Origin of the sequence: Micromonospora sp. DH14, from assembly GCF_029809455.1 — a bacterium.
GTDB classification, from domain to species: domain Bacteria; phylum Actinomycetota; class Actinomycetes; order Mycobacteriales; family Micromonosporaceae; genus Micromonospora; species Micromonospora parva.
Window position 1 is genome coordinate 55777 of the sequence record NZ_JARVKT010000001.1, and the last position, 54732, is coordinate 110508.

57 protein-coding genes, 1 tRNA gene and 1 pseudogene (2 of these 59 cut by a window edge) are annotated in these 54732 nt (G+C 70.6%); 27 read left to right on the forward strand and 32 right to left on the reverse strand.

Features of this window, described 5'->3' with window-relative positions; translation table 11 throughout:
- The 4 genes in view from QCZ28_RS00285 to QCZ28_RS00300 are tightly spaced (at most 2 nt apart) and all read right to left on the reverse strand, a layout consistent with a single transcriptional unit that may run on beyond the window.
- Nucleotides 1-101 carry the 5' end (the start) of a ParA family protein gene (locus QCZ28_RS00285; protein ID WP_279514625.1) on the reverse strand. Its footprint begins 700 nt before the window's first position, so 101 of the gene's 801 nt are visible here — the first part of the coding sequence; it begins with the start codon at nucleotides 99-101; its stop codon lies beyond the left edge, outside the window.
- A 2-nt stretch (nucleotides 102-103) separates the two neighbouring features.
- A complete protein-coding gene (locus QCZ28_RS00290) occupies nucleotides 104-766 on the reverse strand; it encodes an SAF domain-containing protein (RefSeq protein WP_030332281.1) in 663 nt (220 codons plus the stop codon).
- Complete coding sequence (locus tag QCZ28_RS00295) at nucleotides 763-1686, reverse strand: hypothetical protein (RefSeq protein WP_279514626.1); 924 nt, start codon at nucleotides 1684-1686, stop codon at nucleotides 763-765. Before QCZ28_RS00295 ends, QCZ28_RS00290 begins: the two co-directional genes overlap by 4 nt.
- The gene (locus QCZ28_RS00300; RefSeq protein ID WP_279514627.1) at nucleotides 1680-2246 is read right to left on the reverse strand and encodes a hypothetical protein; all 567 of its coding nucleotides are present in this window, start codon (nucleotides 2244-2246) and stop codon (nucleotides 1680-1682) included. The genes QCZ28_RS00295 and QCZ28_RS00300 overlap by 7 nt, the downstream gene beginning before the upstream one ends.
- Nucleotides 2247-2810: 564 nt before the next feature.
- Between QCZ28_RS00300 and QCZ28_RS00305 the strand changes: the two genes are divergently transcribed.
- Nucleotides 2811-3518, forward strand: coding sequence for an A24 family peptidase (locus QCZ28_RS00305; protein WP_279514628.1), 708 nt, complete (start codon nucleotides 2811-2813; stop codon nucleotides 3516-3518).
- Nucleotides 3519-3549: 31 nt separating this feature from the next.
- Here the strand turns inward: QCZ28_RS00305 and QCZ28_RS00310 are convergent, their stop codons facing one another.
- Nucleotides 3550-4179, reverse strand: coding sequence for a phosphatase PAP2 family protein (locus QCZ28_RS00310; protein WP_279514629.1), 630 nt, complete (start codon nucleotides 4177-4179; stop codon nucleotides 3550-3552).
- Nucleotides 4180-4349: 170 nt separating this feature from the next.
- Between QCZ28_RS00310 and QCZ28_RS00315 the strand changes: the two genes are divergently transcribed.
- Complete coding sequence (locus QCZ28_RS00315; RefSeq protein ID WP_279514630.1) at nucleotides 4350-6749, forward strand: glycosyl hydrolase family 65 protein; 2400 nt, start codon at nucleotides 4350-4352, stop codon at nucleotides 6747-6749.
- A gap of 13 nt (nucleotides 6750-6762) precedes the next feature.
- On the opposite strand, the gene QCZ28_RS00320 is transcribed toward QCZ28_RS00315, so the two are convergent.
- Nucleotides 6763-7227 carry a hypothetical protein gene (locus QCZ28_RS00320; RefSeq protein ID WP_279514632.1) on the reverse strand — a complete coding sequence of 155 codons (465 nt, stop codon included), beginning with the start codon at nucleotides 7225-7227 and terminating at the stop codon, nucleotides 6763-6765.
- A 146-nt stretch (nucleotides 7228-7373) separates the two neighbouring features.
- Between QCZ28_RS00320 and QCZ28_RS00325 the strand changes: the two genes are divergently transcribed.
- The 4 genes from QCZ28_RS00325 to QCZ28_RS00340 all read left to right on the forward strand — a co-directional run bounded on the left by QCZ28_RS00325 (nucleotide 7374) and on the right by QCZ28_RS00340 (nucleotide 11355).
- Nucleotides 7374-8162 carry an SAM-dependent methyltransferase gene (locus QCZ28_RS00325; RefSeq protein ID WP_279514633.1) on the forward strand — a complete coding sequence of 263 codons (789 nt, stop codon included), beginning with the start codon at nucleotides 7374-7376 and terminating at the stop codon, nucleotides 8160-8162.
- 76 nt (nucleotides 8163-8238) lie between these two features.
- Nucleotides 8239-9402: a low temperature requirement protein A gene (locus QCZ28_RS00330; RefSeq protein ID WP_279514634.1), complete on the forward strand. Its 1164-nt coding sequence runs from the start codon at nucleotides 8239-8241 to the stop codon at nucleotides 9400-9402.
- Nucleotides 9403-9412: 10 nt separating this feature from the next.
- Nucleotides 9413-10303: a bifunctional helix-turn-helix transcriptional regulator/GNAT family N-acetyltransferase gene (locus QCZ28_RS00335; RefSeq protein ID WP_279514635.1), complete on the forward strand. Its 891-nt coding sequence runs from the start codon at nucleotides 9413-9415 to the stop codon at nucleotides 10301-10303.
- 158 nt (nucleotides 10304-10461) lie between these two features.
- Entirely contained in the window at nucleotides 10462-11355 is an 894-nt protein-coding gene (locus QCZ28_RS00340) for a CDP-diacylglycerol diphosphatase (protein ID WP_279514636.1), read from the forward strand.
- An 81-nt stretch (nucleotides 11356-11436) separates the two neighbouring features.
- Here QCZ28_RS00340 and QCZ28_RS00345 read toward each other — a convergent pair whose 3' ends face one another.
- The 5 genes from QCZ28_RS00345 to QCZ28_RS00365 all read right to left on the reverse strand — a co-directional run bounded on the left by QCZ28_RS00345 (nucleotide 11437) and on the right by QCZ28_RS00365 (nucleotide 17331).
- On the reverse strand, nucleotides 11437-13344 hold the full coding sequence (locus QCZ28_RS00345) for an ABC transporter permease subunit (RefSeq protein WP_279514637.1): 1908 nt from the start codon (nucleotides 13342-13344) through the stop codon (nucleotides 11437-11439).
- A gap of 128 nt (nucleotides 13345-13472) precedes the next feature.
- Nucleotides 13473-14903, reverse strand: coding sequence for an extracellular solute-binding protein (locus QCZ28_RS00350; protein ID WP_279514638.1), 1431 nt, complete (start codon nucleotides 14901-14903; stop codon nucleotides 13473-13475).
- Between the two features lie 454 nt (nucleotides 14904-15357).
- Nucleotides 15358-16128 carry an IclR family transcriptional regulator gene (locus QCZ28_RS00355; RefSeq protein WP_279514639.1) on the reverse strand — a complete coding sequence of 257 codons (771 nt, stop codon included), beginning with the start codon at nucleotides 16126-16128 and terminating at the stop codon, nucleotides 15358-15360.
- A gap of 138 nt (nucleotides 16129-16266) precedes the next feature.
- Nucleotides 16267-16569: a hypothetical protein gene (locus tag QCZ28_RS00360; RefSeq protein WP_279514640.1), complete on the reverse strand. Its 303-nt coding sequence runs from the start codon at nucleotides 16567-16569 to the stop codon at nucleotides 16267-16269.
- Nucleotides 16570-16593: 24 nt separating this feature from the next.
- Nucleotides 16594-17331: an SDR family oxidoreductase gene (locus QCZ28_RS00365; RefSeq protein WP_279514641.1), complete on the reverse strand. Its 738-nt coding sequence runs from the start codon at nucleotides 17329-17331 to the stop codon at nucleotides 16594-16596.
- Between the two features lie 236 nt (nucleotides 17332-17567).
- Between QCZ28_RS00365 and QCZ28_RS00370 the strand changes: the two genes are divergently transcribed.
- Together QCZ28_RS00370 and QCZ28_RS00375 are read left to right on the forward strand one after the other, a co-directional pair.
- A complete protein-coding gene (locus QCZ28_RS00370) occupies nucleotides 17568-18455 on the forward strand; it encodes a helix-turn-helix transcriptional regulator (protein WP_279514642.1) in 888 nt (295 codons plus the stop codon).
- A gap of 77 nt (nucleotides 18456-18532) precedes the next feature.
- Nucleotides 18533-19000, forward strand: a complete 468-nt coding sequence (locus tag QCZ28_RS00375; protein ID WP_279514643.1) for a tetratricopeptide repeat protein — start codon at nucleotides 18533-18535, stop codon at nucleotides 18998-19000.
- On the opposite strand, the gene QCZ28_RS00380 is transcribed toward QCZ28_RS00375, so the two are convergent.
- A complete protein-coding gene (locus QCZ28_RS00380) occupies nucleotides 18997-20451 on the reverse strand; it encodes an MFS transporter (protein ID WP_279514644.1) in 1455 nt (484 codons plus the stop codon). The two genes, QCZ28_RS00375 and QCZ28_RS00380, sit on opposite strands and share 4 nt — an antisense overlap.
- Nucleotides 20452-20463: 12 nt before the next feature.
- Between QCZ28_RS00380 and QCZ28_RS00385 the strand changes: the two genes are divergently transcribed.
- On the forward strand, nucleotides 20464-21288 hold the full coding sequence (locus QCZ28_RS00385) for a winged helix-turn-helix domain-containing protein (protein WP_279514645.1): 825 nt from the start codon (nucleotides 20464-20466) through the stop codon (nucleotides 21286-21288).
- Between the two features lie 94 nt (nucleotides 21289-21382).
- On the opposite strand, the gene QCZ28_RS00390 is transcribed toward QCZ28_RS00385, so the two are convergent.
- Together QCZ28_RS00390 and QCZ28_RS00395 are read right to left on the reverse strand one after the other, a co-directional pair.
- Entirely contained in the window at nucleotides 21383-21640 is a 258-nt protein-coding gene (locus tag QCZ28_RS00390; RefSeq protein WP_279514646.1) for a Txe/YoeB family addiction module toxin, read from the reverse strand.
- Entirely contained in the window at nucleotides 21637-21912 is a 276-nt protein-coding gene (locus QCZ28_RS00395; RefSeq protein WP_279515270.1) for a type II toxin-antitoxin system prevent-host-death family antitoxin, read from the reverse strand. The genes QCZ28_RS00390 and QCZ28_RS00395 overlap by 4 nt, the downstream gene beginning before the upstream one ends.
- Before the next feature lie 229 nt (nucleotides 21913-22141).
- On the opposite strand from QCZ28_RS00395, the gene QCZ28_RS00400 reads away from it, so the two are divergent.
- Both QCZ28_RS00400 and QCZ28_RS00405 read left to right on the forward strand, forming a co-directional pair.
- Nucleotides 22142-23008, forward strand: coding sequence for a tetratricopeptide repeat protein (locus QCZ28_RS00400; RefSeq protein WP_279514647.1), 867 nt, complete (start codon nucleotides 22142-22144; stop codon nucleotides 23006-23008).
- 103 nt (nucleotides 23009-23111) lie between these two features.
- Nucleotides 23112-23516: pseudogene (locus tag QCZ28_RS00405) on the forward strand (efflux RND transporter permease subunit); the annotation flags it as partial.
- 249 nt (nucleotides 23517-23765) lie between these two features.
- On the opposite strand, the gene QCZ28_RS00410 reads toward QCZ28_RS00405, so the two are convergent.
- Nucleotides 23766-25754, reverse strand: a complete 1989-nt coding sequence (locus QCZ28_RS00410) for an alpha-L-fucosidase (RefSeq protein ID WP_279514648.1) — start codon at nucleotides 25752-25754, stop codon at nucleotides 23766-23768.
- 653 nt (nucleotides 25755-26407) lie between these two features.
- Complete coding sequence (locus QCZ28_RS00415; protein ID WP_279514649.1) at nucleotides 26408-27808, reverse strand: RICIN domain-containing protein; 1401 nt, start codon at nucleotides 27806-27808, stop codon at nucleotides 26408-26410.
- A gap of 557 nt (nucleotides 27809-28365) precedes the next feature.
- On the opposite strand from QCZ28_RS00415, the gene QCZ28_RS00420 reads away from it, so the two are divergent.
- A complete protein-coding gene (locus tag QCZ28_RS00420; protein WP_279514650.1) occupies nucleotides 28366-29757 on the forward strand; it encodes a glycoside hydrolase family 43 protein in 1392 nt (463 codons plus the stop codon).
- Between the two features lie 507 nt (nucleotides 29758-30264).
- Here the strand turns inward: QCZ28_RS00420 and QCZ28_RS00425 are convergent.
- The 3 genes from QCZ28_RS00425 to QCZ28_RS00435 form a co-directional block, all read right to left on the reverse strand.
- Nucleotides 30265-30579: a helix-turn-helix transcriptional regulator gene (locus QCZ28_RS00425; protein WP_088642010.1), complete on the reverse strand. Its 315-nt coding sequence runs from the start codon at nucleotides 30577-30579 to the stop codon at nucleotides 30265-30267.
- The gene (locus QCZ28_RS00430) at nucleotides 30579-30971 is read right to left on the reverse strand and encodes a type II toxin-antitoxin system RelE/ParE family toxin (protein ID WP_279514651.1); all 393 of its coding nucleotides are present in this window, start codon (nucleotides 30969-30971) and stop codon (nucleotides 30579-30581) included. Before QCZ28_RS00430 ends, QCZ28_RS00425 begins: the two co-directional genes overlap by 1 nt.
- A 135-nt stretch (nucleotides 30972-31106) precedes the next feature.
- Nucleotides 31107-31178, reverse strand: a tRNA-Lys gene (locus QCZ28_RS00435).
- A 157-nt stretch (nucleotides 31179-31335) separates the two neighbouring features.
- On the opposite strand from QCZ28_RS00435, the gene QCZ28_RS00440 reads away from it, so the two are divergent.
- The 3 genes from QCZ28_RS00440 (at nucleotide 31336) to QCZ28_RS00450 (ending at nucleotide 34084) form a co-directional block, all read left to right on the forward strand.
- Nucleotides 31336-31758, forward strand: a complete 423-nt coding sequence (locus QCZ28_RS00440) for a PadR family transcriptional regulator (protein WP_279514652.1) — start codon at nucleotides 31336-31338, stop codon at nucleotides 31756-31758.
- Nucleotides 31755-32804: a GlsB/YeaQ/YmgE family stress response membrane protein gene (locus QCZ28_RS00445; RefSeq protein ID WP_279514653.1), complete on the forward strand. Its 1050-nt coding sequence runs from the start codon at nucleotides 31755-31757 to the stop codon at nucleotides 32802-32804. Before QCZ28_RS00440 ends, QCZ28_RS00445 begins: the two co-directional genes overlap by 4 nt.
- 197 nt (nucleotides 32805-33001) lie before the next feature.
- On the forward strand, nucleotides 33002-34084 hold the full coding sequence (locus QCZ28_RS00450; RefSeq protein WP_279514654.1) for an NAD-dependent epimerase/dehydratase family protein: 1083 nt from the start codon (nucleotides 33002-33004) through the stop codon (nucleotides 34082-34084).
- A gap of 108 nt (nucleotides 34085-34192) precedes the next feature.
- Here QCZ28_RS00450 and QCZ28_RS00455 read toward each other — a convergent pair whose 3' ends face one another.
- The 7 genes from QCZ28_RS00455 to QCZ28_RS00485 all read right to left on the reverse strand — a co-directional run bounded on the left by QCZ28_RS00455 (nucleotide 34193) and on the right by QCZ28_RS00485 (nucleotide 40097).
- Nucleotides 34193-35377 carry a hypothetical protein gene (locus QCZ28_RS00455; protein WP_279515271.1) on the reverse strand — a complete coding sequence of 395 codons (1185 nt, stop codon included), beginning with the start codon at nucleotides 35375-35377 and terminating at the stop codon, nucleotides 34193-34195.
- Nucleotides 35378-35469: 92 nt separating this feature from the next.
- Nucleotides 35470-36660, reverse strand: coding sequence for a GNAT family N-acetyltransferase (locus QCZ28_RS00460; protein ID WP_279514655.1), 1191 nt, complete (start codon nucleotides 36658-36660; stop codon nucleotides 35470-35472).
- A 68-nt stretch (nucleotides 36661-36728) separates the two neighbouring features.
- On the reverse strand, nucleotides 36729-37421 hold the full coding sequence (locus tag QCZ28_RS00465; protein WP_279514656.1) for a hypothetical protein: 693 nt from the start codon (nucleotides 37419-37421) through the stop codon (nucleotides 36729-36731).
- A complete protein-coding gene (locus QCZ28_RS00470) occupies nucleotides 37418-38263 on the reverse strand; it encodes an ATP-binding cassette domain-containing protein (RefSeq protein ID WP_279514657.1) in 846 nt (281 codons plus the stop codon). The genes QCZ28_RS00465 and QCZ28_RS00470 overlap by 4 nt, the downstream gene beginning before the upstream one ends.
- Nucleotides 38260-38598: a PadR family transcriptional regulator gene (locus QCZ28_RS00475; RefSeq protein WP_279514658.1), complete on the reverse strand. Its 339-nt coding sequence runs from the start codon at nucleotides 38596-38598 to the stop codon at nucleotides 38260-38262. The genes QCZ28_RS00470 and QCZ28_RS00475 overlap by 4 nt, the downstream gene beginning before the upstream one ends.
- A 103-nt stretch (nucleotides 38599-38701) precedes the next feature.
- On the reverse strand, nucleotides 38702-39421 hold the full coding sequence (locus QCZ28_RS00480; RefSeq protein ID WP_030332349.1) for a protein phosphatase 2C domain-containing protein: 720 nt from the start codon (nucleotides 39419-39421) through the stop codon (nucleotides 38702-38704).
- A 115-nt stretch (nucleotides 39422-39536) separates the two neighbouring features.
- Nucleotides 39537-40097, reverse strand: coding sequence for an XRE family transcriptional regulator (locus QCZ28_RS00485; protein ID WP_279514659.1), 561 nt, complete (start codon nucleotides 40095-40097; stop codon nucleotides 39537-39539).
- A gap of 56 nt (nucleotides 40098-40153) precedes the next feature.
- On the opposite strand from QCZ28_RS00485, the gene QCZ28_RS00490 reads away from it, so the two are divergent.
- Nucleotides 40154-41440 (forward strand): benzoate/H(+) symporter BenE family transporter, encoded by a 1287-nt coding sequence (locus QCZ28_RS00490; RefSeq protein WP_279514660.1) that lies wholly within the window; start codon nucleotides 40154-40156, stop codon nucleotides 41438-41440.
- Here QCZ28_RS00490 and QCZ28_RS00495 read toward each other — a convergent pair.
- The 4 genes from QCZ28_RS00495 to QCZ28_RS00510 form a co-directional block, all read right to left on the reverse strand.
- Nucleotides 41353-41724, reverse strand: a complete 372-nt coding sequence (locus tag QCZ28_RS00495; protein ID WP_279514661.1) for a hypothetical protein — start codon at nucleotides 41722-41724, stop codon at nucleotides 41353-41355. The two genes, QCZ28_RS00490 and QCZ28_RS00495, sit on opposite strands and share 88 nt — an antisense overlap.
- Before the next feature lie 121 nt (nucleotides 41725-41845).
- The gene (locus tag QCZ28_RS00500) at nucleotides 41846-42097 is read right to left on the reverse strand and encodes a hypothetical protein (protein ID WP_030332357.1); all 252 of its coding nucleotides are present in this window, start codon (nucleotides 42095-42097) and stop codon (nucleotides 41846-41848) included.
- An 82-nt stretch (nucleotides 42098-42179) separates the two neighbouring features.
- On the reverse strand, nucleotides 42180-42653 hold the full coding sequence (gene mscL, locus QCZ28_RS00505) for a large conductance mechanosensitive channel protein MscL (protein ID WP_279514663.1): 474 nt from the start codon (nucleotides 42651-42653) through the stop codon (nucleotides 42180-42182).
- A 39-nt stretch (nucleotides 42654-42692) separates the two neighbouring features.
- Nucleotides 42693-43397, reverse strand: a complete 705-nt coding sequence (locus tag QCZ28_RS00510; protein WP_279514664.1) for a FadR/GntR family transcriptional regulator — start codon at nucleotides 43395-43397, stop codon at nucleotides 42693-42695.
- Nucleotides 43398-43459: 62 nt separating this feature from the next.
- Here QCZ28_RS00510 and QCZ28_RS00515 point away from each other — a divergent pair, with 62 nt between their 5' ends.
- A complete protein-coding gene (locus QCZ28_RS00515) occupies nucleotides 43460-44740 on the forward strand; it encodes an MFS transporter (protein ID WP_279514665.1) in 1281 nt (426 codons plus the stop codon).
- 13 nt (nucleotides 44741-44753) lie between these two features.
- Here QCZ28_RS00515 and QCZ28_RS00520 read toward each other — a convergent pair whose 3' ends face one another.
- Nucleotides 44754-45110, reverse strand: coding sequence for an STAS domain-containing protein (locus QCZ28_RS00520; RefSeq protein ID WP_279514666.1), 357 nt, complete (start codon nucleotides 45108-45110; stop codon nucleotides 44754-44756).
- Between the two features lie 163 nt (nucleotides 45111-45273).
- On the opposite strand from QCZ28_RS00520, the gene QCZ28_RS00525 reads away from it, so the two are divergent.
- Genes QCZ28_RS00525 through QCZ28_RS00550 form a run of 6 tightly spaced genes read left to right on the forward strand, consistent with a single transcriptional unit; the run spans nucleotide 45274 to nucleotide 50871 of the window.
- Nucleotides 45274-46134: an STAS domain-containing protein gene (locus QCZ28_RS00525; RefSeq protein ID WP_279514667.1), complete on the forward strand. Its 861-nt coding sequence runs from the start codon at nucleotides 45274-45276 to the stop codon at nucleotides 46132-46134.
- Nucleotides 46134-46544 carry an STAS domain-containing protein gene (locus QCZ28_RS00530; protein ID WP_279514668.1) on the forward strand — a complete coding sequence of 137 codons (411 nt, stop codon included), beginning with the start codon at nucleotides 46134-46136 and terminating at the stop codon, nucleotides 46542-46544. The genes QCZ28_RS00525 and QCZ28_RS00530 overlap by 1 nt, the downstream gene beginning before the upstream one ends.
- Complete coding sequence (locus QCZ28_RS00535; protein ID WP_279514669.1) at nucleotides 46541-46960, forward strand: anti-sigma regulatory factor; 420 nt, start codon at nucleotides 46541-46543, stop codon at nucleotides 46958-46960. Before QCZ28_RS00530 ends, QCZ28_RS00535 begins: the two co-directional genes overlap by 4 nt.
- Nucleotides 46957-47970, forward strand: a complete 1014-nt coding sequence (locus QCZ28_RS00540; RefSeq protein WP_279515272.1) for a SpoIIE family protein phosphatase — start codon at nucleotides 46957-46959, stop codon at nucleotides 47968-47970. The genes QCZ28_RS00535 and QCZ28_RS00540 overlap by 4 nt, the downstream gene beginning before the upstream one ends.
- Nucleotides 47967-49328, forward strand: coding sequence for an ATP-binding protein (locus QCZ28_RS00545; protein ID WP_279514670.1), 1362 nt, complete (start codon nucleotides 47967-47969; stop codon nucleotides 49326-49328). The genes QCZ28_RS00540 and QCZ28_RS00545 overlap by 4 nt, the downstream gene beginning before the upstream one ends.
- Before the next feature lie 4 nt (nucleotides 49329-49332).
- Nucleotides 49333-50871: a SpoIIE family protein phosphatase gene (locus tag QCZ28_RS00550; protein ID WP_279514671.1), complete on the forward strand. Its 1539-nt coding sequence runs from the start codon at nucleotides 49333-49335 to the stop codon at nucleotides 50869-50871.
- A gap of 12 nt (nucleotides 50872-50883) precedes the next feature.
- Here QCZ28_RS00550 and QCZ28_RS00555 read toward each other — a convergent pair whose 3' ends face one another.
- On the reverse strand, nucleotides 50884-51705 hold the full coding sequence (locus tag QCZ28_RS00555) for an AraC family transcriptional regulator (RefSeq protein ID WP_279514672.1): 822 nt from the start codon (nucleotides 51703-51705) through the stop codon (nucleotides 50884-50886).
- A 31-nt stretch (nucleotides 51706-51736) separates the two neighbouring features.
- Here QCZ28_RS00555 and QCZ28_RS00560 point away from each other — a divergent pair, with 31 nt between their 5' ends.
- From QCZ28_RS00560 to QCZ28_RS00575, 4 genes are all read left to right on the forward strand, one after another.
- Entirely contained in the window at nucleotides 51737-52321 is a 585-nt protein-coding gene (locus QCZ28_RS00560) for a TIGR03086 family metal-binding protein (protein WP_279514673.1), read from the forward strand.
- Between the two features lie 156 nt (nucleotides 52322-52477).
- Nucleotides 52478-53014: a PadR family transcriptional regulator gene (locus tag QCZ28_RS00565; protein ID WP_279514674.1), complete on the forward strand. Its 537-nt coding sequence runs from the start codon at nucleotides 52478-52480 to the stop codon at nucleotides 53012-53014.
- The gene (locus QCZ28_RS00570) at nucleotides 53011-53712 is read left to right on the forward strand and encodes an ABC transporter ATP-binding protein (RefSeq protein ID WP_279514675.1); all 702 of its coding nucleotides are present in this window, start codon (nucleotides 53011-53013) and stop codon (nucleotides 53710-53712) included. The genes QCZ28_RS00565 and QCZ28_RS00570 overlap by 4 nt, the downstream gene beginning before the upstream one ends.
- A protein-coding gene (locus QCZ28_RS00575) for an FtsX-like permease family protein (protein ID WP_279514677.1) crosses the window boundary here: on the forward strand, nucleotides 53709-54732 show its 5' portion. Its footprint extends 509 nt past the window's final position; 1024 of the gene's 1533 nt are visible here — the first part of the coding sequence; its start codon is at nucleotides 53709-53711; its stop codon lies off the right edge, out of view. The genes QCZ28_RS00570 and QCZ28_RS00575 overlap by 4 nt, the downstream gene beginning before the upstream one ends.

A 54732-nucleotide genomic window follows, 5' to 3' on the forward strand; every position in this document is an offset into this window, starting at 1 on the left:
TCGGCGACCACCAGCCGTCGGTGCCAGGCCAGCGCGCAGGCCAGCGCCGAGGTGGTGACGCCGGGTGAACCCTTCGCGGACACCAGCGCGATGATCGCCATGCTCAGGCCGCCTCGGTCAGCACGACGGCGAGCCGTTCCTGTGCGGCGAGCGCCACCACGGCGGGCACGTCACGGGTGAGCAGCGCCAGGTACAGGACCTTGTCGTCGTTGCCGGGGCTGACCATGTCGATGACGGTGGCCGGGAACCGGGTGCCGGCGGCGGCGGGCGGGTCGCCGTTGGTGCTGGTGTCCGGAGTGCTGACCAGCAGGACCTTGTCGCCGGGGTGCAGTTCGCGGGCCGGCACCTGGGCGGTCTTCAGACCGAGCGCGATCTGCTGCTGGCCGGGGCCGAGCAGCGGATCGTCGGTGACCTGTCCCAGGGTGAGCAGTGTGCCCGGAAGCAGCGCGACAGCTGCCCGTTTGCCGACCACCTCGTCGAGCCGTCCGGCGGGCACCGGGCGCAGCCCCTGACCACCGGCGACCTGCACGGTGACCAGGTCCGCGGCGCTGATCTCGCGGCCCACCTCCACCGGGCGGGCCACCGCCAGATAGCTGCCGGTGGCCCGGACCGAGGTGACCGCGAACGCCGCGCCCAGCCCGCCCAGGGCGATCAGGAGGACGGCGAGACCGAGCAGTCCGGGGCGGACCCGCCGCTGGCGGACCACAGTGGGCGGGTTGACGGGCGCGTCCACGGATCCGGTCCCGTTGCGGGTCGCGAGGCTCATCGGGTCACCACCTGGAGTTCGTTGATCTGGATCGGCACCGTGCCGCTGTTTCGGGTCACCGGGATCACTCCGCTCTCGCCGCCGCCGCTCCAGGTCACCGTCCAGTACGTGGTGGCGGTGACCCGGTAGGTGCCGGCCTTCTGGTAGCCCTTGTCGTAGCCGCAGTCCGGGGAGGTGCCGCCGGCCCGGTCACCCTTCGGGTCGTACGGGGTGCCGGGGCCGTCGCAGGAGACCTGTTCCTGGTTGCCCATGTCCCAGACGATCTCGCGGACCTTCGCCTCGATGGAGACGGTCACGTCCCGGTCGGACGCGGAGGCGGTCAGCGGGCCGAAGTAGCTGGTACTCGGTGCCGCCCACATCCACACGGGCAGACCGACGAGGCCGGGGCCGATGCTCTTGCGGGGCGCGACCCTGAGCGGTGCCGGAAGCAGCTTGATCGACGCCAGGGCGCGGCGGGCCAGCTCCTCCGGGTCCGGCGGTGCGCCGAAGCCGGCCGGCGGGTCGGCCAGCGTCACCACGTCCTGGGCACCCAGGTCGCCGCCGTTGCAGGTCTGCAGGTACCACTGCTCGCCCTCGGGTGGCTCGGTCGGCCCCTCGGTCAGCTTGTAGTAGCACCCGTCGCCGTTGTTGAACCAGCCCAGGTCCTCGTCGTAGCAGGGGATGGTCCGCCCGTTCCACTGGCAGACACCGCCCCCGCCGCCACCGCCGTCTCCACCCCCACCGTCGTCTCCGCCGCCGGGACCGCCCGGGTTGCCGGGTTCGTCGTCCCAGACGCTGCAGTCGGGTTGGTCGGGCGGGCAACCGGCCCCCGGGTCGGCCCGTCGGGCGGCGGTGGCCGGCAGCGTGGCACCGAGCACCAGCAGGAGTGCGAGGCCGATCCCGGCGAGCGCCCGCCGGGTTGTCGCAGGCCGGGTCAGCACGGTTGGTCCCGGTGCGTCGCGCCATAGTTGATCAACCAACGGCCGTCCGGGTACCGGGTCGCGGTGGCGGTGGAGAGGTGCCTGCCGCCGCCGCTGCCCGGCACGGGACGTTTGTCCTTGGCGTAGACCAGCCGGTAGCCGGTCGTGTCGAGGCAGTCCTGGATCTCCACGGTGGCCGGCTTCGCGTCCAGGCTGACGGCGGTCACTGTCGGGTCGGACTTCACCGTTCCGGTACGCATGGCGCCGTGCTCCTTAGCCTCGCGAATGGACACCCGGACCCGAGTCAGAAGTGGATCAGCGAGAAACCGGGACAGTTCCGGCGCGCGCGGATCACTGCGTTGGCCCGCCTTACGGGAGGCCGTGAGATAACCGGAGTACGCGTCAAGCGCCGCCTTTTCGGCAGCGTGCCGATCGACGTCGGGATTGGTCCGGTGCCCGTCGTCGCGTACCGCGGTCGGCCGTTCGACCGTTTCCCGTCCGCTGGCGCAGGCGGTGACCGGTATCGCCGCCACGATCGCCAGCAGGCAGATTGCCGCTCGCCTGAGCTGCCGTCCGCGCACCGTCGAGCCTCCTCGTGGTCGCCCGGGGCGGTGACTGTTCACCGCCGCCGGGCATGCGGAAGCGCGCCCGGATCAGCACATCCGGAGCCGTTCATTGCGCTTCGGCATTCACCGTTACGGATCTTTTGCGAATTCAGGTCCCTGTGTCGTCCGATGGCGAAGGTGAGGCTTGCGTCACACCCAAGGGGCGAGCATAGGCTGACGCTCGCCGATGCAACAGAGGCAATTCAAGTGAACACTCTGCGTGATGGCAGGTGGTGGTGGCGGGTGTCCGCACCGCGCCCGGAGCGAAGGCCGAGCGAAAGGTCGTTATTGATGGGTCGTCGCTGGGTCGAACGGGCTCATCGGAGTCTCGGCACGGGTCGCAGGAGTGGGACATCGTGGCGTCATCCCGGCATTCGAACGGGGTCGTCGGCCGATCGGCAGGCCGCCCCGCCCGACGCCGAAGCGGTCGAAAGCGCCCCGGCCGGCTCGGGTCGGCAGGTCGCTTTCCGCGCCATCCGTCACACCACAGCGAGCCCTCAATCACCATCCGTGTTCGCCGTGGCGAGGTTGCGGCGGGCCATGTTCGCGATCCTCGCGATCAGCCCGCTGATGCGGTTGGCCGCGCTGCGCTACGCCGTACCCCCGGGTCTGCCCAGCCGGACCGGCTGCGACGCCTGCGGCGCGCCGGTCGGGCTGACCCGCCCCTGGCCGGCGCTGGGCCCGGCGGCCCGGTGCGGGCACTGCCTCGCCCGGGTCGGCCCACCGCCGGGCGCCGTCGAGGTGGCCGTGCTCGCGGCGGTGCTGCTGCTGGCGGTCGGCGGCCCGTCGGACGGGGCGCTGCCGGCGTTGATCTGGTGGCTCGGCTGGACGATCCCGGCGATCCTCGTCGACCTGGCCGTGCACCGGCTGCCGGATCGGCTCACCCTTCCCGCGGCGGCCGGGACCTGGCTGTTGCTCGGCGTGGCCGCGCTCGACGCCGACCCGGGGCACTGGCTGCGGGCCGTCACCGGCGGCACCGGGCTGGCGCTCTTCTTCGCCAGCACGGCCGTGCTGCTCGGCCGCCGGGGCTTCGGCCTGGGCGACGCCAAGCTGGCGCTCAGCGTCGGGGCGCTGCTCGGCTGGTACGGCTGGCCGTTGCTGTTGTTCGGGATGCTGCTCACCTTCGGGCTCTCCGCAGTGGTGAGCCTGGGCCTGCTGGCGACCCGCCGAGCCAACTGGAGCAGCCACCTGCCGTTCGGCCCGTTCCTGCTGCTCGGCACGGTGGGTGCCGTCCTGTTGGCGGCCTGACCCGGCGGGCGGCGACCGGCCGGGTCGCCGGTCAGTGTCGCGAGCGGCCGGCCAGTTTGGGGACCGGGCTGTCCTGACGGTCGGCCCGCCGGCGCAGCATCTCGCCGATCGGGCGGGCCAGCAACGGGGTGATCACCACGGCGACCAGGGCGCCGAACAGCACCCCAGCGATCACGTCGTGCGGGTAGTGCACGCCCACGAAGACCCGGGAGAAGGCGGCGAGCGCGGCCAGGGGCAGCGCTACCAGGCCGAGGCGGCGGGAGAGCAGCAACGTGGTGACCGCCAATGCGCCGGCGATGGTGGCGTGGTTGCTGGGGAACGACCAGTCGCCCGGCGGTGGGCAGGCGCTCGCGATGATCTCCCGGCCGATGGTCCGGCAGGGGCGCTCCTCGTCCACCACGGTCTTCAGGAATTCGCTGCCCACGTACGCCAGGACGGCCGGCAGCGGCGCGATCAGGGCGAGCGCCCGGTCGTGCGGGCCGCCGACCCGGCGGCTCAGCGCGGCCATCAGCAGCAGCGCGCCGAGCAGCAGGATCACCCCCTCGGTGGCGTGTCCGACGAACCACTGCACCGGCTCTGGGCTGCCGGCGGCGGCGTCGACGACGTCGCGGTACCACTCGGCGCTGATCTCCGGAACGTCAACGCTGCCGTTGTCGACCATGCATCACCTCACTTCACGTTCATACCTCGTTCACCTCGGGGACACCCTAGGAACGCGGCAGAGGGCACCGCGGCTGTCGAAGGTCGAGTGACTTTGACGACTTTCGTCCAGGATTCGTCCAGCCGGCTCTGGTTGGCTGGTGCAGGACATCGGCATCGACAGGAGGCCTCGTGCAGACCGGTTCGACCACCGATCAACCGCAGTCCACCGCCGGCACGGCGGATGACGAGACCTGGCGGATCCGGCGCACAGCGGCCGACCAGGACCGGCTCGGCGAGACCGAGTCGATCTTCGCGTTGAGCAACGGGTGGATCGGCTGGCGCGGGGTGCTCGACGAGGGCGCCCCGTGCGGGATGCCGGGCAGTTACGTCAACGGCTTGCACGAGCGGCGCGAACTGAGCTACCCCGAGGAGGGGTACGCGTTCCCGTCGGCCAGCGACACCGTCATCAGCGCACCGAACGCCGCACTGATCCGGCTCTGGGTCGACGACGAGCCACTCGATCTCCGGACCGGGACGCTGCGCCGCCACGAACGGGTGCTCGACCTGCGTACCGGCGTGCTGACTCGGGAGACCGAGTGGATCTCACCAGCCGGTCGGGGCGTGCGCCTGCGCAGCACCCGGCTGGTGTCCCTGCCGCGTCGTCCGGTGGCCGCCGTCCGGTACGAGGTCGAGCCGTTGGACACCGCCGTCGAGCTGCGCGTCTGCTCGGACCTGCTGGCCAACGAGAAGGTGCCGGAACGCTCGGACGACCCTCGGGCCGCCTCGGTGCCCACCGACCCGCTGACCGCCGAGACGTACCGGGCGACCGGCCTCGACGGCGTGCTGGTGCACCGCACCGAGCGCAGCGGCCAACGCGTCGCGGTCGCCGTCAGTCACCTGCTGGACGGGCCGGACACGGTGACCACCAGCGGTGACTGCACCTCGGACCGCGTACGGCTGACCGTCACGGGTCGCCTGCGCCCGGGGGAGCGGTTGCGGCTGACGAAGTTCGCCGCCTACGAGTGGGCGATGGTCGACGAGACGCCCGCCGACGAGTTGGCCGCCCTGGTCACCGCCGAGGCGGACGTCGCCCGCGCGGACGGCTTCGACGCCCTGCTCACCGACCAGCGCGCCGCCCTGGACGCGGCCTGGCAGGTCGCCGACGTGCGGCTCGACGGCGATCCGGAGCTTCAGCAGGCCGTCCGGTTCGCGATGTTCCACCTGATCCAGGCCGGTCGCCCGGACTGCGACCGGACCATCTCGGCCAAGGGGTTGACCGGCAACGGCTACGACGGTCACGTCCTCTGGGACACCGAAAGTTACGTCCTGCCGGTGCTCACCTACCTGGCCCCGGCGGTGGCCCGGTCGGCGCTGACCTGGCGGCACGCCCACCTCCCCGAGGCGCGGGAGCGGGCCGCCGAGCTGCGGTTGACCGGTGCGACCTTCCCGTGGCGCACCATCGGCGGCCGGGAGTGTTCCGGCTACTGGCCGGCGGGCACCGCCGGGCTGCACGTCAACGCCGACGTCGCCGACGCGGTGCTGCGCTACGTGGCGGCCACCGACGACCAGCGGTTCCTGGCCGAGGCGGGGCTGGAACTGCTGGTGGAGACCGCCCGGCTCTGGCACGGCTTCGGCCACTGGTCGGGCGACGGCGGCTTCCACCTGCACGGTGTGACCGGCCCGGACGAGTACGCCGCACTTGTCGACGACAACGTCTTCACCAACCTGATGGCCAGGCGCAACCTGCGCGGCGCGGCGGACGCCGCCGAGCGGCATCCGGAGGTGGCCGGCCGGCTCGGCGTGGAGCGCGACGAGGTGGCCGGCTGGCGGGCCGCCGCCGACGCGATGGCCATCCCGTACGACAGCGAGCGCGAGGTGCACCAGCAGGCCGCCGGCTTCACCGAGCAACCCGAGTGGGACTTCGCGAACACCGGCGACGACGACTACCCGTTGCTGCTGCACTTCCCGTACCTGGAGCTGTACCGCAAGCAGGTGGTCAAGCAGGCCGACCTGGTGCTGGCCATGCAACTTCACCCTGGTGAGTTCAGCGCCGACGAGAAGTCTCGCAACCTGGCGTACTACCAGGCCCGCACGGTCCGCGACTCGTCGCTGTCGGCCGCCCCGCAGGCGGTGCTGGCCGCCGAGGTCGGGCACCTGGACCTGGCGTACGACCTGTTCGCCGAGTCGGTGCTGCAGGACCTGGCCGACCTGGGGGACAAGACCGCCGACGGGCTGCACCTGGCCTCGCTGGCCGGCGCGTGGCTGGCACTGGTGCAGGGCTTCGGTGGGCTGCGCGACGACCGCGAGGTGCTCTCCTTCGACCCCCGCCTGCCCCGGCGGATCGACCGGCTGGCGTTCAGCCTGCGCTGGCGCGGCCACCGGCTGCGGGTCACGTTGACTCCGACGGAGGCCCGCTACGAGCTGCCCGACGCCGCCGGCGACGCCGAGGTCGAGCTGTGGCACCACGGCGAGTCGTTGCGGGTCACCGGCACCGAGCCGGTCACCCGGCCGATGCCGCCGGTGCCCGACCCCGGCCCGGAACCGCCCTCCCCGCCCGGCCGCCGCCCCACCCGCCGCTCGGCCGACTGAATCGGTGTTCGGCTCAGATCGGCGCGGGACCACCTGCCATCCGTTCGCGCACGGCCGCCAGGTCCTCGAAGGCGTACGCCCAGTTGTGGCACTTGAAGCTGCGCAGACCGTCGATCGCGGTGTGACAGTCGGAGCAGCGCACCCCGGCGATGGCATCCGGGATCTCGGTGTTGACGTACTTGCGTTCGCCCAGGATGACCGTGGCGATCATGGTCTTGTCGTGCAGGCCGGAGAGGGCCGACGAGACGATGTCGTACCAGGTGATCCGCCGGCGGCACTTCGGGCAGTCGGGTTCGTCGCCGCTGACCCAGAGCGGGGCGCCGATGCTGCGTGCCGGCATGCCGAGCAGTTTCTCCAGCCGCCGGACGTCCGACTCCGGGGTGGTCCAGCGGTGTCGGCCGGGCAGTGACGCGGGTGAGTCGTACACGGCGCGGAACAGGTCGTGGTCGACCTGCACGGTTTCGCGCTGAGCGGTCATCGGCTTCCCTCCTCGTTGAGTCGGTGCCCCCACCGTGGTCAGCGGTGACCATGGGCGCAGCCGGATCAACGACACGAGGGGTCAGCGGGTCGTCGCCGCTGGTGCTAGACATCGAGTTCCGCTCCCCGCCGCCGAAGGGATCCCGCATGTCCGATCAGCCGGCAGTTGACGTCACCACCACACCCAACGTCGCCCGGATGTACGACTACTTCCTCGGGGGTAGCCACAACTTCCCGGCCGACCGGGCCGCCGCCGACCGGGTGCTGGAGATCTTCCCGGAGACCGGTGTCGCCGCCCAGACCAACCGGCACTTCCTGCGCCGAGCCGTCCGGTACGCCGCCGAGCAGGGCGTACGCCAGTTCCTGGACATCGGCGCCGGACTGCCCACGCAGGACGCCGTGCACGAGGTGGTGCGGGCCGTGGCGCCCGATGCGCGGGTGGTCTACGTCGACTACGACGAGGTGGCCGTCGGGTATGCCCGGCAGTTGCTGACGGGAGTGCCCGGCACCGCGGTCGTTCAGGGTGACGTGCGACGGCCGGACGAACTGCTGGCCCACCCGGACGTCCGGGCCACCCTGGACCTGGATGAACCGGTGGCGGTGCTGCTCCTCGCGGTGCTGCACTTCGTGCCGGACCACGACGACCCGTGGGCGGCGATCGCCCGACTGCGCGATGCCACCGTGCCCGGCAGTCACCTGGTGCTGTCCCACCTGACGTTGGACGGCGTTCCGCCGGAGCTGGCCGAGCGTGGCCAGGCCGTCTACCGCAACAGCAGCGCCCCACTGGTGCCCCGCACGCGCGCCGAGACGGCACGCTTCTTCGCCGGGTACGACCTGGTGGAACCCGGACTGGTCGGCACCACCCGGTGGCGCCCGGACGGCGAGCCGGATCTCGTCGAGTCCCACGGTTACGCCGGAGTGGGCGTTCGCCGCTGACCCGCTTTTTCCTCCCGCAGCCCTTCCAGGGTGGTACGACGGAGACCGGGCGTACGTGCCACCGGGGGAGGCGCGGATGGCGAGCAGATCTGAACGGTTGTTGCGCACGAGCGAGGCGCCGCTCAGCGCCTCGTTCCTGGAGTTGTTCTTCGATTTGGCGTTCGTCCTGGCCCTCAGTCAGTTGGCCGAGCACCTGCTGCACGACCTCACCCTGGCTGGTGCCCTGCGGACCGCCCTGCTGTTGGCCGGGGTCTGGTGGATCTGGGTGACCACCACCTGGTTCGCCGACTGGTACGACCCGGGAAGCACTGCGGTACGGGGGCTGCTGATCGCCGCCGCGCTGGCCAGCCTGTTGACCGGGGTGGCGATTCCACAGGCGCTGGACGGCCGGGGGCTGCTCTTCGCCGGTGCGTACGTCGGACTGCACGTTGGTCGGAGCGTGGTCACCGCCGTGACGTTGCGGGGGCACCCACGGCAACGTCGGGCGGTACGGATCGTCAGCTGGTACCTCGTCGCCGCGGTGCCGTGGCTGGTGGGTGCCTTCTGGGTGCAGTGGCGGGTGCCGCTCTGGGCGCTCGCTCTCGCGATCGACTACACCGGCCCACGAATCGGCTGGCCCATCCCGCTGCTGGGCCGTACCCGGCGAGAGGAACTGCACCTCGCCGGTGGGCACTTCGCGCAGCGGTACCAACAGATCATGATCATCGCGTTGGGTGAGCTCGTTCTGGTCGCCGGTCTCTCGTTCGCCGACACCGCACTCCACCTGCCGGAGGCCGCCGCCTTCCTGCTGGTGTTCATGACGGCGGTGCTGATCGGTCTGCTCTACGTGACGCCCGCCGGCCAGCGCCTGGGCCCGGCCATCGAGCACGCCGACCCGGCCCGGCTGGGCGTCATCACCGGATACCTGCACCTGGTGATGATCGCCGGGTTGGTGGTCACCGCTGTCGGGGCGGAGTTGAGCATCGCGCACCCCAACGAGGCCAGCGACATGACCAGTGCCCTGGTGATCATCGGCGGTCCCACGCTGTTCCTGGTCGGGCGGATCCTGTTCTCGCTGGCGATCCACCGGCGGATCTCCTGGCCCCGGGTGGCCGCCCTGTTCGTGCTGGGCGGTGTGGCGGCTGCCCTGCGCCCACCGCTGCTGGCCCTCAGCGCGGTCGGCACGGTGGTGGTGCTCGTGGTGGTCGTTCTGGACCACGCCGGCATCATGTCCTACCGCCAAGCCCGACAACCTGACTAAAGTCAGGTTTATGGACTCGGCTCTCATCGCCGCCGTACGGCGGTTCAACCGGACGGTCACCCAACGGGTGGGCGCGCTCGACGACGAGTACATGGCCCAGGGCCGTCCCCTGGGGCAGGCTCGACTGCTCTGGGAGATCGGCCCCGCCGGCGCCGAGGTCGCCGCGCTACGCACCCGGCTCGGCCTGGACTCCGGACACCTCAGTCGGCTCCTGCGCACCCTGGAGAACGACGGCCTCATCACCGTCGGACCGGTCGACCGGACCGGCGGCGACGGCCGGGTACGCGTCGCCACGCTCACCGACGCCGGCCGGGCCCAGTGGGCCGACCTCGATCAGCGCTCGGACGACCTTGCCGCCTCGATCCTCGAACCGCTCACCGAGCACCGCCGGGAACGACTCGTCACCGCCATGGCCGAGGTGGAACGGCTGCTCATCGGGTCGATGGTCGTCATCGAGCCGTGCCCGCCGGGCGACCCGCGGGCCCGTGCCTGCCTGCGGGCCTACGTCCGGGACATCGCCCGGCGACTCGACGAGGGGTTCGACCCCGCACTGAGCAAGCCGCTCCACGACGATGCGCTCGCCCCGCCCAACGGTGTGCTCCTGCTCGCCACCCTCAACGGCGAACCGATCGGCTGCGGCGGGGTGAAGCTCTACCGGGGCGAGGCCGCCGAGATCAAACGTGTGTGGGTGGCGGACACCGTACGCGGCCTCGGCGTCGGGCGGCGGCTGCTGGGCGAGCTGGAACGGTACGCCGCCGAGCATGGCGCGACCGCCGTCCGACTGGACACCAACCGCAACCTCACCGAGGCGATCGCCCTGTACCGGGCGACCGGTTACCGGGAGATCGAGGCGTACAACACCGAGCACTACGCCCACCACTGGTTCGAGAAGCAACTCTGACCGGGTGGCGTGCTGCCGCACCGGGAACACGATCAGGGGACCAGCCTCCGGCGGCCAGGTGGCACGACGGTCATTCGTCCTAACGTGAGTCCGTTCCGTCCCTCACGTCCGAATTCGGATGAGGTGGGGACGTCGGAGTCGTCGTGCGGAGGGTGACAGTGAGCGATAACAAGCGGATGGGTCTGATCCACCGACGTCAGTTCGTCAAGCTGTCCGGAGTCGCCAGTGCGGGCGGACTCCTCACGCTGGCCGGCGCGGACAGCGGTATGGCCGACGGCGGCCAGCCACCCGGACCCCCACCGCCCGCCCCCGGTGGCGCGAACTGCCCCACCGAGTCGACCCTGTGCGGCTTCCGCGCCGACACCGGCGGCAGGTACGACCTCTGGGACCGGGTGCAGGTCTGCCTGGGTACGAGGACCACGCCGCCGACCACCTGCCTGACCACGACGTCCGACTACGTGGTGCTCAACGGCAGGCCGCCGAACAACCACAACTTCCTGCTCGTGCCGACCTGCCGGGTGAGTGGCATCGAGTGCCCGTTCATCGCGACCCCCGCCGCGCCGAACTACTGGCTGGACGCCTGGATCAACGCCCAACCCGGGCAACCGTCGCACGTCGTGTACCCGAACATCGGGCTCGGGATCAACTCGGCCGACGCCCGGCAGCAGGACCAGTTGCACATCCACCTGGCCGGCATCCACAGTGGCATCCAGACGCAGCTCAACAACTACGACAACGCGATCAGCAACAACCCGGCGAACTGGCGCAACCAGATCATCCCGATCTGGGGCCTCACCAGTGCGGGGGCGCCCGCCCCCCGCTCCTACCGGGTACTGCACGTCTCGAACCTGAACACCAACCTGTTCACCCTGCTGCGCGACACCGTCGTACGACCGACCGGGGCGGACATGCGAAACCAGGCGCTGGCGGTCACCCCACGCCTGATCGGCAACGGCGGGTTCTACGTTCTCAACAGCGAACCCGGCCTCTCGACCCCGCCGGGCCAACCGGGCGGCACCGGCACCGTGGACCTGCTGCTCGCGTACACCTGACGCTGCGCGGGCCGGACCCGGCGATGGCGGATCGCCGGGTCCGGCGGCGCCTTCCCTGGGCGCGGGGCAGCGGCACTCTGCTCAGCCCTTCACCGCCCCTGCGGTGAGTCCCTCGGTCAGGAAGCGCTGCCCGAGGGCGTACATGATCACCACGGGGATGCTGACCAGCAGCGACGCCGCGGCGAGTTGTCCCTGTGGCACGACGTCTCCGGCGATCATCGACTGCATCCCCACCGGGAGCGTCTTGTACTCGTCCTTGGTGATGAACACGAAGGCGAAGAGGAACTCGTTCCAGGCGTTGGTCAGGGTGAAGAGCGCGACCGCCAGCAGCCCCGGCTTGGCCAGCGGCAGCACCACCCGGCCGAACGCCTGAACGCGGCTGCAACCGTCGACAAGTGCGGCCTCCTCCAGCTCGATGGGGATCGACGAGAAGTACCCCACCAGCAGCCAGGTGGCGAACGGCAGGGTGAAGGTCGGGTACGTCACCACCAGCGACCACAACGAGTCGGTGAGCCGAGCGCCGATGAGCATCTGGTACAGCGGGATGAACAGCAGCGCGCCCGGCATCACGTAGGTGAGCAGCACCGTGACGGTGAAGCTCTGCGCCCCGCGGAACCGCAGCCGGGCCAGCGCGTAACCGGCCAGGGCGGCGCAGACCAGCGCCACCGCGGTGGACGCCGCCGACACCAGCAGGGTGTTGAGGTACCAACGGCCGAACGGCTGGTTGGCGAAGAGGGCGCTGAACTGTTCCAGCGTCCACGGCGTCGGCCACAGGTCGTCGGTACGCATGACGACCTGGCCCTCGGACTTGAAGGCCGTGACGGCGATCCAGTACAGCGGGCCGAGCACGAAGAAGAGCAGACCGGCCAGCGCGACCCAGGACCCCACGCCCGACACCGCCGACGACGACCAACGACCGCCTCGCGACTGGAGGGTCGAGACGACCCGGCCGACCGCCGCCGCGACCAGCAGAATCACCCCGAGGACCACCGCCGCCTTCCAGAAGATCTCCGGCGATGCCCAGAGCAGCAGACCGGTGACCAGCGCGGTGATGCCCCACGGCAGGGCCCTGCGGGCTGGACCGGTCCACCGCTGGGTTCCGATCCATCGTGCGGCCCGGCGACGCCGGGGCAGTTTGATGTTGCTGTCCTGACGCAACAACCGGACCAGGACGAACACCAGCCCGCCGATGATCGGCAGCATGACGAGCGTGACCGCCGCCCCAGCGCCGTACTGGAGCTGGAGGATCGCCTTGGAGTAGGCGATCAGCACGTACGGTGCTGTCACGTCACCCGGGCCACCCTGGGTCAGCAACCAGATGAGGTCGAAGTTGTTGAAAGTCCAGATCGACGACAGGGTCACCGTCACGGTGATCACGTGGCGCAGTCCGGGCAGCGTCACGTTGGCGAACCGCTGCCACGCCGAGGCACCGTCGATGGTCGCCGCCTCGTAGAGGTCCGCCGGGATGGCCTTCAACCCGGCGAGGAAGCACACGGTGAAGAACGGCACTCCCTTCCAGACGTTGACCAGGATCACCGACGGCATGGCCAGCGACGGGTCGGACAACCAACCCGCCGGCCAGCTGTCGACCAGGTGCGCGCTGGCCAGCAGCGGCCCGATCCCGGTGGCGGTGAGCAGCGTGTTGACGCTGCCGAAGATCGGGTCGAGCAGCGCGCGCCAGCTGAACGCCGTCACCACCGTCGGCACCACCCACGGCACCAGGAGCAGGCCGGCCAGCAGGGCCCGGCCACGGCGGCGATGGTGCAGCAGCAGGGCCGCGGCCAATCCCAGCACGACCTTGAAAACCTCGGCGTACGCGGTGAAGACGAACGAGTTCACCACGCCGGTGTGGAACTGGTCGTCGCCGACGAGCGCGAGGTAGTTGTCCAGGCCGACGAAGACGCTGTCCTGCCCGTGCCGTTCGGTGGTGCTGGTGATGATCGACCGGCCGATCGGCACGAGAACGAGCCCGCCGACCAGCACGGCCATCGGCGCCAGGAACAGGGCGGCGAGTCGCCAGTCGCGCCCCAGCCGCCGCTGGACGGCCGTGAGGGAGCCAGGCCCCGACGGCGGTGATTTCCTCGCCGCCGTCGGGACCCGTGCAGGACGGACCGAGCTCACTGCGGCAGCCCCTGCTGGTTGAAGATCTGCACCATCTTCGCGTGGGCGGCCGTCACTGCCTGCGCCGGCGACGTGCCCTGCACGACCTGCTGCATCATGTCGGTCAGGACGTAGGCCGATCCGACCGCCTGCTGGCCCGCGCTGGCCTTCTGCGGGAAGGCCAGGCCGTTCTTCGTGTTCAGCGGCAGCTTCAACTCAGTGATCTTGCGCAGCATGGGGAAGGCCGGGTCGCCGCTGGTGAAGAATGGGTCGGCGTCCCAGACCTTCTCCCAGGCGGGCATCACCAGGCCGGGTGCTTCCTTCGCCACCCCGAGCAGAGCGGGCGCGCTGACCAGGTACTGCGCCAGGAGCTTGGCGAGCGCCGGGTTCTTGGCCCCCTTGAAGACGACGAAGCCCTGCGACTGGCCGAGCAGCAGCGGATTGTCGGTCGCCGGCCCGATGCAGTCGGAGAACACGTGGGTGTTCGCGTGCACCGGATTCTTCTTGGTCCTGGAGTCCGCGTAGACGCTGAACTGGTTGCGGGTGTAACCGAGGATCCCGGCGAGCCAGTTCTCGTTGTTGCTGGTGTCGGTCCAGCTGGCGATCCCCGGCGGCAGCATCGGCTTGTACTTGGGGTTGGTGTAGATGTCGCCGAGGAAGGTCACCGCCTGCACCGTCTCGGGCGAGTTGAAGGTGACCTTCCGGCCGTCGTTGGTGGCGATCGACCCGCCGTAGGCGTTGATCAGCGCCTCGATCATGCCGTTGCCGTCACCGGAGCGGTTGACCGTCATGCCCCAGCCGAACCGGCGTTTGGTCGGATCGGAGATCTCCAGGCACAGATCCCGCAGCTCCTCCCAGCTGTAGATGTCCTTCGGGGTGATGCCCTTGTCCTGCATCCAGTCCTTGCGCAGGAACGACCCGATCCCGATGAAGTGGTACGGGATCGCGAACCACTTGCCGTCGAAGACGCAGAAGTTCTTGGCCTCGGCGCAGGGTTCGCCGTACTTGGCGGTCAACGCCGTGACGACGTCCGTCACGTCCTCCAGGTCGCCCAGCGCCTGGAACTGAGCGACGAACCGCGAGTCGGTCATGAACGCCAGGTCACGGGCCACCCCGCCCTTGACCTCGGCGTCGATCTTGGCGACCACGTCGCCGGCGTCGGCCTGGACGAGACTGTTCTCGATCTTCGTCCCGGTGGTGTCGGCGAACTTCTTGATCGAGCTGTCGAGTGCTTCGTTCGCCGCCGTCGAGTACAGCTTCTGCGACAGCATCCCCATCGAGGAACCCTTCATCGACGCCGCAGCGTCGATCAGTTCCTGCGGAACGTCCGGCTGCACCCTGCTGGGGGACTCGGAGGTGCCCCCGCACGCGGCCAGACCGGCCGCGCCGAGCACCCCCACCCCCATCCCCAGAAAGCCACGCCGGGACCACGCCAGGTTGTCGTTCATGGAATTCGCCTCCTCTGTCTCCCCGCACCACCGCACGCCGAAGGCGTGCCTGTGCTCCAGGTGTGCCTATGACGGCGACCACGGACGCGTCGCCCGCATCGATCAGTGCGCTCGCGTACCCGTTGATGGAGTTGGTGGGGTTGCGGCGACGGGTGTTGCCCTGCCGCCGCTCACCGTCGGGAGTCCGCTCACGCACGCGTCGTCGTGGCATCCGAGCGAGCCACGCGAGAGACTCCGCGCGCCGCTCGTCGGGTAGCGCGACGAGGTTGAGGCGATCGGCGACCGGGCCGAGAAAGCTGCGCTGACGTTGCAGTTCGGTCGGGCCACGAGACCACCACCGTTCGAGATTTCGAACTGAGTTCGAGATACCGGATTGAGTGGTCGCGACGCTAGAGCAGCGCCAAGACAGCTGTCAATGTTTCGATGTGATTTCGAACCGAAAACGGGAGGCCGACTACCGCGACTGCGCCCGGTAGCCCATGCGCGCCGACAGCGCGGCCGCGCCCTCACGAACCAGCCCCGTCCACTCCACGTGCGCCTGCTGCGTCCAGCGGATGATCGGCGCGGACAGGCTCATCGCGGCGATGGTGGCACCGGAATGGTCCCGGATCGCCGCGGCGACACAGCGCATGGCGCTGTCAGACTCGCCGATGTCGACAGCGACACTCTCCGCCCGGACCCGATCGAGGTGCTCGCGGAGGCGGCCCGGGTCGGTGATGCTGTCCGGCGTCATGCCCGGCAGCTCGCCCTTCGTCAGAACAGCGTCCAGGCTCTCCTCATCGAGGCTCGACAGCAGAACCTTGCCGACCGCCGTGCAGTGCGCCGGCAACCGACGCCCCACCCCGGAGACCATCCGGACAGGGTGCGTGCTGTCGAACTTGACGAGATAAACGACATCGGGGCCGTCGAGCACCGCCACGTGGACCGCCTCGTGGCACGCGGCAGCCACGTCCCGCACCACGCACTGCGCCTCCCGAACCAGATCAAGCCGACCCGCGAACGCCGCGCCGAGCTGAAACAGCGGCATGCCGAGCCGATACTGCACCGGCTGACCCGGTACGGAGATCAGGTACGAACGAGCCTCAAGCGTCACGAGCAGCTCGTGGACGGTGGTGCGGGGCAGGTCGAGCCGCTCCATCACCTGGCGCGCCGACAGTTGCGGGCAGTCCAGGAACAGCTCGAGGACGTTGAGTGCGCGGTTGACCGCCGGTACCACACGGGGCATGTCGATAGTCCCTTCGCAGTGCCGAGCCCGTGTCAACGATCTCCACACGGGCCGGCACCTGAAGAGGATATCTACGTCAGCCCTCGACGCCAGGTCTCGGACGCGTCGTCCAGGAGGGGTGGTCCCGGCAGATCGGGATCAACTGAGGTGCTGCAGCACCGGGACGATCCGGAAGTCGACAGTGGCGTGGTCGATGGTGGCGTGCACCGGGGAATCGGCCATTTCGGTCATGATCCCCGAGGCGCTGCGCCGGCCGTCCGCGGCGGAGTCCCACGCGACGATGTCAGTGATGGTGCCGTCGTCGTCCTGCGCGATCCGACGCCACCGGAAGCCGGGCTGGCGCCGCAGGTAGTCGTTGATGTCCTCGTTGGCGTTGACGAAGTCGGCGCCGGTGAGGCCGGGGACGAGCCGGAACGTCGTCATCTCAAGCGCTTCGCTCATTGGTGCACTCCTCGTGATGCGCGGTCAGCCCTGCGCGGTCGACCGCATGATGATCTCGTTGACGTCGACGCTGCCCGGCTGAGCGATCGCGTGGGCAATCGCGTCAGCTACCGCCGAGGCCGGCATTCCCAGCTCTTCGGCCGCCGCGTGGGCGGCAGCCCGCACCGCAGGGTCGCCACCCCGCTCGGTGAGTTCCGAGTGGGTGTAGCCGGGGCTCACCAGGGTCACCCGGATGTCCCGGCTCTCCTGGCGCAATCCCTCGGTGAGCGCCCGGACCGCGTACTTGGTGGCGCAGTAGACCGCAGCCGTCGGGTCGACCCGGTAGGCGGCGGTGGAACCGATGTTGACGATGTGCCCCGTGCCCTGGGCGCGCATCAACGGCAACGCGGCGGTGATGCCGTACAGGGTGCCGCGCAGGTTCACCTCAATCATCTGGTCCCACTCGTCGACCCGCAGCGCGTCGAGGGTGGACAGCGCCATCACGCCGGCGTTGTTCACCAGTACGTCGACGCGGCCGTGCCGTTCGTGGGCGCCCCCGACGAAGGAGAGCACGCTGTCTCGGCTCGTGACGTCCAGCTCATGGTGCTCGGCGGTGCCACCGGCGGCGCGCAGTTCGTCGACGAGCGCGGCGAGCCGGTCGACGCGTCGGGCACCGAGCACGACGTGATGGCCGTCGGCGGCCAGCCGGCGGGCGGTCGCCGCACCGATACCACTGCTCGAACCGGTGATGAGAACGATCTTCGAGCCGGCACTGTCTTCCACTGATCCTCCTATTGCCCGTCGGGCCCGCTGCCCGAGCGCCGTAGCTCAACAATCCGGCCGGTACGCGGGCCCTGGAAGGGCGAGGCTTCCGGGGTGCGCCACACCCCGGCACCGCGTACCTTTCATCCGGTTTAAGGATTCTCTGTCCCGAACCGTCTCGACCCGTGGATCGCGTAACCCGCACCGAAGTCACCAGTCGGCCGGCGACTCCGGCCCGAAGTCCTAGGCTGATCGACATGCCCGATGCAAACCGGCTCGGGGAATTCCTCCGGGCCAGCCGCGCGCGAGTCGACCCGAAAGAGGTCGGACTGCCCAGGGGCGGCGACCGCCGGGTACCCGGGCTGCGCCGCGAGGAACTCGCAGTCCTGGCCGGGGTGAGCGCCGACTACTACGCCCGCCTCGAACAGGGCCGGGAGCGCAACCCCTCCGCACAGCTGCTCGACGCGATCGGACGGGCCCTGCACCTCGACCCCGACGCGCGCCGCCATCTCTTCCGGCTCGCCGGGCTCCACCCCCGCCTCGGCCCGGACAACTCCCGGGACTCCGTGCACCCGGCGCTGCTGCGGCTGCTGGACGCCTTCCCCACCGCCGCCGCCTACGTGCTCAGTCCCGCATTCGAGGTGCTGGCCACCAACAGCGTGGCGGCTGCCCTGCTGTCCCCGTTCACCGGCCCGACCAACATGGTCCGGGTGCTGTTCCAGCATCCGCAGGCCCGCGCCGTCTTCCCCGACTGGCCGTCCCTGACCGAGAACGTCGTACACGCCCTGCAACTCAACGCCGGCCGCTTCCCGGAAGATCCCCACATTCGGGCGCTCGTGGCCGACCTGCGACGGGACTCGCCGACGTTCCGCACCCTCTGGGCGGACCAGACCGTGCGGGGTCTGACCCGGATGTTCAAGGTCATAAACCACCCCGAGGCGGGACGGGTCGAGCTGACCTACCAGACCTTCGACGTCCGCGACGCTCCCGGTCAACAACTGCTGGTCGGTACGCCTGAACCGGGCAGCGCCGAGGCCCTGGCCGCCCTGGCGGCAGCGGATCGGGTGATCGCGGCCCAGCCGCCGGCTGGAGGTCAGCCATCCCAGGCAGCCCCCGACCGCCCGGCCGACAGGCACGAGCCATGATGACCATGTAGGGGTCGGGCCGATCGGAGGCGCGTACCGCCTGCCAGGCTGATCAGGCGGGGATAGGGAGCAGCAGCATGGAACCGCAGTCCGGAAACGGCGACGATGCGGTCGCGCGTGCGCGCGAGCTGGTTCGGGCCGAGCAGTTCGGGCCCGCCATCGAACTGCTGCGCGAGCACCTGAACGCGCACCCGGATGACGGCATCGCCTGGCGCCGCCTCGCCGGCGCCCTGATCGGACTCGGCGAACATGCCGCTGCGGTCGATGCGGCTGGTCGAGCAATCGACATCGACCCCGAGGACGTGGCCGCCTACCGCTACCGGGCGCTCGCCCTTCTCATGCTCAAGCGGGACGGGGAGTCGGCAGCGGCGAGCACCGCCGGAATTGTCGCGGCAGGCGCGAGTTACGGCGCTACCCGAGGAGTCCCCACCGCAGCCGTCCTTGGCCTGACCGCCGTCGCGATATCGGGCGCCTTCGGGCTTCTTCTCCTGCTCCAGCAACGGCGTCGAATCGCAGGTGGTGCATACCGGAGCGGCAGTCTCTAGGCAGACAACAGAGACCCGTCCACCTGTCGTCGGACCAGCGCCATCGTCAATGATCCCGCGAGGAGGAACAGCGCGCCGAGAAGAATCCAACCAGGCCAACCGTGCGCAAGCGCGGTCGCCGTCACGACCAGCGGCGCGAGCATCGAGCCCAGCGCCGCTCCGGTCTGGCTGACACCCTGGTACGCGCCGACGTTGGCCGGGTCGGCAAGCTCGAAGGCGAGCGTCCAACTGCCTGCCTCGGACAGGATCTCGGCGAGGCTGTGTGCCACGGTCGCGAGCGTCAGCATGACCACGACGACAGCGATCGTGCCGTAAGCGGACAGGGCGTACAGGCCACAGGCCAGCGTGAGCAAGGTACCGGCCCCGGCGACCGCGCGGCCGGCCGAGCGGATGGTTTTCGCGCCGCGCGCCGCCCAGACCTGAAGCAGGGACACGATGACGGTGTTCAACGCCAGCAGCGCCGCGATGGTCGCCGGGGGTGCCTTCGTCGAACCGGCGACCCAGAGTGGTACCCCCACCGTGAGCATGCCAACTTGCATGCTCATGACGGCGTAGAGGCCGGTGATGGCCAGATAGGTCCGGTCGCGCAGTGGTGACTGGCGTACGACGGCCGTCCGAGACCTGTCGGTCGCGGTGCGCTCGGCGCTGCGGCCCAACCGGCGCAGCAAGAGTGCGGAGACGAACAGCAGCGCTCCGGTGGCGAGCATCGCCAGCAGATATGCCAGTTTCGTGTCAAGCACGAGGGCGACGGCTGCCAGCGCGGTTCCCACGCCGATGAAGGCGTTGGTGACCACCCGCAGGCGGGCGCGCATCTCCACGCGGTCCGGACCGGTGAATGACTCGGCGATCATCGTCGTCAGGGCGGTGCGCTGCATGGCCTGTTGTCCGACGGCGGCACAGGCGACGACAACGAACGCGGCCGGGGTGTGCACCAGGAGGTAGGCCACCAGTGCCACGCCCTGGCCGGCGGTCGTGGCGAGCAGCACCCGGCGCGCGCCGACGACACGGGCCAGGTAGCCCGCAGCCAACGCGGCCGCGACGGCGACCGCCCCGGCGATCGTCAACCCGAGCCCGACCGTGGTCGCGGCGAAGCCGGCGACGTGGGTGAAGAACAGCACGCTGACGCTGTAGAAGACTCCCTTGGAAAGCGAGCTGGTCATGGTGGCCCAGGTCAGCGCGCGGGCGACGGGATCGTCCGGACGCAGGTACCGGCGAACCCAGCCGGCCGCCGCTGACTGGCGGTCTGTCACAAGAAGCATGCCGTCAGTTGTCGCAGCGTACCCGCCGACCACGCTAACGATGTAGCCTTTTGCTTCATGGTCCGGTACGAGCTGCTCGGCATGGATGTGGCCGATCTCCGCTTCGCGGTGTCCCCGCTCAACGAGGCGGTGCTGTCCCTGCGGGCGTGGCGCGATCCAGGACGATTTCCGCTTCAGTTGCGCTGGCTGCACGCGCTCGAAGCCGTGCGCGGCAGCCTTGACGAGGCCATGCTGCTCGCATTGACGGACGTCCGGCTGTGGACACCCGATTTTCTCAACCCGCGTCCGCGCTCACCGCTGACCCGCTTCGACGACGAACTCGCGAAACTGGCCAGTACCGACCCGGCGGTCATCGAACGAGACCTGCGAGCGGTGCACGGCGCGACGCCACTTCCTGAACCACTACAGGGTTCCGCCGCAGAGGTGCTCAATCGGATCATCGATGCGCTCGCCACGTACTGGCGGTTCTGCTTCGAGCCGCACTGGCCACGGATGCGGGCGATCCTCGAAGGCGACGTCACGTTCCGAGGACGACAAATCGCCCAGCGGGGTCTCGCCACGATGCTCAGCGGATTGTCGGACACGGTGCGGCTCGTCGGAAACGTGGTCGAGGTACGGCTGCGCTCGAAGCTCGACTACGCGCGACCGGCCAATGCCGGGCTGACCCTGGTGCCGAGCCTGTGGACCACCAACGCCTCGACACCCATCTCGGCCGACGAGCCACCGATGATCCTCTATGCCGCACGTGGCGCGGCGACCCTGTGGGAGCCGCAGGCCCTGCCCGCGCCAGACGGTCTCGCGGGACTTCTGGGCACCACCCGGGCCGGTCTGCTCAGCCATCTCGACACGCCCGCATCCTCCACCGAGTTGGCCGCCCGCCTCGGCGTCACCCCGACAGCGGTCAATCAGCACCTTCGAGCATTGCGTGCGGGTGGACTGCTGGTCGGCACCCGACACGGCCGATCGGTGCTCTACCGCCGCTCCGACCTCGGCGACATGCTGGTTGCCTCGGCCGCTCCGCATTCGTGAGGCCCGCGCAGGCCGGATGGCCGAGATTGCGCTCCAGCGACTTGGCCAGACGCTCGACCGGTGACCGCCGCGCTGCTTGTCCCGGTCCGGTCCGCTAACGGTCGCCGTAGTGGTACCGGCAGGCGATGATCTCGACGTCGTCCTTGCTGATCCGATGCACCAGTCGGTGCTCGCGGTCGATCCGGCGGGACCAGAAGCCGGACAGCTCTCCCCGAAGGGGCTCTGGCTTTCCGATGCCCTCGTATCCGTTGCGCATCACGTCCGCGATGAGATCGTTGATGCGCTTGACCAGCTTCCGGTCCGTGTGGCTGAGGTACTGACTCCAGGCCGTCGCGGTGAAGACCAGCCTCACGCGACGTCCCGGACGGAGGCCGGGTCGATCAGATCCCGCTCGGCCGCATCGCCTTCTTCAAGCTCTGCCATCGACCGGCGCAGCGCGGCGGCGTTGGCCGGGTTGCGTAGGAGGTACTCGGTCTCCTTCATCGACTCGTATTCCGCAAGTGGCACGATCACCACGGGCTCGTGGCCGGATCGGGTCACCACCACTTCTTCGGCGTCGTTGATGACGCTGTCGAGTTCGGCGGCCAGGTTCTGCCGTAGCTGGGTGAAGTTCACGGTCCGCATAGCCACCTCCAGGAAAGTACAGAAAATTGTACCTCGGTGCGTCTGGCTCCTGGCCGCGCTGGCGGTGCACCCGTGGGTACGGCTGCGTCCGGCAGCCGGCTGTCCGGGCTCGGGACCCGCGTGACAGAGCGGTATCAGGACCTATGTGACACTTCCACACTGACGGGCGTTCACCGATCTGGGTGATACTTCTTCACTGGCTGATCAGGCGGGGATGGGGAGCAGCGGCATGGAACCGCAGTCCGGTAACGGTGATGATGCGGTCGCGCGTGCGCGCGAGCTGGTTCGGGCCGAGCAGTTCGGGCCCGCCATCGAACTGCTGCGCGAGCACCTGAACGCGCACCCGGATGACGGCATCGCCTGGCGCCGCCTCGCCGGCGCCCTGATCGGACTCGGCGAACATGCCGCTGCGGTCGATGCGGCTGGTCGAGCAATCGACATCGACCCCGAGGACGTGGCTGCCTACCGCTACCGGGCGCTCGCTCTTCTTATGCTCAAGCGGGACGGGGAGTCGTATGCCGACGCGAAGCGCGCGGTGGAGCTTGCACCCGATGACCACGAGGCGCTGAGCCTGCTCGCCCGGAACGTCATCGAGGTCGATCGCGACATAGCGCGGTTCAAGGAGCTCATCGGGCGGGCGCTCACCGTGAATCCGGACAGTGCCCCTGCACGGCACCTGGCCAGGCAATATCGAAGGCTCCATCGCCGGAACCTAGCCGTCGCGATGCACCTGGTGATCCTCCCGGCCGCGATCGTGCTGCTGTTTGGTTGGTTCGCGGTAGACACCGGCAGGTCAACGGACGCTCGTTGGATGATGTGGCCTTGCCTTGTCGCGCTGGGCGCCATCCTTGTCAGAGGCCTGTTCACGTGGTCGGCACCCGGCGTGCTCCCGATGCTCACACTGCCCCAGGTGTCGGCAGCGGCGAGCGCCGCCGGAATTGTCGCGGCAGGCGCGGGTTACGGCGCTACCCGAGGAGTCCCAGCCGCAGCCGTCCTTGGCCTGACCGCCGTCGCGATATCGGGCGCCTTCGGGCTTCTCCTGCTCCAGCAACGGCGTCGAATCGCAGGTGGTGCATGCCGGAGCGGCAGTCTCTAGGCAGACGACAGAGACCCGTCCACCTGTCGTCGGACCAGAGCCATCGTCAATGATCCCGCGAGGAGGAACAGCACGCCGAGAAGAATCCAACCAGGCCAACCGCATCCGCCAGACCCTGATCCTGCTGGTGTCCATCCCGTTCGCGTTCATCGGCGCGTTTGCCCTGCTACTGGTCACCGGCACGCCGCTCGGGGTCGCCGCGCTGATCGGCATCCTGATGCTGATCGGCATCGTCGTCACCAACGCCATCGCGCTGATGGACCTGGTCAACCAGTACCGCGAGCGGGGGATGAGCGTCGCCGAAGCGGTGGTGGAGGGCGGTCAGCGCCAGTTGCGCCCCATCCTGATGACCGCGCTGGCGACCATCTTCGCCCTCTTGCCGATGGCGCTGGGCACCACCGGTGAGGGTGGGTTCATCTCCACCCCGCTGGCCGTCGTCGTCATCGGCGGCCTCCTCACCTCCACCCTGCTCACCCGGGTCCTGATCCCGGTCCTCTACACGATGGTGGAAGGTCGTCGGGAACGCCGCCAGGCCCGTTCGCGTGGCCCCGCGCCGGTGCCCGAGAACGAGGTGGAACCGGTTCCGGTCTCCTGACGCACCGGAGTTGGACTCCGTCGGCCGGTACGCGCGTTGCGCGTACCGGCCCGTGCGCCGACCCACCACACCCGCACCGGCATCCCGGTGCGGGTGTGGTGCTGGTCGGGCAACACGTTGATCCGACAGGTCACGACCTGCGCCGTCGACCCCTGACCGGAATCAGACGGCGGTGATGCTCCACTGGTTGTTGGCGCTGCCGTTCGGGGCCCACATGGCCACAGTGGAGCCGGAGGTGGCACTGCCCAGACCGTCCAGCGCCGTGCCGGTGCCCCGGTTGATGATCTGGTTGCGGCCGTTGCCCACGCTGTTCAGCCGCCACTGCTGGTTGTTCCCACCGTTCCACGGTGCCTGCAGGGCGCTGGCCCCGTTCGCGGCGTTGCCCCAGCTGTCCAGGACCATGCCGTTGGTCCGGTTCACGATGCGGTAGTAGCCGCCGCCGACGTCGACCAACTGCCACTGCAGGTTGGTGCTGCTGACGTCGTTCCACTGCTTCACCACCGAGCCCGAGGCGACGCTCCCACCGCTGTCCAGCACCAGACCCGTCGCCCCGTTGGCGATCTTCACGTACCCGGTGGGGGTGGGGCCGGAGCCGAGCGCGGGAATCTGGCCCGAGAAGGTCAGCTTCACCACGTACGCCAGGGCGCTGTACGGTGCCGTGGACGACGGCATGGTCAGGTGCAGCCCGGAGCCGTCCTGGGTGCGGTTGGGCAGGTCGATGTACGTGCCGGCCGTCGAACCGAGCAGCCGCGCCGAGGTCAGGGTGCTGAGGTTGATCCGGTTGGAGCCCAACGTGGTGATGTGCAAGGTGGCGCCCGGCCAACCGAGCACCGTGGCGTACAGGACGGTGTTGTCCTTGGTCCGGGTGAAGCGGATGTCCTGGCCGTTGCCCTCGCGGGGGGTCTGGAAGGAACCGCCGCCCATCTGGGTGGGCCCCTCGCCGTGCACCGCCCAGGCGCGGGTGGAGTAGACCGCTTCCCCGAACCGCCGCAGGTGGTCGCCGAAGCCCTGCAGGATGGTGCGCTGGCTGGCGGGGATGGTGCCGTCGGCCATCGGCGCGATGTTGAGCACCATCGTGCCGTTCTTGCTGATCCGGTCGATGAGCGCGTGCAACAGTGACTTGGTGGAGTAGTAGCCGAGGCCCTGGGTGTAGCACCAGCTGGAGCTGGACACGCTGTCGTCGGTCAGCCAGTACGGCGTCTGGATGGCTGCTGGACCGCCGCGTTCGAAGTCGTAGACCTCACCACGGTTGTTGAAGCCGTCCTTGTAGGTGGCGACGACGTCCTTGTTCCAGGCGACGGCCTTGTTGTAGTAGTACGACAGGAAGTTCAGCCGGTGCGACTCGGGGATCTTGGACAGGTCGAAGTCCTGGTAGATGATGTCCGGCTGGTAGCCGTCGATGACCTCGCGCAGCTTGTCGTACCAGAGCTGGTACTCGGCGGTGGCGCCGAGCTGGCCGTACAGCTTGCGCAGGCTGGCGTCGGACTGGGACGGCGCCCACTGGAAGAAGCCGGTGAAGTTGAACGCGTGGTGCAGCGACGCCCACAGCTTGAGTCCCTTGCCCCGGATGGCGTCCGCCTGCAACCGCAGCAGGTCCAGGCGTGGCCCCCGGGCCACCGAGTTCCACTCGTTGACCTGGCTGTTCCACATCGAGAAGCCGTCGTGGTGCTCCGCCACCGGCCCGGCGAACCTCGCCCCGGCGTCAACGAACAACTGCGCCCACTCGTTGGGGTCCCAGTTGCCGCCCGCGGATTTGAGCTTCGGGGCGAACTGTACGAAGTTGCCTGCCTTGTCCCGCGCCCCGTTGATGAAGTTGTGGTACGGCCACGCCGCCGGGTCGCCGTACACGCTCTTGTGGTGGTTGTTCTCGCCGGAGCCGTTGTTGTACATGTTGCGCGGGTACCACTCGTTGGCGAACGCCGGGACGCTGTACACCCCCCAGTGGTAGTAGATGCCGAACTTGGCATCCTGGAACCACTCGGGCGCCGGCGGGTGCTGGTCGACGGACGCCCAGGTGGGGGTGTAGCTCTGCGGCCCTTCGGTGGCCAGGGCCAGCCCCATCCGGGACAGGCCGGTGGCCGTGGCGATTCCGGTGAGTCCGACGGTGGTCAGCAGCCGTCGGCGGCTGAAGTGCGGGGTGGTTGGATCCATCGGTGACATCCCTTCTCGTGGCTCGGAGCTGGCGCTCTCCGGCCGGAGGACGGTGGGGCCGGCGACTCGCCTCTGCTCGCTGCCGGTGCGGTGCGCGCGTGGGGGCGTGCAGGACCGGGACGTGGCTCGTGCGCCGGAGTGACCCGGAACCGGGTCAGCCTGGCGGCAGCTGTAGCGCGAGCAGGCTGGGGTCGCCCGATGCGCGCCCGGAGGTGTTGGCCAGCGACGCACCCGGACACTCGTGGTCCGCGTTCGCCGGCTGTCGTGGGCATCCGCGGCCGGCACCGAGGCGACGCCTGTTCGAGGCGATCGCGGGCACCCGCCGGCCGGATCGTTGATGTTCTGTTATCGCTAACATGGCCCGGTAACCGTCATGTAACAGGACGACAATCGTCGATGTCAATAGGTGACTCCAGTAGAGCTGCGGCGCAACCCCCGCACATCAAGTCCTTTAACGCTCACATCGAGCAGGTGCCGGTGTGTGGCGAGCGGTGACCTGCCAAACGTCACGCCGTCGCACCCGGCGGGCCCCTGGCTCGCGGAGCGTGGGGAACGCCCGACGCCAGGAGCCCGCCGATGACGGTCATGGCCGTGTCGCTCGCCGGTCGGCGGGGCGTGCCGACCAGCCCGCTACGGCGCTACCGTCGATGCTGTCACTGGAACTGCGTGATGAAGCTCCACGCCGCCGCGGGAACCCAGGTGCGGGGCCCGCTGTCGCCGCCGGCGCCGTCCTGGGGCGCGGCGATGTGTCCCCCGTCGAAAGCGGCCCACACCACCGGGTACCCCGACCGGCAGCCGGCGTAGGTGGTGACGACGTGGGTCAGGCTGCCCGCCGACGGTTCACGGGGTGACTGCGGGGTGCAGCCGTTGTTGGTGACGAACCGGTCACGCAGCGACCGTCCGCTGGCGATGTTGTCACCGATGCCGTGCACACCCATGTACGCGACGGGCTGGGTGCCGCCGCTGCATCCGCTCAACGTGCCCGGAGAGGACTGCACCACGACCGCCCGGAAGATGTTCGGCCGGGAGCAGGCCAGTGAGAAGCTCATCGCGCCGCCGTAGCTGAAGCCGATCGAGTACCGCTGACGCGTGTTGACGCACAGCGCCCCCTCGATCCGGCTCAGCATGTCGTCGACGAACGTCACATCCTCACCGCCGGAGTTGGCCCAACCGTTGCCGATGCCCTGCGGTGCGACGAAGATCGTGCTGTTGTTCGCCAACCGCTGGAGCCCGTAGTAGGACCAGGTGTTGCGGTCCACAGTCTGGCCGGTGTCCACGTCCACTGCGGTGCCACCCCACCAGTGGAACCCGAAGACCAGCCGGTACTGGTTGTTCTGCTGGTAGTTGGCCGGGACGCGCAGGATGAAGCTGCGGCTCTTGCCGGAGCTGGTGATGGTGTGCGTACCACTGGTGATGCCGGCCGCCTTACCGCAACCCGAGGTGCCGCCGCCCGGCGGAGGGGTGGTTGGCCCGCCGCCGTCCACCCGGACGAGTTGCCACTGCTGGTTGTTGCCGCCCCAGTCGGCGTACTGCACGATGTTCGCGCCGTCGGCGGTCGAGGCGCCCTGCACCTCCACGGCCTTGCTGGAGTGCCGGGCGAGCAGTCGCACGTACCCACCTGCGGAGTCCGCCAGCTGGAACTGCTGATTGGTGCCGTTGACGTCCGACCACTGCACCACCGCCGCGCCGTCGGCCGTCGACACGCCGGAGACGTCCAGCACCTTGCCCGACAGCCGCGACTTCAAGCGGTAGAAACCGCCACCGGAGTCCACGAACTGCCACTGCTGCTGGTTGCCGTTGTTCCGGGTCCACTGAGTGATCCGGGCACCGTCGTTCGTGGCCAGGTTGTAGACGTCCAGCGCCTTGCCGCTGTTGCGGTTGACCAGCACGTACCAGGCGCTGGTGTCCACGGTCGCGGCGGCGGCCGGTGTCGAGCTCACCGCGACCGCCGCGCCACCCACCAGCACTGTCGCCGCAGCCGCGGCGGTGACTCGGGCTATCCACCCCCGTCGCCGGAACGACGCGGGTGACAGGAGCCCTGCGAGAGCAACCATGTTTCCTCCAATGGTGATGGTCGGACCGAACGGCGTGCCGGGCGGGGGCGCAGCGATGAAGCGCAGCTGCCGGGGCCATCTGATTGGGTCGCCCACCAGGGCATGCGCATGCCCGCTGGAGCGACACCCTGAGTTGAGACGCGACGATTGGCCCCGGCCCCAGGCCAACCCGGCAACTCGCGTATCGACTGTGAGCGATAACACGATGTTCGTCAAGTCGTAATAATCGATGCGCTGTCGGCCCGGCAGGGGTAGTTCCACGAGGGCGGCGCCCGACCGCGCTGATTAACCTTGCGGCGATGTAGCGGGCAGGTTATGTTATCGATAACATCAATTCACATGCATGTCACGTGCCACGACACGCTGTCCTTCATGTCCGGGTCGCGGCTTGGTCCACGACCTGGGCGGGCGGCGCCCCGAGCCCGGCGGCGCTGTCCGTTCTGCTCGACCAGAGCCCGTATGCCAGGGCCGTAACGCGGCGACGGGCCCGACACGAACACGGGCCACCTCTTTGCCCGAGTCCATCTCCGCGCCCTGCGACCAGAAAGCCAACAGCCATGACGATGACCCGACGGCAGTTCACTCTGGGGGCACTCGCCTCCACCGCACTCACCACGACCGGGCTCTCCCTCGGCGCGCGGCCGGCCCTGGCGGCCACCTACACGGCCTACGCGATGACCTACTTCACCGAGTCGCCGAGCTTCACCGGGGCCAACTACGGCCTGCACCTCGCCGTGAGCCGGGACGGCCTCAACTGGACCCCGCTGAACCAGAACAACCCGGTGGTCACCCCGACCGCCGGCGACCTCGGCCTGCGCGACCCGTACATCCACCGTAAGCAGGACGGCACGTTCGTGGTGGTCGCCACCGACCTGTACGGCACCAACTTTGGACGCAACAGCCAGTACCTGCACGTGTACGACTCGACGGACCTGACGAGCTTCACCGGGTATCGGCGGATCCAGATGCATACCTACAGCAACGTGCACACCTGGGCGCCGACGGTGTTCTGGGACGCCGGACGCGGCCAGTACGCCATCGTCTACTCCGCCAACACCAGCACGGACCTTTTCCTGGTCAACTACACCTCCGACTTCCGCACGGTGAGCGCGCCGCAGACCTACTTCAGCCCGGGCTTCCCCATCCTCGACGCGGACATCCGGGTCAGTGGCGGTGTCACGTACATGTTCTACAAGAACCTCGCGAACGGGAACCTGTACGGCGCTCGTTCCAGCACCGGCGCCCCCAACAGCTTCACCACCTACACCAGCGGCCTGCGGCAGGGCAACGCCATCGAGGGGTCGCACCTGGTCCCGCGCAACGACGGCGGCGCCTGGTGGCTGTGGGGCGACTCGTTCTCCCCGGTCAACAACGACATGTACCTCTGGTCGACCAGCAACGTCGGTGGCAACTCGTGGTCGGTCATGAACCAGCGCGACTACACGCCGCCGCTGAACTCCAAGCACGGCTCGATCACCGGCATCACCGACGCCGAGTACAACGCCGCGATCAGCCGCTGGGGCGCCCCGAACTGGGTCCGGCTGAAGTCCTCCAACCTGCCCGACTACTTCGTACGGCACTCCAACGGCGCGGTCCGCCTCGACCCCTACCCGTTCGACCCGTACCAGGACCAGATGTGGCGGATGGTTCCCGGCCTTGCCGACTCCGCCGCGGTGTCCTTCGAGTCGGTGAACCGCCCCGGCAACTACCTGCGGCACAGCGGCTACGTGGCACAGCTCGCCGCCAACGACAACACCTCGCTCTTCCGGGCCGACGCGACCTTCTACCGCACCGCCGGGCTGGCCGACAGCTCTTGGTCCTCGTTCCGCTCCTACAACTTCCCCGACCGTTACCTCCGGCACAGCAACAACGTGCTGCGCATCGACCCCCTCAACGCGAGCTCGTCGGCGGCGGACCGCCAGACCGCCACCTTCCGGGTCACGTCCTAGCAATACCGGCTGCGGCTCCCCCGTCGACGCGCAGACCCCGGCCCTGGCTGCGGTGGGTGAACCTCAGGCAGGAACGACCATCCGGGCGGTGACCGTGGCCCCACGGTCACCGCCCGCCCCGGGCATCCGGAAGCGCGGCGGCCGTGAACGCCTCCGCTGAGCTGGATCGAAACGATGCAGATCCTCCGGCACGCGCAGTTCGCCATCACCATGGAGATCTACACGGTGGTCTCCTCGGCGGCCACCAGCGACGCCCTCAAGCGGCTCGGCAGCGCGCTCGACCGCTGACTCGTGATTCGTTTACGTCATCAGGTCTGTAGGCGGCTACTGCTGTACTTCGTTGCTGTACCGGCCCGGATCACAAGAACAGCGGGCCCCATAGAGGGCCGCTGAGCTGGAACGGAGTGGGCCGGGCGTCCGACGATGCTCTGTGACCTCGACTTGCCGACCGGCGCGGTTCGCTAGAACGACTAGCCCGTCGTTCACGATGTCGGCTACTCGCGGAGGTCAGGCGATCTGCCGGAGGTCGCTGCCGTAGTCAAAGATGATCCGCATCCGGGCGCCCAGTGCTCGCGCGTACCGACTGAGGGTCGCCACCTCGTTGGCGTCCAGGTCGCCGTTCTCGATCTGGCTCACCCTGCCGGGTGTGACTCCCATCAGCTCGGCCACCTGCCGCTGGGTAAGACCGAGTCGCTTGCGCTCCTCGGCGAGGTGGAACGCGCCGACCCACGCCTCGGTGCGGGCACGTTCCGCATCGAGCGCGTCGTCGTCCCCATCGTGCAACTCGGCGCGGATGTCGTCCCAGTCATGGAAGTCGACCATCAACCTTCCCTCCGTTTTCTCTCGAAGGCGAGCCAACCCTCGTAGGCGACCTCGGCGATCGGGATCGCGTTCTCGTACCACCGCGTCCAGTCTCCGGCCTTGTTGCCAGCGACCAACAGCACCGCCTGCGACCAAGGGTCGAAGACGAACAGAAGCCGGATGGCGACGTCGCGGCCAGATCTCGGCCGCAACTCCTTGAGGTTGCTGATGCTCGAACCCCGGAGAGTGTCGACCAGCGGACGCCCCAGACCCGGACCGGTCTCGGCGAGCATGTCGATCGCCACGTTCACGGACCGGTACGTCTCAGGATCGGTCTGACGCAGGGCGCGTAACCAGTCACGGACATCGCCTGTCGTCCTGATCGCCCAGCGGTGGGCTGGCCCATTGGTCACCGGACAACTATAGCTCAGGCTATACACGCTCGGTAATGACCGCCGGCGCCACGGGCGAAACCCTTGCCTACCTGGCCATTCCTCAGGCATGCGAACCATGGAAGAGCAGGTCAAGAGTGAGATCACGTTATGCGGTGGGCCGCCAGGGACTCGAACCCTGAACCTATGGATTAAAAGTCCACAGCTCTGCCATTGAGCTAGCGGCCCGCGCGCTCAGGTTACCCGAACGTCTTCGCCCCGGCTGATGTCCGCCCCCGCTCTGGTTCAGCGATGTTGATCTAAGACCGGGGCGGCGTCGGTGTTGGAAGGAACGTCTGCACCACTTTGCCACCGGTATAGCTTCGTCACCGATATATTGAGGGCCATGGCCACACCCACGCCACTGCGGGAACCCACCTTCCTGATCCTCACCGCCCTCGCGCGGGAGTCCATGCACGGTTACGGCATCATCAGCGACGTCGCGGCCCTCTCCGGCGGGCGGCTGGCACTGCGGCCCGGCACCCTCTACGGCGCACTCGACCGCCTCACCGACGAAGGGCTGGTCGAGCGGGACCGCGAGGAGGTCGTCGAGGGACGGCTGCGCCGCTACTACCGGCTCACCGACGCGGGCCGGTCAGTGCTCACCGCCGAGACCGAACGTCTGCGCCGCAACGTCGAGGCCGCCGCCAAGCGGTTGGCTGTTCGACCTGCGGGCACCCGCACCGCTGGCGGCACCGCACGCGGCCCGTTCACCGTCCCCGGAACGGCGGCCCGCCCCATCCTTCGACCGACCGGAGGCCCGGCATGAACCAGCCCAACCCTGCCCCGGAGCAGGCCGGGTCGCCGCTGGAGTCCCGCTACCGGCGACTGCTCTGGGCCTACCCGGCTGACTACCAGGCCGAGCGGGGCGACGAGATCGTCGGGACGTACCTCGACACCGTCGAACCGGGTCGGCGCTGGCCATCCCCGCACGACGCCCTCGACCTGCTCGGCGCCGGAATTCGGGAGCGACTACGGGGGTACGGCGCCCTTGGGCTGGCCGTCGCTTTCCCGCTGGCCGCGACTGCCGCGCTGAGCACCCTCGCCGCGGTCGCCGCGTTCTTCCTCCTGCAGGTCGAGTTCGAAGATCCCCGCTTCGCCGGACTGGACCCGGTCGGCCCGTTCCAGACCCTCGGCGCCGTCATCTGGCTGGGCTGGCTGCTCGTCGGCCTCACCGCCACTGTGCTGCCCGGCTCCTGGACCCGAATCGCCGCAGCCTGCGGTCTCCTCCTGACCATCGCCGTGCCGCCCGTGGCCGCCCTCGCCGGACAACCCCGACCGCCGATGTTCGTGCTGGTCCCTGCCGTCGCGCTCGGCCTGGCCACGCTCGCACTGCCCGCCCATCCCGGCTGGGTCGCGCGTAGCCTGCCGCCGCTCACGGCCGGCGCTGTGGCGGCCGCGTCCGTGGCATTCAGCGCCGCCGAGAACGGCGGCAACATGTTCACGTCGTACGGCTCGACGCCCGAGCTGCTGGCGATGGCCGGGGGGTTGATGTTCATGCTGGTCCTGCTCGTCGGGCTCGGTCGCGCGCTGCGAGCCGACGACGCCGGCCTCTGGGCGGCCCTGCTGCTCGCCGCCCCGGCCGGCCTGTTCGGTGCCGACCAGCTCAGCCAAGGGATCTGGGGCAGCCGGGGAGGCGGACCGAGTTCGGCGGCCTACGCCACCACAACCGGGACGATCCTTCTTGTCGGTGCGGCGCTGCTGGCAGCGGCCCTCGCCGGCCAGGCCGCACGCCACCGGAGCGTACGTCGACAGGTGCTCGACAAGGCCTGCCCGACCTGCGGACACCGTTCGACCGCAACGACTGGGACCTGACGTCGCCGGATCGGCGACGCGGCGCTGGCCTCGCCCCTGATCGACTCGGCATTCAGGAAGTCGGGGTGTGCTGCGCGCGGTGATGCCCCGACTTTCAGGAAGCCGAGTCGATCAAGGGCGCGGGGCGAGGGCCGCGCGCTGCGAGGGGCGCTGCGGATGGGTGGTTGAGCTGCGGCTGGGCGGGTACGGGGTCGGGCATGCGGATCGTGGTGGTGGGGGCCAGTGGCAACGTCGGTACGGCGCTGCTGCGGCGGCTGCGCCGGGAGCGGGGCGTGGAGCTGGCCGGGGTCGTACGACGGTTGCCCGGCCCGGACGCCGGTGAGCCGTACGACCAGGTGGAGTGGCACTCCTGCGACATCGGCGCGCCGGGCGCGACCGGTCAGCTCGCCGAGGTGTTCGCGGGTGCGGACGCGGTGGTGCACCTGGCCTGGCAGATCCAGCCCAGCCACGACCAGCGGGTGCTGCGCCGGACCAACGTCGAGGGCAGCCGGGCGGTGATCGACGCGGTGGTCGGGGCGCGCGTGCCGGCCCTGGTGTACGCCTCGTCGGTCGGCACCTACGCGCCCGGCCCGAAGGACCACCCGATCAGTGAGCGGTGGCCAGCGACCGGTGTGCCCGGCTCGTCGTACAGCGAGCACAAGGCCGAGGTGGAGGCGCTGCTGGACCAGGTCGAGCGCGATCACCCGACGCTGCGGGTGGTGCGCATGCGACCTGGGTTGATCTTCCAGCGGGCGGCCGGTGCGGAGATCACGCGGTACTTCCTCGGCCCGCTGGCGCCGGTGCGGCTGTTGCGCTTCGGCCGGATCCCGCTGGTGCCGACCAACCGCCGGTTGCGGATGCAGGCGGTGCACGCCGATGACGTGGCTGATGCGTACGCCCGGGCGGTGTTGGGTGATGCGCGCGGTGCCTTCAACGTCGCCGCGGACCCGGTGCTCACTCCGGAGCTGGTGGCCCGGCACTTCCACGGTTGGACGGTGCCGGTCGCCGCGCCGGTGCTGCGGGCGGCGGCCGCGCTGACCTGGCGGGCGCGGCTGCAACCGGTCGACGCGGGCTGGGTGGAGCTGGGTCTGAACGCCCCGTTGATGTCCAGCGAGCGCGCGGAGACCGAGCTGGGCTGGCAGCCCAAGGTCAGTGCGCTGACGGCGCTCAGGGAACTCTTCGCCGGCATGGCCGACGGCGACCACACGGCGAGCCCACCGATGTCCGGCGCCCGGGACCTGCCCGGCCGACCCGCCGCCCTCCTGCGCTCCCGTCCTCCAGGCCAGGGGAACCCCTACTGACCCCCACCCCGGTGTGTTGATCAAGACGTTTCGTCAACAATCGCCGCCCCGGGAACCGAAATCTCTTGATCACCGGCGGTGCAGGCGCGGGCCGGCAGGGGGTTCGGGTCAGGAGAGCTTGGAGGCTGTCACTGTGGGGTTGCGGGCGCCCAGGAAGAAGATGCCGGGGAAGCCGCGGGTCTCGAACGTGGCGCTGGGGTTGCGGCGCAGCGTCGAGTTTTCGATCCTCATCGTGCCGGTGCGGTTGTTGCTCACGAAGAAGACCGCGCCGCCGCCCTCGTTGGCCTTGTTGTTCTCGATGATGGTGCCGGCGATCCGTACGGTGAACTCGTTGCCGTCGCAGTAGATCGCGCCGCCGCTGCCGCCGCCGGGCGTGCCGGACTTCGCCGGGTTGGCACCGTTGCCGATCGCCTCGTTGTTCCTCAGCAGACTGTTCAGCACCACCCACGACACGCCGATGCTGCTCAGCGCCCCTCCGTTGGAGCAGGAACCGCCGTCGAAGGTGCTGCCCACCACGTACACCGGCTTGTTCTCGTACTGGCTCAGCACCCGCACGGCCGCGCCACCCAGATCCGGGCCGGTCCGGTCGCAGCGGTTGCGGACGAAGCGCGAGTTGACCACCTTCAGCCGCCCGCCTCGTACGAAGATCGCCCCACCGCCGCCGCCCTCGGCCTTCTCGCCCGTGGAGTTGCCGTCGGCAAAGGTCAGGTTCTGCACGGTGAGCTGCGGGTGATCCTGGTTCTGGCAGTGCGAGGTGGTGAAGCCCTGGGCCTGGTCGCAGGTGTTCAGGTAGAGGATCCGGCGCTGCCCCTGGCCGCTCAACGTGACAGTGCCGCCGCCGTCCAGCACGACCTTCGGCCCGTTGGCGTTGCGGACCTTCGCGGTGGCGGTCATCTTGATGGTCACCGGGGCCGGTCCACAGTTGAACGTGATGACACCGCCGGCCGCCACCGCCTTCACCACCGCCGCCGAGGTGCAGCTCGCCGCGGTGCCGGTGCCGATGGTCCGGGTCGGCTTCGAGGTGTCCACCGCCCGGGCCTCGGCCGGTACGGTGGCCCTGCCGTTCGGGTTGCCGGCCGTGAGCACCTTGTTGGCGGGCTTCGGGCTCGCGCTGGCCCCGGGGCCTCCGAGGCCGTCCCGAGCCTGCGGCGCTGCGCTCTGACCCCCGGTCGGTGCTGCGGTCGACGAAGCGGTCGAGCCGGCCTCGAAGGCGGGGCCCGGGTCGTCGGGTGCACAGCCGGGCAGGGTCGCGGCGGCGATACCGAGGACGAGGAGAGCGGCAAGCGACGTCATGCGCACCAGGTGATGCTAGGAGCCGCGACCGCGCCGTGACGAATCCGCCGAGCCGGCTTAATGCACTGCTAAGACGCCATCCCGAGCAGGGCTCAGAAGTCGGCGAAGAGGTACGGCACCCGGCGGGGGAACAGGCCGCGCAGCTCCACTGCGGCGTCCCCCGGCACCTCACCCAGACCGCGCAGCGGCAGCTCGGCCGGGTCCAGCACCCCGTACGCGAGGGCGGAGAGCCCGGCGGCGGTGAGCGTGGCGGTCGGCGCGCGGCCGGTGCTGTCGTCGACCAGCTCCAGCGCGCCGGTCGTGCCGTCGAGCAGGTGGGTGCCGGCCAGCCAGCGGTCCCCGGTCAGCTCGACCCGGACCCGGCCCGGCCCGGCGGGCAGCCCGCGCAACGCGTCAAGCAACAGCAGCCGGGCCATCGGCGCGGACGCGCCCGGCACGACCGTGCGGGCCTCGACGTGCACGTCCAGGTCGGTCAGCCACAGTTCGGGCAACTCGTCGGGCGGCACCTGGACGGTGACCCGTTCGATCTGGTCCACGTGCCGGGCGAAGAACTGCAGCAGCAGCGCCCGCGCGAGCGGATCGGTGACCAGCAGTTCGTTGCCGTGCAGCGTGCCACCGTGTTCGTCGATCCGGTACGTCACCGCGCCGGTGACCTCCCCGGCCACCCGGGCGGTGAGCAGCCAGTATTCGTCACGGTCGCGCATCCCGACCGCCCGGTAGTCCGGGAAGATCGCGAAGCCGTGCCGTTCCCGGAGGTTGCGTTCGGTGAACGCCCGCCACGCGGGATATCCGGCGGCGATGCGTTCCCAGCTCACCTCGCCGGGCAGGTCCACCCGGAGCAGCGAGCCCAGGTTGGCCGGGGCGAAGGTGACCCGGCGGGGCTTGGGTAGCCCGACGTAGCCGAACCGGGCGTAGAAGCTGGGCCGGAACGGATAGAGCGCGCTGAGCGGATGACCCTCGTCGCGCATCTCGTCGAGGAGCTGGTGCAGCAACGTCCGGACGTGTCCCTGCCGGCGGGCCAACGGATGGGTCGCCACCCCGGCGACCCCGGCCATGGGCAGCACCACCCCGCGCAGGTTCTGCCGCATCGGAATGGCCGAGACGGCGGCCAACGTGGTGCCGTCCTCCTCGGCGATGAGCGTCCGGTTGCCCTGGTTGTAGGGCAGGTAGTCGCGGAACTCGGCCGTCCGGGCAGCGCTCAGTGGCGAGGACTCGAAGGCGTATGCGGCCAGCGGGAAGCTGGTGGTGAGACGGTCGTCATCGGTCACCCGGCGGATGGTCATTCGCCCATCTCAACCCGCCGCGCGAATCGCAGCAACCGGATTGGCCCGATCCGCGCGCCGTGCGACGGTCACCCGACCGGCAGGTGCCGCAGGTGCCGGCGGCGGCGCAGGCGGACGCTGGCCACCGTGGCCACGCCAACTGCCAACAGCGCGGTGACGACGAGCCCGTGCAGCAACCCCCGGGAGAGGTAGCCCTGGTCGGTGTTGTCGACAGTCCAGGTGGCGATCTCCCGACTCGACCAGAACGGCGTCAACCTCGCCCCCGACCCGGCCGGGTCGATCAGCATCTGCACCGTCACCACGGTGAGCAGCAGCAGCGTGCCCTCCAACTCGCGGGGCAGCAGCGCACCGATCAACATCCCGAACGGCGCGGCCACCGCGACGGAACAGAGCATCGCCGCCGCCAGGCCGCCGTACCGCAGGTCCGCGCCGTCGATCATCGGCAGCAGGAAGAACGGCACGGAGATGACCAACCCCACCGTCCACAGGCCGAGCATCCGTCCGAGATAGAGGTGGTGTGGACGGTAGCCGGCCAGCCGCAGCCTCGGTTCCAGCTCGCGAGCCGCGGTGGTGGCGAACAGCGCGGCGGTGCTCACCGCCCAGCCCACGCCGAGCAGCAGCGAGCGAACCGACTGCCCGAGGTAGCCGTCCCGCCTGATCAGGTAGAAGGTCAACGGCATCAACAGCAACAGCAGGAGTACGCCCCGACGCCGCAGCAGCTCCCGCAGTGTCATCTCGGCGACGGTGACGAGGCGGTTCACGGGCGACCTCCCTGAATGCCGGGCGCGTGCCACCCGGTCTCCCGCGCCGGGGTCAGGTCGAGCACGATGTCCACCCGGTCGAGTTGGTTGAGCAGGTGGGTCACCACGACGATGGCGGTGCCGGTGTCGCGCAACCTGCTGAGCTGGTCCCAGAAGTTGACGTACGTGCCCTGGTCGAAGCCCTGGTACGGCTCGTCGAGCAGCAGCACGTCGGGCGCGCTGAGCGTGGACATGGTCAGGTTGAGCTTCTGCCGGGTGCCGCCGGACAGGTGGCGGGCCTGCACGTCCCCGCCCGCTTCCCAACCGAGCTGCCGGGCAGCCGCCCGACCGGCGCGGCGGGCCGGGCCACGGGCCACGCCCTGACCGGCGCCGACGAGCACGAAGTGTTCGTCGGCGAGCAGGAAGTCGGCGGTGCCGCCGGACTGCGGGCAGTAGCCGAGCCGCCCGGAGACGGTGACCTCACCGGCGTCCGGTGACATCAGGCCGGCGCAGATCCGGAGGAAGGTGCTCTTGCCGCAGCCGTTCGCGCCGATGACGGCGGCGATCTGTCCGGCCCGGACCGTCAGTGTGGCGTCGCGCAGCACGCTCCGCCGTCCGTACCTCTTGGTGATGCCGGCGGCGTGCAGCCGGACCGGCCCGGGGCGCGGTCCGGGCGCGGTGCCGATGCTCTCCACGACGGCGCCCGCGTACTGCTGGGGAGGGCCGAAGACGACCCAGGGGTCGCCGCCTCCCTCGCGCAGGTGCGTGGCGGCCTCGGCGACCACGTGCCGCGCGGCGTCCGCCGCGACCCGCCGCTGGTGCAGCTCGGCCGTGAGCGTACGCAGCCAATCGTCGGCGTTCACCGGGTGACCCCCTTCGTGACGATGTCGTTCACCGGCCGGACGAAGGTGAGCCAGGCGCTGCCGCCGGCGCGGAGCGCCGCGTACCCGTCGTCGGTGAGCCGGTAGTACTTGCGGGCCGGCCCGGCGTTGCCCTCCCGCCACTGCGCGGTCACCAGGCCGGTCTTCTGCAGGCGCAGCAGCACGGGATAGAGCGTGCCGCCCTGGATCGGCCCGACGCCCGCCGTGTCGAGCGCCTGGGCGAGCTGGTAGCCGTAGGACTCGCCTTCGGACAGCAGGGCCAGGACGCAGATGTCGAGCACCCCCCGCAGCCACTGCCCGCGCCGGTCGGAATCCACTCGGTGGACAGTAGCGGCGCAAGCTAGATGGCACAACCACCTACTATTGCCGACGGCCCCCGGACGGCCGGCCCGGAGCCGGCCGCCGGGTGAGCCGTACGGGTCAGCGGGTGACGACGTCCGAGACCACGACCGTGACGTTGTCCGGTGCGCCGGCGTGGTGGGCCAGCTTCACCAACTGCTCGCCGCACTGCTGGCGGTCGGCGTACATGCCCAGGGCCGCCGCGATGGCCTCGTCCTCGACGTAGTCGGAGAGCCCGTCGCTGCACAGCAGCAGCCGGTCGCCGGGGACCACGGTGAGCACACCGACAGCGGGCGGGGTGTCGGCGCCCTGCACGGCCCGGGTCACCAGGGACCGCTGCGGGTGGTGGCGGGCCTGCTCGGGCGAGAGGGTGCCCTGATCGACCAGTGCCTGCACGAACGTGTCGTCCCGGGTGAGCTGGGTCAGCTCCCCGTCGCGCAGCAGGTAGCAGCGGGAGTCGCCCACCTGGGCCAGCACCAGCGTCTCCCCGGCCAGCAGCGCTGCGGTGAGCGTCGTCCCCATGCCGTCCCGGCTCGGGTCGACGGTGATCGCGGCGTGGATGCGCTGGTTGGCGGTGCTGACCACGGCACGCAGGGCGTCGGCGGCGCCGTCGGGGTCGGTCGGCGGAGCCAGCTCGTCCAGGATCCGGATCACGATCTCGCTCGCCACCTCGCCCGCAGGCAGCCCGCCCATGCCGTCGGCGACGGCGATCAGGCGGTCACCGGCGAGGGCGGAGTCCTCGTTGTTGGTGCGCACCAAGCCGATGTCGTTGAGGATGACCGAGCGGAGGATCAGCGTCATGGGGTCAAGCTTGCCAAGAACAACCCGCATTCGTCTCTACGCCTCCTACCTAGGTCGAGAAATGATTGCGATTTTCGTCGGCGGCCCCGACGGTGCGTGACCGGTCGGCCCGCCCTCAGCGGCGCGGATAGCGCAGGAGCAGGCTGGCGGCGACCTCCTCGTCACCCACCGCCGCGTAGCTGTGCGGCACGTCCGACACCCAGCGCAGATGACCGCCGGCCGGGGCGGTCAGCGGTGCGTCGGCCGGCCCGGCGCGCAGCACCCCGGCGAAGATGGTGACGTGCTCGGTGACCCCGGACGCGTGGGCGGGGGAGAGTTGGGTGACGCCCGGCGCGACGTGCATCCGGTACAGCTCGTAGGTCGCGTCGGTGTCGTCGAACACCTCCAGCAGGGTGGCGGTGACCGCCGTGCCGTGCACGACCGGCCCGGCGGCCGGCTCGGTCAGCAGGGCGGTGAACGGTACGCCGAGCTGCGCGGTGACCGCCCAGAGCGTCTCCAGGGTGGGGTTGCGGGTGCCGTTCTCCAGGCCGGAGAGGGTGGCCTTTCCGACACCGGCGAGCCGGGCGAGTGTGGACAGTGAGATCCCCCGCTCCTCGCGCAGGGCGCGGACCCGGCGTCCGACGACGGCGGGATCCACGTCGAGGCCCGGACGCGGGGCTGGTGGTGGGTGTGGCATCCGGCTATGGTGCTACACGCTGCCGTTCCGTAAACGGAACAGTCGGGAGGGTTGGAGTGGCGGGACCCGTACAACCGGTGCTGGCCGGGGTGGTGACCGCGCTGGTGGGCTTCGCCAGCTCGTTCACCGTCGTGCTGGCCGGGCTCCGAGCGGCTGGCGCGTCGGACGCGCAGGCCGCTTCCGGCCTGCTCGCGCTCTGCGTGGCGAGCGGCCTCGCCGCGGCCTGGCTGGGCTGGCGGTACCGGATACCGATGAGCGCCGCCTGGTCCACTCCGGGCGCGGCGCTGCTGGTGGCGACCGGGCCGCCACCGGGCGGATGGCGGGTGGCGGTGGGCGCCTTCCTCGTCTCCGGCGTGCTGATCGTCGCCGCCGGACTGTTCCCGCCACTCGGTCGGGCGGTGGCCGCCATCCCCAAGCCGGTGGCCGGCGCGATGCTCGCCGGGGTGCTGCTGCCGCTGTGCACAGCCCCGGTCCGCGCGCTCGTCGAGCTGCCGGTGGTGGCCGGGCCGGTAGTGGTCGCCTGGCTGGTGCTGCACCGGTTCGCCCGCCGCTGGGCGGTGCCCGGTGCGCTGGTGGTGGCGGTGGCGGCGATCGCGCTCACCGCACCGCCGGCCGGTCTGACCGGTGCCGCGCTGATCCCGTCGGTCACCCTGACCGCGCCGGCCTGGAACGCGTCCGCCCTGGTCGGGGTGGCCCTGCCGCTGTTCCTGGTCACCATGGCCGCGCAGAACGTACCCGGCATGGCGGTGCTGGTCGGCTACGGCTACCGGCCGCCGTTCGGCGCCGCGCTACGCACCACCGGCCTGGCCAGCCTGCTCGCCGCCCCGGCCGGCGGACACGCGGTGAACCTCGCGGCGATCACCGCAGCACTGGCCGCCGGCCCCGACGCGCACCCCGACCCGGAGCGCCGGTGGATCGCCTCGGTCACCGCCGGCGCCGGCCTGGCAGTGCTCGGCCTGGGCGCCGGGGTGGCCACCACGCTTGTCGCCGTCGCCCCACCGATCCTCATCGAGGCGGTCGCCGGGCTGGCGCTGCTGGGCGCCCTCGCCACCGCGCTCGCCTCGGCGGTGACCGACCCGGCGACCCGCGAGGCCGCCGTGGTCACCTTCGTGGTGACCGCGTCCGGGGTGACGCTGATCGGCGTGGGCGGCGCGTTCTGGGGCCTGGTCGCGGGCTGCCTGATGCTGCTGCTCTTCCAACGCCGCCCAGCCGCCCCGCCGGTCGAGGCCACCCCCGCCGAGCCGGGGCCGTCGGGCTACTCCTCGGACGGCAGGTCGGCCACCCCGACGGCCAGGAGGACCCGGCCGTCGGCCACCGAGCCGATCCGGTCGGCCGGTACGTAGACCGCGCCGGTGCGGGTCAGCTCGGTCGAGACCTTCAGGTAGCCGCTGTGCAGCAGCCGCGCCGCCAGATCGGCCGGCACGTCCGGCTCCTCGACCGCGGTCGCCTCGATCAGCTCGTCCAGGCTGCTGCCCGGGTCGGCGGTCGGTGTCTGGACGGTCACCGCGTTCGGGTCGCCCCGCTGGACGAGGTCCACGGTTCCGACCTCGGTGCCGGCTGAGTCGACCACCGGCATCCCGGTGGTGATCCGTGAAATGGTCGCCTGCTGCTCGTCCTGCTGGTCCATCCCGCTGCGGTTCCCAGGGCGGTACGCCGCTAAACGCCGCCGGCCCGGAGGTGACAGATGCGGAGGCGGCCCGCGCAAGGTCGCGGGCGACGGGCCGCCACGCCAGCGACACGCAGCCCGCTCAGGTGTTCGGGAGGGTCCAGCCGCCGGGCGGGCGGGGAGACAGCTCGCGCCAGGTGTCCGGGCCGTCGAGCAGTGCCCGGACGGTGTCCTCGGCCTCGTCCGCACTGCCGTACTCGTAGAAACGGGAGATGCCCTCGGCGCCACCGGCGCGCTGCTCGACATGCCATCGGTCGGCGTCCACCCGCAGGAAGACGTCCCGCCGGGCCAGTCGCCCCCACTTCCCGTTCCACCAGTGCTTTCGCTGCTCCATGGCGGGACTCTATCGAACACACGTACGAGAAGGTGCGGCCCCTGCGGGAATCCCACAGGGGCCGATGTGCATCCGTTCGGCGTCAGCGCTGCGTCGGCGGCTCGGGACGGCGGCCCAGCACGTCGTCCAGCGCCCCGCGCTGCTGGCCGGGGGTGGTGTGACCGGCGGAGACCAGGGCGTCCCGGATCTCGGTGAGCAGCTTGACCTCCTCGCTCGGCGCCGAGGGCGGCGGCTCCTCGCCCCGCTTGCGCCGCTCGGCCAGCCGGTTCATCGGGTAGACGACCAGGAAGTACAGCGCCAGCGCGGTCAAACCGAAAGTGATCACGGCGTTGATGAAGCTCACCCAGTCGAACTTGACACCCTCGATATCCCAGGCGGTGCCTTCGATGCCCTTGTCGCTGCCCGTGATCAGCACGCTGATCAAGGCGATCAACGGCTTGAGGAAGGAGGTGGTGAGCTGGGTGACCACGCCCGTGAACGCGGCGCCGATGACGACACCGACCGCCAGGTCGACGACGTTGCCGCGCATGATGAAGTCTTTGAAACCCTTGAGCATCCGTACTCCCGAGGTGTCCGCTTTTCTGTCGGGCACAACCTATGCCCGTACGGCGGGTTCCAGAAAAGCGCCGGCTTCGAGCGCCGCCCGGCCGGGATCGCCGACCCGGATCGCCTCGACCAGCCGGGTGTGGTCGACGTAGCGCTCGGGGGTGAGCGCCCCACCCATGGCCTGGGTGACGGTGCTGCGCAGGGCGGTGCCCACCGAGGCGTACAGCTCGGCGAGCATCGCGTTGTGCGCGGCGGCGACCACCGCCGTGTGCAGCGCCGCGTCGGCCTCGACGAACGCGTCGACCTGGCCACCGTGCCAGGCGGCCTCGCGCTGGGCGAGCGCGCCGTCGAGCGCCGCCAGGTCCTCGGGGGTACGCCTCAGCGCGGCGAGCCGGGCGGCCTCCACCTCGAAGGCGCGGCGTACCTCCACGACCTCGGTCATCCGGTCGTCGCCGAGCCGGCGGGCGACCACGGGGGCCAGTTCGTCGGTGGACACCACGTAGGTGCCGGAGCCCTGCCGGCATTCGAGCACCCCGGCGTGCACCAGGGCGCGGACCGCCTCGCGGACCGTGTTGCGCCCGACACCCAGCGCGGCGACCAGTTGGGGCTCGGTGGGGATGCGCGCGCCGACGGGCCACTCGCCGCCGAGGATCCGGGCGCGGAGTTGCTCGGTGGTCTGCCGGACCCGATGGCCGCGCGGCGGGACGGGCGGCTGGCCGTGGGGCGGCGCGGGCGGCGCGGAGGGGAATTCCACAGACGGTGGCACTGGTTACATCACCGGTCCCAAATTCATCCCATGATTGTAGGTTAGCGGTCATGACCCCGCCACCAACCGCCGCTCCGGCGCTGCCCGCCCCCGCCACCGCCGACCCCCGCCCGACGCGGGACCCCGGTGCCGGGCGGCGGACGCACCCGGCGACCGGTGGCGCGCTGGTGCTGGTCGGAATGCTGCTGGTGGCGCTCAACCTGCGGGCCGTGGTGACGAGCCTCGGCGCGCTGCTCGACGAGGTCCGCGACGGGCTGGGCCTCTCCGGCGCCACCGCCGGTCTGGTCACCACCCTGCCCACCATCGCGTTCGCCGGCCTCGGCGCGCTCACCCCGTGGCTGGTCCGCCGGGTGGCACCGGCCCGGGTGCTGGTGGTCGCCATGCTCGCCCTCGCCGTCGGCCAGGTGCTCCGGGTGGTCACCGACTCGGCCTTGATCTTCGTGCTCACCAGCGCGCTGGCGCTGTCCGGCATCGCGGTCGCCAACATCCTGCTGCCGATGCTCGTCAAGCAGCACTTCCCGCACCGCACCGGCCTGGTCACCGGGGCGTACACGATGGCGTTGACGGTGGGCACCACGGTGGCCGCCGCCTCCTCGGTGCCGATCGCGCACGCCTTCGGGTCGTGGCGGGCCGGGCTCGGCGTCTGGGCCGCGATGGCCGCGGTGGCCGTACTCCCGTGGGTGCCGCTGGCGCTGCGGACCCGCGCCGCGGCACGGCGGGCGACGCCGACGGCGGCCGTCGCCACACCCACCCGGGTCCGGCCGGCGCGGACCCGGCTCGGCTGGGCGATGGCCGTCTACTTTGGGGCGCAGTCGCTCAGCGGGTACGCGATCATGGGCTGGCTGGCCCAACTGTTCCGCGACGCCGGCTACCAGCCGGAGTCGGCCGGGCTGCTGCTCGCCGGGGTGACCGCGCTCGGCGTGCCGATCGCGCTGCTGATGCCCACCCTGGCCGGCCGGCTGGGCAGCCTGCGTCCGCTGGTGCTCGGGCTGACCACCGCGTCGACGCTGGCCTACCTGGGGTTGGCCCTCGCACCGCACGGTGCCGCGCTGCTCTGGGTCGCCCTGCTGGCGATCGGTCAGGGCGCGTTCCCGATGATCCTGACCGCCATCGGCCTGCGCGCCCGCACCGCCGAGGGCACCGTCGCGCTCTCCGCGTTCGCGCAGAGCACCGGCTACGTGATCGCCGCCCTCGGCCCGCTGATGGTCGGCATCCTCTACGAGGCCACCGGTGGTTGGACCGCGCCGATCGGGTTCCTGCTGGGCGCCCTCGCCGTGCAGACGGCGGCGGGCATGGCGATCGCTCGTCCCCGTTACGTCGAGGACGAGTGACGAGCCGCAGCGGTCAGGAGGAAGCCGGCGTCGATTCGCCGGCGACTGCCTCATCCACCGTCGGATAGGTGTGCAGCACCTCGACCAGACCGCTCACCTCGAGGATGCGCAGCACACCCCGCTGCGGGGCGGCCAGCCGGACCACGCCGCCAGCCTCGTCGCAGCTGTTCTTCGCGCGGACGAAGACCGACAGACCGGTCGAGTCGCAGAACGAGACGTCCGACAGGTCGAACACCAGCCGGTTGCGGCCCTTGTCGAGCAGGTCGGTGATCTGGTCCTGCAGCTGCGGTGCGGTGGCCATGTCCAGCTCGCCAGCGACCGCCACGACGACCACGTCGCCGCGTTGTTCCGTGTGCACCGTCAACGACATTCGCCAGACCTCCTGTTATCGGGGGAACGGTATCCCACGACCACCCTCGGAGGTAGAACGGGAGCCGTGATCCGGTGGCCATCGTCATTCCGTTGCTACGGGGCAAGTAGTTGGTCAGGCCCCGGTGATAGAGTCCGCCCGGTCCAGGTCAAGGGGGTTCGAAATGGCGTTGAGCACCGAAGAAAGTGGTCGGCTGGCCGCGCTGCTGAGCGAGCAGGACGAACGGGTCACGACTCGGTGGACCGAGATCGTCACCAGTTCGCTGCGGGGCCGGCTGAGCCAGGCCGAGCTGCGCCGACAGGTCCAGGACCTGCACCGTGCCATCGTCGCCACCAGCGACCAGGGCACCATCGACCTGTCCGCCGACAGCGCCGCCGAACTGCGCGCCGCGCTCTCCGAGCTGTCCCGGGGTCGGGCCCGGCAGGGTTTCTCCGCCAGCGAGACCACGATCAGCATCTTCGCGCTCAAGGACGTGCTGGCCGAGCTGGTGCAGGAGGCCGGCGGCCCGAACGCGCTACCGGACTACGTCGCCTTCTCGAAGCTTGTCGACGAGATGGGCCTGTTCACGTTCGAGAGCTTCGTCCGTACCCGGGAGAGCCTGATCGCCGACCAGGCCGAGCAGCTGCTCGAACTCTCCACGCCGGTGGTCAAGCTCTGGGAGGGCGTCGTCGCCGTGCCGCTGGTCGGCACCCTGGACTCGGCCCGCGCCCAGGTCGTCATGGAGCGGCTGCTGCAGACCCTGGTCGACACCAGCTCGCCGTACGCGATCATCGACATCACCGGCGTGCCGGCGGTGGACACCCAGGTCGCCCAGCACATCCTGAAGACCGTGGTGGCCGCGCGGCTGATGGGCGCCGACTGCATCATCTCCGGCATCCGCCCGCAGATCGCGCAGACCATCGTGGCGCTCGGCATCGAGTTCGGGGACATCGCCACCAAGGCGAGCCTCGCCGACGCGCTGCGCCACGTGCTACGGCTCAACGGGGTGGAAACCTCCCGCCGACAGCCACGCAGGGACGCCTGATGGAACGGGTGCCGATCCTCAAGATCGGGGACATCCTGCTGGTCTCCATCCAGCTCGACATGTCCGACCAGACGGCGGTGCAGCTCCAGGAGGACCTCGCCGAGCGGATCGTCGCCACCGGCTGCCACGGCGTCATCATCGACATCACCGCGCTGGACATCGTCGACTCCTTCGTCGGGCGGATGCTCTCCACCATCGCGTCGATCTCCAAGGTGCTCGACGCGGAGACGGTGGTGGTCGGGATGCGCCCCGCCGTCGCCATCACCCTTGTCGAACTGGGGCTGTCGCTGAACGGCATCCGTACCGCGCTGAACGTCGAGCGCGGCATGGAGCTGATCGCGGCGGCCCACGCCGAAGAGCTCGACCACCAGCTCGACGACGAACCGGACGCCGAGACGGCCACGCCGTGACCACGGGCATCGACCTGGGCCAACCACAGGCGCAGTCGGTCCGCAGCGATGAGGACGTGGTGCGCGTCCGGCAGCTGGTCCGCGCCGTGGCGGTGGCCAGCAAGTTGTCCCTCGTCGACCAGACCAAGCTGGTCACCGCGGCGAGCGAGCTGGCCCGCAACACCCTGGTGTACGGCGGCGGCGGTTCGGTCGAGGTGACGGTCGTGGACAACGGCCGACGCAAGGGTGTGCAGATCGTGTTCGCCGACTCCGGGCCGGGCATCGCCGACCTCGACCTGGCCATGACCGACGGCTACACCAGCGGCGGCGGCCTCGGCCTCGGGCTCAGCGGTTCGCGCCGCCTGGTCGACGAGTTCCAGATCGAGACGTCAGCGGAAACCGGCACGCGGATCACGGTCACCAAGTGGTCCAGGTGAACGCCGACGCGGTCACCGACAGTGGCATCTGGTTCCGGGTGGAGGCCAGCAGCGCGGCGAGCGCCGTCCGACGCGCCGCCGAGCGCCTCGGCGCGCAGGTGGAGATGGGCGCGGCGCGCATCGCCGACCTGGCCATCGTCGCGGCCGAGCTGACCAGCAACCTCGTCAAGCACGCCGACGAGGGTGTCCTGCTGCTGCGGCCGGTACGCCGCGCCGGGCAGGCAGGGGTGGAGCTGGTGGCCATCGACTCCGGGCCCGGCATGGCCGACCTGACCGTCTCGTCCCGGGACGGGCACTCCACCACCGGCACCCTCGGCATCGGTCTGGGCGCCATCGTCCGGCAGGCCAGCTGGTTCGACGGATACTCGCTGTCCGGCCGGGGGACAGTCCTCGCCGTGCAGGTCTGGCCGGCCGAGGCGGCGCGACAGTCCTGGGCCGGCGCCCTCACCCGACCGCTGACCGGTGAGACGGTCAGCGGCGACGGCTACGCCGTCCGGGTCGCCGACGGGCGCCATCAGGTGCTGGTCAGCGACGGGCTGGGGCACGGCCCGCTGGCCGGCGCCGCCACCGAGGCGGCGCTGGCCGCGTTCCGCGACGCCCCCGCCGGCCCGCCGGCGGCGGTGGTCGGTCACCTGCACCGGAGCATGTCGCACACCCGTGGCGCGGCGCTCGCGGTCGCGGAGCTGGTGCCGACGGCCGGTGTGCTGCACTACGCCGGCCTGGGCAACATCTCCGGCGTGATCGTCGAGGGTGGCGGCCAGCGCCGGGGGCTGGTGTCGCTGCCCGGCATCGCCGGCCACCAACGACCGGCCATCCGGGAGTACGACTACCCGTTCGGCCCCGGTGCCCGGCTGGTGATGCACAGCGACGGGGTGGTCGACCGGTGGCGGATGTCCGACTACCCGGGCCTCGCGGAGAGATCCCCGTTGGTCATGGCGGCCACCCTGCTACGGGACGCCGGGGTGCGCCGCGACGACGCCTGCGTACTGGTAGCGAGGTCGTGGGCATGACCGATGAGTCGGCCGCGCCGCCGCTGCTCCAGATGGCGCTGCGGGTCGAACAGGACATCTTCGTGATCCGCCAGCGGGGCCGCGAGGTGGCCATGGTGGTCGGCCTGGAACACCAGGACCAGGTCCGGATCGCCACCGCGCTGAGCGAGGTCGCCCGGGACCTGCTGCGGACGACAGCGGGAGCGGACGTCTCCTTCCACGTCGACGCGGGCGCCGACGGCCGGTTCCACCTGCGCGCCGACCTGGCCCCGGTGTCCCCGTTGCCGGACGGCAGCTACCAGCCGCAGTCCGGCGCGGTGTCCCGACTGGTTGACACACTGAGCGTGTCGACCGTCGAGGGGGTTACGGTCGTGAGGATGTCCCGACGAGTCCCGGCCAGCGCGCCGACGCCGACCCCGGAGCGGCTCGCCGAGTTCCGCACCGAACTCGGCCGCACCGCGCCGGCCAGCGCGCTGGACGAGCTCACCACCCAGAACGGTCAGCTCATCGCCGCACTCGACGAGGTACGCAGTCAGCGCGACGAGTTGGCAGTGCTGAACGAGGAACTGGCCGAAACCAACCGTGGTGTGCTGGCCCTCTACAACCAGCTCACCGAGGAGCTTGAGGAGACCAACCGCGGCGTCGTCGCCCTCTACGCCGAGCTGGACGAGAAGTCGGCCCAGCTCCGCGCGGCGAGTGAGTCGAAGAGCCGGTTCCTGGCCAACGTGAGCCACGAGCTGCGCGCCCCGGTCACCGCGATCATCGGCCTGGGGCGGCTGCTCACCGACTCCGCCTCCGATCCGCTCACCGACGAGCAGGGCCGCCAGGTCGAGCTGATCCGCTCGTCGGCGGCGGACCTGCTCAACCTGGTCAACGAACTCCTCGACCTGGCCAAGGCGGAATCCGGCCGGATCGAGCCGGACGTGACCGAGGTCGACCTGCGCCCGGTCTTCGGTCAACTGCGCGGCACCCTGCGCGCCCTGGCCACCCGCCCGGAGGTGGAGCTGGTGGTGGAGGAGCCGAGCGGGCCGGCAGTGCTGCGCACCGACGAGGTGCTGCTCGGCCAGGTGCTGCGCAACCTGCTGCACAACGGGTTGAAGTTCACCGAGCGCGGCGAGGTGCGGCTGCGGGCCAGCCAACACGGCGACCGTTGGCAGTTCGAGGTCACCGACACCGGGCCGGGCATCGCTCCCGAGCTGCACGACCGGATCTTCGAGGAGTTCTACCAGGTGCCCGGCGCCACCCGGGTCGGCGGCACCGGCCTCGGCCTGCCGTACGCCCGGCGGCTGGTGACGCTGCTGGGCGGGACGCTGGAGCTGACCAGCGCACCGGGCGAGGGCAGCACGTTCACCGTCTCCCTGCCCACCGGCGGGGCGTGACGACGTGGACGGCGTGCCGACAACCATCCTGGTGGTCGACGACAGTCGTACCAAGCGTTACCTGCTGGTCAGCTGGCTGACCCGGGCCGGGTTCACGGTGCTGGAGGCCGAGAACGGCGCCGAGGCGTTGGCCCGGGTCGAGGTGGACCGGATCGACCTGGTGGTTCTCGACGTCCGGTTGCCCGACCTCAGCGGCTACGAGGTCTGCGAACAGATCAAGGCGCGGCACCCGGCGATGCCCGTGATCCACGTGTCGGCGCACGCCGTGGACGTGGCCGACCGCGCCCAGGGGCTGACCCGGGGCGCTGACGCGTACCTGACCGAGCCGATCGAGCCCGAGGAGCTGATCGCCACCACCCGGGCGGTGCTGCGCTACTACCAGGCCCGGCAGCGGGCCGAACTGCTCGCCGAACGGTTGCTCGGGTTGGCCGACACGACCGTCGCCGTGCACGCCGCGCCGACCTTCGCGCGCGTGCTGGAGGCCGCCGCCGAGGGCGCCGCCCAGATCTTCAAGAGCCCGGCGGCGGTGATCGCCGAGACCTTCGACGGTGACTGCCTCGCGGGCGTCTGCGCCGGTCCCGGTGCGGTGGCCGCCGTGGTGCCGTGGGTCGTCGACGACACCGGGGTGCCGACCGGCGCCACGGTGCGGGTGGAGGCCCCCGCGAACTGGGGGCTTGTCGACTGGCCGGCGGACGACACGGTGACCGTCGCCGCCGCCCGACTGCGCGAGGACCGCGCCCCGCTGTACGTGGTGGTCCCGACCGCCACCCAGACCGCGCGGACCCCGGTGCTGGTGCAGTTGGCTCAGGCGGTGGCGGCGGCCGTGGAGGCGCAGCGTTCGTTCGACGAGGAGCACCGGATCGCCGTCACCCTCCAACGCAGCCTGCTCCCGCGCGGGCTGCCCACCGTCGCCGGGCTGGACCTCGCGGTGCGCTACGAGCCGGCCAGCGCGCAGACCGAGGTGGGCGGCGACTTCTACGAGCTGGTGATGCTCGACGGGCACCTGCTGCTGGCGATCGGGGACGTCGCCGGCCACTCGCTGCACGCGGCGACGGTCATGGCCGAGCTTCGGCACGCGGTGCGGGCGTACGCGGTCGAGGGCCACCAACCCGGCGAGATCCTGCACCGGGTCAACGAGCTGATGCGGACACTGCTGCCGAACGAGCTGGCGACGCTCTGCGTACTGCTGCTGCACCCGCCGACCGGGCGGGTCCGGCTGGCCAGCGCCGGGCACCTTCCGCCGCTGATGGTCATGGACGGCAAGGTCGAGTTCGTGCAGCACTCGGCGCCGCTGCTCGGCGTTCGCGCCCCCCGCCCGGCCGACCTGGAGTTCGTGCTGCCGGCCGGGGCCACGCTGGTCTTCTACACCGACGGGCTGATCGAACGGCGGGACGCCACCATCGACGAAGGGCTGGCCGCGCTGGCCGGGGTCGCCGCGACCGTCGACGGTGACCTGGACCAGTTCTGCGCCCGACTGCTGGTGGAACTGGCCCCGCCGGAGATCCAGGACGACGTCGCCGTGGTCGTTCTCCGTCGCCGCTGACGTCCGGTTTCCTCAGCGCACCGAGCGGGCGTACGCGGCGGGGGACACCCCGGCCACTGCGGTGAAGTCGCGGACCAGGTGGGCCTGGTCGCTGTAGCCGAGGTCGGCGGCGAGGTCGGCCCAGCTCAGCGGAGCGCCAGCGGCCTGTTCGACCGCCTCCTGGAGCCGGTAGCGGCGGATCACCCACTTCGGCCCGACCCCCACGTACTCCATGAAGAGCCGTTGCAACCGGCGGACCGGAACGTCGTGCCGGGCGGCGAGGTCGTCGACGCGCAGCACGGTCCGGTCGGTGCGGATCGCCTCGGCCAGCCGGACGGCCTCCTCGGCCATCGGGTCCGGCTCGGGCTGCCAGCCGGTGAGGAGGGTGTCCAGTGCCCGGCAGCGCTCATCGTCGATGGCCGTCGAGGGGGCTGGCCCCGAGAGCGCGAACATCGAAAAATCCGGGTGGGTCAGCCGGCCGGCGGGCAGCGGCACCCTACGCCCGGTCAGCTCACTGACCGGGCGACGCCAGAACGGGTGGAACCCGCCGGGGCGGAACTGCACCCCGGACACCCGGCCGGTGCCGTTGAGCGTGATCCGGAACAGGTCGCGGCCCACCCCGGCCACCTCGCCGGCCTCAGGCCCGTCGTCGTCACGTCGGAACACCACGTTCACCGCCGGGTGTGGCACGACCCGCTGCTCGAACGGTGTGCTCAACGACCAGTCGATCAACCAGTAGTGCTCGACCCACTGGCGCAGCGACTCCGTCGGCAGGTGCCGACGGAAGCGCACCTCGCGCAGCAGCCGCCCGGGGTCCAGAATTCCCCGGCTGTCGCCACGCGGTCGCTGTCGCATTTGTTCAAGACCACCCTCATACGCTGGCCCTATGTCCACTCAGACTAGCGATCTGCTGGCCGCTGCCGCTCCGGGAACCATCGGCGTGGTACGCGGCATCTCCGACGACCAGCTCGACCTGCCCACGCCCTGCCAGGACTATCTGGTCCGTGATCTGCTCAACCACCTCTTCCAGGTGGTGGTCAACTTTCAGGACCTGGCCGAGAAGCGGCAGGTGGAGTGGGCCGAGAAGCCCGACCACCTGGCCGACGGCTGGCGGGACCGCTTCGAGGTCGAGACCGGCCGACTGATCGCTGCCTGGTCGGAGCCGTCCACACTGGAGGGCGTGTCACCGGGCATGGGCATGCCGCAGTCCGTCGTCGGCGGCATGGCTCTGCTGGACCTGACCGTGCACGGCTGGGACCTCGCTGTCGCCACCGGCCAGCCGTACCACCCGGCCCCGGAGGCGGTGGCCGAGCTGCACGCGCTGGTGGAGCAGTTGGGCCCCACCGCCCGCAAGATGGGCGTATTCGCCGACCCGGTCCCGCCCGCCACCCCCACCGAGACGCCCACCTCCGACCTGTCGCACCTGCTGACCCAGACCGGCCGAACCCCCACCTGGCCCCAAACCCCCTAACCCCACCCCCGTTTCGTTGATCATGAAGTTATTGCCATCTACCTCGGCGTGTCTGCGCAATAACTTCATGATCAACGGGCCAGATCCACCCCGGGAGGGGTGGGGGTGGGGGTGGGGGTGTTGACTTGGGTATTCGCTGGGTGAATAGTGGGCGGAGTGTCGACGCCGCATGTTCTGCTCGGGTTGCTCGCCGGGGGCAGTCGGCACGGGTATGAGCTGAAGCGTGCGCACGACGAGCGACTGCCGCGCGCCCGGCCGCTGGCCTTCGGGCAGGTCTACGCCACTCTCGGCCGGCTGGAACGCGACGGGCTGGTGGCCGCCGCCGGGCAGGACCGCGTGGCCGGGCCGGACCGCACCGCGTACGTGTTGACCGACCAGGGGCGGGACACGCTGGACCAGTGGCTGTCCACAGTGGAACCGCCGATGCCGTACGTGGCGAGCACGCTCTTCGCGAAGGTCGTGGTGGCGCTGCTGGTCGCCGACGTCGACCGGGCCCGGTCCTACCTGGTCGCCCAGCGGGCCGCGCACACCGCACGGCTGCGGGAACTGACAGTGGTCAAGACCGACCCGACCGCCACCCTCAGCGATGTGATCGCGGCCGACTTCGCGATCGCCCACCTCGACGCGGATCTGGGGTGGTTGCACGCCACCCTGGGCCGGGTCGCCGACTGGCACCGGGAGGTGCATCCGTGACGCAACTCCAGGCTCGCGGCGTGGTTCGGGCGTACGGTCCGACGCCCGCGCTGCGCGGTGTGACGCTCGACGTGGCCGAGGGCGAGATCGTCGCCGTCACCGGGCCGAGCGGCTGCGGCAAGTCGACCCTGCTGCACTGCCTGGCGGGGATCCTCCGGCCGGACGCCGGTGAGGTCAGCTGGCGCGGGCACCGCATCGACACCTGGTCGGAGGCGGCCCGGTCCCGGCTGCGGCGTACCGAGTTCGGGGTGCTGTTCCAGTTCGGCCAGCTGGTGGCCGAGCTGACCGCGGCGGAGAACGTCTCCCTGCCGCTGCTTCTCGCCGGCACGGGGCGGCGAGAGGCACGGGCGGCGGCACTCACCTGGCTGGAACGGTTCGGGGTGGCCGAGTTGGCCGACGTCCGGCCGGGTGAGATGTCCGGCGGTCAGCAGCAGCGGTGCGCCACGGCGCGGGCGTTGGTGACCGAGCCGCGGGTGCTCTTCGCCGACGAGCCGACCGGCGCGCTGGACACGCTCACCGGTGAACAGGTCCTCACCCAACTGGTCCGGCTCGCCCGTGAGCAGCGCACCTCCGTCGTGCTGGTCACCCACGAGCCGCGGATCGCCGCGTACGCCGATCGGGAGATCGTGCTGCGCGACGGCCTGGTGGACCACACCGGCCTGGGGCTCGACGTGCCGCTGGCCGGCGGCGCGCGGTGAGACCGGCGACGCTGGTCCGGCTCGCGCTCGCCGGCACCCGCACCGACACCGCCCGGGTGGTGCTCACCGCGCTCAGTGCCCTGCTGGCGACACTGGCCGGGCTCGCGGCGCTCACCGTGTTGGCCATCCCCACGCCCACCGCGACGGAGGAGAACCCGAACAGGTGGTCGGAGCAGTACCACAACGCGCTGCTGGTGCAGCCCGGGTTGCGCGGTGGTACGGCGTTCGCGCTGCTGATGCTGATGGTCCCGGTGCTGGCGCTGGCCGGTCAGTGCGCCCGGCTCGGCGCGCCGGCACGGGACCGCAGGTTGGCCGCGCTCCGGTTGGCCGGCGCCACTCCCGGGCAGGTCACCCGGTTGGCGGTGCTGGAGACCGGCGTGGCCGCTCTGTTCGGCACGCTCGTCGGGCTGGGTGTCTACCTGGCGGGCCGGGCTCTGTTGGACCGCCCGGACGGGCGAGGTCAACTGGCCCTGCCCACCGACGTGCTGCCGTCACCCGGCGCGCTGGCCGGCGTGGTGCTCGGTCTGCCGGTCGTGGCGGCGCTGGCCACCGCGGTGATGCTGCGTACGGTCACCACCAGCCCGCTCGGGGTGAGCCGTAAGGCCCCTCGTGAGCGCGGCCCGCGACCGTGGGCCGGCGTTCTGATCGTGCTTGGTGTGCTCTCGTTCGCGGCGATCCGTCCGGTGGCGCACCGGTACGACGACGGTTCAGAGCTGGCGGCTTGGCTGCTGCCGTTGATGTTCGCGGCGAGTGGGATCGCGGCGATGGTCGGCGTGGTGATCGGCACCGGTTGGATCTCGTACCACTGCGGGTTGTTGCTGCGCCGGCACGCCCGCCGTCCCGCGGCCCTGCTCGCGGCCGGCCGGTTGATGGCCGACCCGTGGGCGGGCAGCCGCACGTTCGCCGCGCTGCTCGCCGCCGTGATCTTCGGCGGGGGCGCGGCCGCCCAGCGCGCCTACTTCGCCACCAAGGACCAGATCGAGCGGGAGCAGAGTCGACTCGCCGGGGTTGACGGTGTCG

Excerpts from the sequence above, each read along its gene's own strand:
- QCZ28_RS00335 (WP_279514635.1), top strand. The coding sequence starts at position 9,413 with ATGGACTCGGCTCTCATCGCCGCCGTACGGCGGTTCAACCGGACGGTC.
- QCZ28_RS00460 (WP_279514655.1), bottom strand. The coding sequence starts at position 36,660 with ATGACCATCCGCCGGGTGACCGATGACGACCGTCTCACCACCAGCTTC.
- QCZ28_RS00520 (WP_279514666.1), bottom strand. The coding sequence starts at position 45,110 with ATGTCGTTGACGGTGCACACGGAACAACGCGGCGACGTGGTCGTCGTG.
- QCZ28_RS00420 (WP_279514650.1), top strand. The coding sequence starts at position 28,366 with ATGACGATGACCCGACGGCAGTTCACTCTGGGGGCACTCGCCTCCACC.
- QCZ28_RS00500 (WP_030332357.1), bottom strand. The coding sequence starts at position 42,097 with ATGGAGCAGCGAAAGCACTGGTGGAACGGGAAGTGGGGGCGACTGGCC.
- QCZ28_RS00455 (WP_279515271.1), bottom strand. The coding sequence starts at position 35,377 with ATGACGTCGCTTGCCGCTCTCCTCGTCCTCGGTATCGCCGCCGCGACC.
- QCZ28_RS00310 (WP_279514629.1), bottom strand. The coding sequence starts at position 4,179 with ATGGTCGACAACGGCAGCGTTGACGTTCCGGAGATCAGCGCCGAGTGG.
- QCZ28_RS00350 (WP_279514638.1), bottom strand. The coding sequence starts at position 14,903 with ATGAACGACAACCTGGCGTGGTCCCGGCGTGGCTTTCTGGGGATGGGG.
- QCZ28_RS00345 (WP_279514637.1), bottom strand. The coding sequence starts at position 13,344 with ATGGCCGTGCTGGTCGGCGGGCTCGTTCTCGTGCCGATCGGCCGGTCG.
- QCZ28_RS00440 (WP_279514652.1), top strand. The coding sequence starts at position 31,336 with ATGGCCACACCCACGCCACTGCGGGAACCCACCTTCCTGATCCTCACC.
- QCZ28_RS00450 (WP_279514654.1), top strand. The coding sequence starts at position 33,002 with ATGCGGATCGTGGTGGTGGGGGCCAGTGGCAACGTCGGTACGGCGCTG.
- QCZ28_RS00290 (WP_030332281.1), bottom strand. The coding sequence starts at position 766 with ATGAGCCTCGCGACCCGCAACGGGACCGGATCCGTGGACGCGCCCGTC.
- QCZ28_RS00555 (WP_279514672.1), bottom strand. The coding sequence starts at position 51,705 with ATGCGACAGCGACCGCGTGGCGACAGCCGGGGAATTCTGGACCCCGGG.
- QCZ28_RS00415 (WP_279514649.1), bottom strand. The coding sequence starts at position 27,808 with ATGGTTGCTCTCGCAGGGCTCCTGTCACCCGCGTCGTTCCGGCGACGG.
- QCZ28_RS00330 (WP_279514634.1), top strand. The coding sequence starts at position 8,239 with ATGGCGAGCAGATCTGAACGGTTGTTGCGCACGAGCGAGGCGCCGCTC.
- QCZ28_RS00325 (WP_279514633.1), top strand. The coding sequence starts at position 7,374 with ATGTCCGATCAGCCGGCAGTTGACGTCACCACCACACCCAACGTCGCC.
- mscL (WP_279514663.1), bottom strand. The coding sequence starts at position 42,653 with ATGCTCAAGGGTTTCAAAGACTTCATCATGCGCGGCAACGTCGTCGAC.
- QCZ28_RS00445 (WP_279514653.1), top strand. The coding sequence starts at position 31,755 with ATGAACCAGCCCAACCCTGCCCCGGAGCAGGCCGGGTCGCCGCTGGAG.
- QCZ28_RS00425 (WP_088642010.1), bottom strand. The coding sequence starts at position 30,579 with ATGGTCGACTTCCATGACTGGGACGACATCCGCGCCGAGTTGCACGAT.
- QCZ28_RS00400 (WP_279514647.1), top strand. The coding sequence starts at position 22,142 with ATGGAACCGCAGTCCGGTAACGGTGATGATGCGGTCGCGCGTGCGCGC.
- QCZ28_RS00515 (WP_279514665.1), top strand. The coding sequence starts at position 43,460 with ATGACCCCGCCACCAACCGCCGCTCCGGCGCTGCCCGCCCCCGCCACC.
- QCZ28_RS00480 (WP_030332349.1), bottom strand. The coding sequence starts at position 39,421 with ATGACGCTGATCCTCCGCTCGGTCATCCTCAACGACATCGGCTTGGTG.
- QCZ28_RS00395 (WP_279515270.1), bottom strand. The coding sequence starts at position 21,912 with ATGCGGACCGTGAACTTCACCCAGCTACGGCAGAACCTGGCCGCCGAA.
- QCZ28_RS00530 (WP_279514668.1), top strand. The coding sequence starts at position 46,134 with ATGGAACGGGTGCCGATCCTCAAGATCGGGGACATCCTGCTGGTCTCC.
- QCZ28_RS00320 (WP_279514632.1), bottom strand. The coding sequence starts at position 7,227 with ATGACCGCTCAGCGCGAAACCGTGCAGGTCGACCACGACCTGTTCCGC.
- QCZ28_RS00355 (WP_279514639.1), bottom strand. The coding sequence starts at position 16,128 with ATGCCCCGTGTGGTACCGGCGGTCAACCGCGCACTCAACGTCCTCGAG.
- QCZ28_RS00545 (WP_279514670.1), top strand. The coding sequence starts at position 47,967 with ATGACCGATGAGTCGGCCGCGCCGCCGCTGCTCCAGATGGCGCTGCGG.
- QCZ28_RS00495 (WP_279514661.1), bottom strand. The coding sequence starts at position 41,724 with ATGGACCAGCAGGACGAGCAGCAGGCGACCATTTCACGGATCACCACC.
- QCZ28_RS00305 (WP_279514628.1), top strand. The coding sequence starts at position 2,811 with ATGTTCGCGATCCTCGCGATCAGCCCGCTGATGCGGTTGGCCGCGCTG.
- QCZ28_RS00360 (WP_279514640.1), bottom strand. The coding sequence starts at position 16,569 with ATGAGCGAAGCGCTTGAGATGACGACGTTCCGGCTCGTCCCCGGCCTC.
- QCZ28_RS00560 (WP_279514673.1), top strand. The coding sequence starts at position 51,737 with ATGTCCACTCAGACTAGCGATCTGCTGGCCGCTGCCGCTCCGGGAACC.
- QCZ28_RS00370 (WP_279514642.1), top strand. The coding sequence starts at position 17,568 with ATGCCCGATGCAAACCGGCTCGGGGAATTCCTCCGGGCCAGCCGCGCG.
- QCZ28_RS00410 (WP_279514648.1), bottom strand. The coding sequence starts at position 25,754 with ATGGATCCAACCACCCCGCACTTCAGCCGCCGACGGCTGCTGACCACC.
- QCZ28_RS00375 (WP_279514643.1), top strand. The coding sequence starts at position 18,533 with ATGGAACCGCAGTCCGGAAACGGCGACGATGCGGTCGCGCGTGCGCGC.
- QCZ28_RS00525 (WP_279514667.1), top strand. The coding sequence starts at position 45,274 with ATGGCGTTGAGCACCGAAGAAAGTGGTCGGCTGGCCGCGCTGCTGAGC.
- QCZ28_RS00485 (WP_279514659.1), bottom strand. The coding sequence starts at position 40,097 with ATGCCACACCCACCACCAGCCCCGCGTCCGGGCCTCGACGTGGATCCC.